We start from the raw sequence: 56,474 nt of genomic DNA, 5'->3' as shown, positions 1-56,474 counted from the left end.
TAAGTGCCTGAAGGGCAGTGTCGCTCATTAGAATAAGAAGCGCGATCCCCGCAAGCAGTGTGAAAGGAATTTCTTTTCTTACTGTTTCATTTTCAACAGCAAGCGGTGCAATTAAAGCTGTAACGCCAATCACCAGCGTAATGTTGAAGATATTGCTTCCAATTACGTTACCAAGGGCGACGCCGGCGTTTCCCTCCAAAGCAGCAAGGACACTCACTGTCGCTTCCGGAGAACTAGTGCCAAAGGCAACAATCGTCAGTCCGATTAAAAGCGGGGACACTTTTAAATTACCGGCAATTTTTGAGGCACCGTCCACAAAAAAGTCCGCTCCTTTAATCAAAAGCGCAAAACCAATGAATAGTAACAGATACGACAACCGCTTCACCCTCACTTTGATGTACTTAATAAAGACTTACTATTGATACCAGTAAAATTTTTCAGCCCGTCGGCCAAATATGTGCTCAGCTTTTATTTTTCCGAAAAAAGGAGCTCTATAACAGCAGTTAAGTACAATATATCTCTCTTATTATATCTAACACCGTTAAAATTTCCTATAAATTATAGTTATTTCAGCCTAAGTTGATTCAGACTCACATTACCGTTTATTTTTTCTGTTTTATTCAGCATTTCCTTTAAAAAAGGCCCATTGGATGTCGTCCAATGGGCGCTTAGTGTATATTTGCTATCCTGCCAGACTTTTAACTATTCCACAGTTACGCTTTTCGCCAGGTTGCGCGGCTTATCTACATCGCAGCCGCGGTGCATCGCTGCGTAGTAAGAGATAAGCTGCAGTGGAATGACCGAAACGATCGGAGTCATTACTTCATGCATATCCGGAAGCACGATATTATCGCCTTCCTGCTGGTTTGTTTCTGAAGCAATTACGCACGGCTTCGCTCCGCGGGCCACCACTTCCTGCAGGTTGCCACGCGTATTCAGGTTCACGTGGTTCTGCGTCGTTACGGCAATGACCGGCGTGCCTTCTTCAATCAAAGCAATTGTGCCGTGCTTCAGCTCGCCGCCGGCAAATCCTTCAGCCTGAATGTATGAAATTTCTTTCAGCTTTAATGCACCTTCAAGCACCACGTGATAGTCAAGCGCGCGACCGATGAAGAAGCAGTTGCGCGTTTCACTCAAATATTCTTTCGCAATGCCTTCCATAACATCTTTTTGGTCACAAAGCGTCTCCATGGCGTTGGCCGCGAGCCCCAGCTGTTGAATAGCGTTAAAATCAGATTCAAGGCCACGGGCACGGGCAATGTCCATAGCAAGAATCGACATTACAGCCATCTGCGCAGTGTATGCTTTCGTCGAAGCAACTGCAATTTCAGGCCCTGCGTACGTATGAAGTGTAAAATCCGCCTCCCGGGAGAGCGTCGATCCAGGAACGTTCGTAATTGTGATTGACGGGTGCCCCTGTTTTTTCACATTTACGAGCACACCACGGCTATCTGCGGTTTCCCCGCTTTGGGAAATAAAGATAAACAACGGCTTTTCAGAAAGAAGCGGCTGGTTATACAAAAACTCACTCGCAATGTGTACTTCCACCGGCTTCTGCCCAATTTTCTCGATCATTTCCTTACCTACAAGCCCGGCATGATAGCTTGTACCTGCTGCAAGAATATAAATACGGTCAGAATGATTGATCGCCGCACGAATGTCTTCGTCGAGCTTAATGTCTCCATCTTCATCCTGGTATTTCTGGATGATGTTGCGAATAACAAACGGCTGCTCATCAATTTCCTTAAGCATAAAGTGCTCATAAGTGCCTTTTTCTGTGTCAGACTCATCAATGTCTGTCACAAAGGGCTCACGAGTCTGAATGGTTCCTTCCAGGTCTTTTACCTGCACAGAATCACGCGTTACGATAACAACTTCTTCATCCATAATTTCAATAAACTGCTTCGTCGTGTGAAGCATTGCCATCGCATCCGAAGCAATAACGTTTTTCCCTTCTCCTAAACCAACGAGGAGTGGGCTCTTATTTTTTCCGACATAGATGGTTTCTTCATCATCGTTGTCGATTAATGCCAAAGCGTAGGATCCTTTTAGAAGAGCCAGAGTACGCCGGAAGGCAGCTTCTGTTTTAAGCCCTTCCTGGCTGAACTTCTCTACAAGCTGCACGATAATTTCCGTATCAGTCTGGCTGCGAAGAGACACTCTGTCAAGGTAATGCTGCTGAAGCTGCTGATAGTTCTCAATGACACCGTTGTGTACAAGCGTAAAGCGGCCGCTGATGCTTTGATGCGGGTGCGCATTGTCCCGGCTCGGTGCTCCGTGTGTCGCCCAGCGCGTATGGCCGATGCCTATCGTTCCGGAAGCCTGGCCGTTTACCGTTTCTTCAAGAGTGGCAATGCGCCCTTTTTCCTTGTATACACTAACGCCGTCGTTGTCTACTACCGCTATACCCGCAGAATCATATCCCCGGTATTCGAGTTTATGAAGCCCCTTTAACAAAATGTCCGACGCCTGCTCGTTTCCAATATATCCTACAATTCCACACATACGTGGATACCCTCCTATAATCGGCGGGGCATAAGCATATGTCGCGGGACATTTACTGATGCCCCACTCGTCTCGTTTAATTTTTTATTGATGTTATCTTCATGGGTGCTCATTCACAATTCTATTCACCAGTTTTATGCCTGCGTCCTGGCCTTTAGCCACGAAGTCGCCTTCATGATTTGAGCCAGCACTTTCAGCTGAGACATGCAGCCGGGAGGCATCCGCCGATTACTCGATAAACCTCCACCTCGTCAACTGCTTTGTTATTCGTTCCAAAACAGTCCAAGCGCTTTCAATAATGAAACTTTACTCCTGCTCCTTTCTTCACTAGATTTACACATAATAATACGCTATCTGCTTGCTGTAATCAATTGTGAAATTGTGAAATTTTTTCATGCAAATATGTATATTTCCTATTTTTAAGAAACACTTACTATTAGTCGCAATCTGCATAAAAAAGTTACGCCCCCATATTTACGTTGCCGGAATTAATTTATTTTAAACGTAAAAAACACCGGGGCTGGCCCCGGTGCATTATAATTATTTATCCAAACCCATTTCTGTCTGGACTACGTCAGCAATTTCTTTTACGTAATTGTTGCACAGCTCTTCTGTTTCAGCCTCCGCCATCACCCGAACGAGCGGCTCGGTGCCGGAAGGACGCACAAGAATTCTTCCTTTGTCCCCAGTTTCCGCTTCAATCCGGTCTATCACTTCCTTAACCTTTGGATTATTTTCCACCTTGTATTTATCCGTTACGCGGACATTAACCAGCTTTTGTGGAAATCTCGGCATTTCAGCGGCAAGCTCCGATAATTTTTTGCCTGATTTCTTCACCATATCCACAAGCTGCAGTGCACTCAGCATTCCATCTCCTGTGGTGGTTAAATCAAGGAAAATCAGGTGCCCGGATTGTTCTCCGCCCAGGCTGTATCCGTTTGCCCGCATTTCTTCCATGACGTGACGGTCCCCCACTTTTGTCTGCACCGTTTCAACATCAATCTCCTGAAGGGCTTTATGCAGGCCGATGTTGCTCATAATCGTCGTTACGACCGTGTTTTTATTCAGCATCAGCTCCTGCTTCAGATGCTTGCCGCAGATATACATAATCTGGTCGCCATCAACAATATTGCCGTTCTCATCTACAGCAATCAGCCGGTCCGCGTCGCCGTCAAAGGCAAGACCGAGGTCAGCCCCTTTTTCAACAACGAAAGCAGCCAGAGCTTCCGGATGCGTGGAGCCGACACCCTCGTTAATATTAATTCCGTCCGGGTTGTTCCCAATGGTAGAAATATCAGCCTCAAGGTCTGCCATTAAATGCGGAGCTAAAGAAGAGGCTGCCCCGTTTGCACAGTCGAGAACGATATGCAGGCTCGAGAAGTCCTCACTGACTGTATTTTTTAAGAACTGGAGGTACTTCTGCCGGCCTTCAAAATAATCATTAACGCTTCCAAGCTGCCCCCCCACTGGACGAGGCATCTCGTCGTCTCCTTCAAGATGGCGCTCGATTTCCGCTTCCTGTTCGTCATTCAGCTTGAATCCGTCTGCTCCGAAAAATTTGATACCGTTGTCTGCAACCGGGTTATGCGAAGCGGAAATCATAATCCCCGCCTGAGCACTGACTGCCTTGGTTAAATAAGCTACTCCGGGAGTCGTAATGGTTCCAAGCCGCATCACTTCCACCCCGATGGAAAGAAGCCCGGCAACCATCGCTCCTTCAAGCATTTCCCCACTGATCCTTGTATCCTTGCCTATTAATACTTTTGGATGTTCATGATCTTTCGTTAACAAATAGCCACCCGCACGCCCGAGTCGGAATGCAAACTCCGGTGTAAGCTCAGTATTGGCAACACCCCTGACTCCATCTGTACCAAAATATTTCCCCATGGTTAAATCTCTCCTTTATTCTTACACAATTCCCTGATAGTGTTTACTGCTGTTCTCCGTCTGTCTCATTATTTTCTTCTGCAGGAGCTTCCTCTTCATTTTCTGCAGGAGTTTCTTCTGTGTCTCCGGCTCCGTCTTCTTCTGTATCCCCGGTGTCTGTTTGCGGATTTGTTTCTGTATCCTGTTCGTTTGATCCGCTTCCATTTTCTGCGTCTTCTGTCGGTTCGTCCTGATCGGAAGAACCGCCGTCCCCGTCATTTTGACCAGACTCTTCCGGCTCACCAGTATTTTCATCTTGCTCTTCGTCCGGGGCTTCACTTTCCGGTTCTGTTTCTTCTTCCGTTTCTTCTTCCGTTTCTTCGTCGTTTTCTTCCTGTTGGAGGCTTACTTCCACATCATCTCTGGCCGGAGAAACCTGTATGCCTTCCGGGCCGCTCGCTTCAACAGGAAGAGTGTAAGATTCTTCATTAGATGAGCCACTGCCGCCCCAGAGTGCCTCTAATGTAATATCTTCCGCACTAACGCCTTCAAGTGCCCCAGCCTCTCCATATATTTGCACATCCATTTGTCCTGATGAAGGAGCCACCCAGCTGGTTGAAGCCCCAGAAGGCAGATTCACGATAGAAATAGGCACATTTTCAAGCGTAGCCTGTTCCTCTCCCGCTACTGTCACAGAAGCACTCAAGTCCTCTGGATTAGTCCGCTGGATGCCTTCTGGAAGCTGTACATCTAATTCATATGTGCCGCTTTCATCGACTTCATTCAAATCGAGAGCTGCATTAATGCTGTCTGTATTCTGTACAGCTTCCTCGCTGCCGTAAATAGTCACTTCTTCATCAGAAGCGATAACTTCACTAATAGCTGCATCCGTATTTAGACTACCTGTTCTTTCTACGTTCACCGGCACCTCTTTTGAAGGAGCATCAGCAGACAACTCCACTGATGCTTCCTGCGGTTCTGTATTTACATCCAATTCATTGCCTTCCGCGTCCAACGCTACTATTGGAAAATTTCCATTGACGTCCCCATCTGCTTCTGAAACATCTACCTGGGCGACTACGCGGTCGATCTGTTCAATAACGGTCCCAGCCCCGCTTACCGTCACTTCCTCCGGACTGACGGTGGGGTTCCCAAAAGAGAATTCTTCGTTCTGCTCTTCATTTAAAATCTGTGTCTCAAGCGGAAAGGTTGTTTCTTCCCTTTCTTCAAGCGTCACCGTCGCGTATTCCGGCGAAGGAGTCACTTCAAGGTCTGTCGGGAAATCGCGGTGGCTCACCTGGACGTTATGGGTCCCTGCGCCCAAGTCCTGAAGATCCAGGTACAATTCGTAGCTATCCGACCGGGACAGACGAAAAAGCATAATGGCTGTCTGAGAACCGGACAGCGTAACATCCGCATTTTCTGTCATATTTGTAATAGCATACTCTTCCTGATTGTATTCTGGTTTAATGTTCACATCTTCAATGGTATATGTTTGATCTTCCCCATCCGGTCCCACCCCGGCATTATTTACTGTAGGGTCCATATTCACGATTAAGTAAAGCATAACGGCAAAAGCAAGAGAGATAAAGCGGACAAACCACTTGTTTGCAAAAAGCTTATCCATCCTTTTTCCCTCCCCACTGCCAGATACTCGATGTATTGTTTTCTGCCATCAAATCCTTTTCAAGCATTTTACGGAGTGTTTCTTCATCAACATCACGATGAAGGTCTCCGTTTTTAGTAATAGAAATGCTACCGGTTTCTTCTGAAACAGCCAGCGTAAGTGCGTCCGTTACTTCACTCACACCGAGAGCGGCGCGGTGCCTTGTGCCCAGCTCTTTTGAAATAAAAGGGTTTTCTGACAAAGGAAGGTAACAGGCAGCAGCAGCTATTTTATTCTCTCTCATCACTACCGCCCCGTCATGAAGCGGAGTATTCGGAATAAAAGTATTAATCAGCAGCTCTGATGTAATGTTTGCATCCATGGAAATGCCGGTTTCAATATAATCATTCATTCCTGTTTCGCGTTCGATGGAAATCAGCGCCCCGATGCGCCTTTTCGCCATATACTTTGTTGATTTCATAATGGCATCAATAGTTTTTAACGTTTCGTCCTCTTCTACATAAGAAGCTCTTCCGAAGAGCCTTCCCCTGCCAAGCTGTTCAAGGGCACGCCGGAGTTCCGGCTGAAATATGATAATAATTGCAAGCAGTCCGTATGTAACCGAGTTCCCCATAATCCATTGAAGCGTCCGCAGACCAAAAAAACTGCTTATAAACCAAACAGCTAAAATAACAGCAATGCCTTTTACCAGCTGGACGGCCCGAGTGCCCCGGATAATCGTGATCGCTTTGTAAATGACATACGCCACCAGCGATATGTCTACGACAATTCTTATGATGTTAAGTAAATCGAAATCTTGTCCAGCAAACATGGCACTTCCTCCAATTGATTCTATCGCGTCAGCAAAGTAACGGTTATATTATATCACAATCACTTCTATTCTCTGCGTGCTTTATTCGGATTTTCGGCAAATTTTATTATACAGTTTGTCACCAGAATAATATGCAAACAGCAGCACGCTCTGCCGAAAGCCTGCTGCTGTTTATAAACGCCTGTATTATGCCGCTTCTTCATCATCCATATGCCAGGCTTCCTGACTTATTCGTTTCGTATGGTACCAGATCCACTCAAGCACCTGGTCCACCTCCTCAATATTGCCGGAAACGCTGCCCGCCGAGGCCATGTACGGCTCCCCGTTGATCACCGTAAGGTCTCCGTTTACGTTCCCATGTACATCAACTTCTCCGTTTCGAACGGTTAAATCCCCCTGCACTGTTTCATCCTCCGGTATGATTACTGCATTGTTGTCATAATCAATATTTACGTTCTCCCGGTCGCCAGTGACTGTCATTTCAGCTCCCGCCTGATCATTCCAGGCAAACAGCACACTTGAAGCCATCAGTACAATAAACATGGAAACTGCAACTAGTACAGGATGCTGCCTGGACCATGATTTCCAGGCTGTCCGTTTTCTTTTCTTAGGCAGCTCTTTCATGATGCTGTCAGTAAAAGTCTCCGGAGCCCAAACGTGCGAAGCTCCCTGAACTATTGTCACTGTTCGCTTCAATTCCTGGAGACGGTGCGCGCATTCCGGATTTTCTTTGATGTACGTATGGAAATTTTCTTTTTCACGTTCATCCATATCGCCGTCAATGTAGCGCTGGATATACTCTTCCTCCCGCTCGTTTAAAGCCATGGTCCCACCCCCTCATTCACGTGTTTCCCAAATATTTTCTTAAAGCTTCGCGCCCCCTGTGCACGTGCGTTTTCACCGTATTTTCGGGAAGATCCAGTATGTCACTGATTTCCTGAATGGAAAGATCTTCAATGTAGCGAAGGACGATAGCTGTCCGGTATTTCGGCGGCAGCTTCAATATTCCTTCCTGCACCCATTCCTGCATTTCCATTGTCACGACCTGTTCATCCGGCAGCTTGTCCGGCGAAGAAAGCTGCGAATACCCATCAAGTCCTTCCGCCCCGGGTATTTCTGCGTCCAGGGAATAATCCGGCTTTTTCTTACGGAGACGATCGATACAAAGGTTTGTCGTAATACGGAAAAGCCAGGTGGAGAATTTTCTTTTTTCATCATAGCTCTCAATATTGGCATATGCTCTCAAAAACGCTTCCTGGGCCATATCCTGAGCTTCATAGGCATTGCCCACCATCCGGTAGGCGATTTGATATACCTTGTCCTTGTACAAATCAACCAATTCTCGGAAAGCGTCCTGATCCCCGTCTTTTTTCACTTCTTTCACTAGCCGTTTCACTGTTGCATCCATTTGGCGACCTCCACCTCGTGGGACTATACATACGTTCAATAAGTCTATCCGTTTCATTTATTCAACAGCCTTCGGCTGCTTAACCCATCTCTACTATGGTAATTTTTTCAATTCACCCAATTGTAACACGGTTTTCATCCCCCATCTTTATCCATATTACTATTTATGCACCCTCTAGAACCATAGTCACATTTTGGAAAATATGGCATAAATACCTTTGAAAATGAGTTAAAATGGGTAATAATGTAAACACGAACCAAATAGGAGGTGAAGAACGTTTGTCTCAACAATATTTACGGCAGGAGATAGAACAAACAAGAGACAGACTCCATCAACTGACTTCCGATCATACGGCTTCCCTGATTTCGGATGATGTCCTGGCTTTAAGTAAGGAACTTGATGTTCTTTTAAATAAATATGAGCTTATATCCCGTAGAACTCTTATGCACTCCTCGTAAATGCATAAGAGTTCTTCTATGCCCGCGTATTCTACCATGATTCCTTCAGACATTCATCCCCGGAGGGTTAAAAGCCTTAAAATTGACATAAAAAAATCAGCCCTTCAGGCTGAACGCGTTCATGTTGTTTGGTGGAGCCTAGCGGGATCGAACCGCTGACCTCCTGCGTGCAAGGCAGGCGCTCTCCCAGCTGAGCTAAGGCCCCCTGAGCATATTTGATCTAACAAAAATGGAGCGGGTGATGGGAATCGAACCCACGACATCAGCTTGGAAGGCTGAGGTTTTACCACTAAACTACACCCGCACAATCTATATACAAATCAATACTTTTCATACTATCACTGCTTATCCTGCTCGTCAAATAATGGAGCGGAAGACGGGATTCGAACCCGCGACCCCCACCTTGGCAAGGTGGTGTTCTACCACTGAACTACTTCCGCAGTTCAAAGCTTGGATAATTACAATGGTGAGCCATGGAGGATTCGAACCTCCGACCCTCTGATTAAAAGTCAGATGCTCTACCAACTGAGCTAATGGCTCGGATTAATGGTGGAGGGGGACGGATTCGAACCGCCGAACCCGAAGGAGCGGATTTACAGTCCGCCGCGTTTGGCCAACTTCGCTACCCCTCCACGTGGTGCCGGCCAGAGGACTTGAACCCCCAACCTACTGATTACAAGTCAGTTGCTCTACCAATTGAGCTAGACCGGCGTGTGGAAAACTCACTACATGCCTTGCGGCAAAAACAGCTTTATGTATGGTGACCCGTACGGGATTCGAACCCGTGTTACCGCCGTGAAAGGGCGGTGTCTTAACCACTTGACCAACGGGCCGTAAGCTGAATTAAAGTTTTCTTTCATTGCTACAATAAAGTATTCTAAAGCATTTTTTTCTCTCTTGCAACCAAATTACTATATTCGAAAAAGTTTGATATTTTTCTATTTTGTTTTGTCAGCATATAAAAAGCCGGCCTGTGTCATCAGGCCGGCTGAACAATTATTGGCGATTGGATACAGAGCCTGTTTTTGTGCCGCCTTTACTTCCCTGGCCGCTTTGAAGAGAAAACAGGTTGGAATCGATCGAAAACGTCAGTCTTTCTCTTTCTCGTTTCCGTTTTAATGCCAGTTGAATCAACTGATGAATCAATTCGCTGTAGCTTTTCCCAGCCGGATCCCACAAATAGAAGGAAAGTGAGCCCGGAATCGTATTGATTTCATTCACAAATACTGTTTCGGTGCTGTCCTCAATCAGGAAATCGATTCGGGAGACCCCACTGCAGCCGAGAATTTGGAACGTATCTTTAGCCAGCTCCCGTACTTCGCCTGCTTTTTCCTCTGTAATGGGCGCCGGGATCTCCCGGTCTGTCGCTTCCATCCCCTTGGACGAACTACCGTTTTTGCCGCCCTGATATTTGTCTTTATAACTCAATATTTCATCTGTTTTGAGCACCTTTTCAATCACCGATGCTTCTACGTCTTCGTAGTCGCCAACAACAGAGCAGTTCACCTCTGTCATGCCTTCGAGCATTTTCTCCACCAGAATTTTTCCTGCGAATTCAGTGGCTTCTTCCACCGCCTGCTCCAGTTCCTCCCGGTTTTTTGCTGTCCCGATACCGACGCTTGAACCAAGGTTAGCCGGCTTTACAATTACCGGATAAGGAACACTTTCTTCAATCATAGCAAGGACACTTTCAGTATCCTCTGCCCAGTGGTTGCTGTAGAACCAGACATCATTTAGTACCGGCAGACGGGAGTCTCTCAAAATCTGTTTCATCATCACCTTATCCATGCCTATGGCCGAAGAGGCTACATCGCAGCCAACGTAAGGCAGGCCGTAAAGCTCAAACAGTCCCTGAAGCGCCCCGTCTTCGCCGAATGTCCCGTGAACAATTGGAAAAGCAACATCAATGGCCGCCACTTCTTTTTTACCAAATTTAGGTGCAGGCTTTTTCTGAAGGACAACGTTGTCTTCTTCTCCATACGTAATAAGCACCTGCTGAGCCTCGTTCAGTAATTTCGACATGTCTTTGTAGGCTTCAATGTCCCTTAAAATATCGCCTGTATACCATTTGCGTTCTTTACTGATATAAATCGGAACAATTTCGTACCGGTCTTCATCCATGGATTCCATAGCCTGTACAGCTGAAATGACAGAAACCTCGTGTTCCACAGAGATGCCGCCGAAAAATACTCCTATTCTCGTTTTCATATTATTCCACTCCCTATGTCTTTACTCGTTGAATGAATCCGGAAGGTCATTTTCAAGCAGTACCACAGATGGCCGGGTGGCAATTTCGTTCATTTTCGCCAAAGCGTCCTGAAGATCTGAGGCAACGTACAGCTGCTCTTCCGGATAATTTTTTTCTTTTAATCCGTCCTGAAGCGGTACAGTCTGTTTCTTCCCGACCAGAATAATGAAATCACACGCATCTGCCATATAAGTACCGAGCGCTTTATTTAATTCGTATTCTTTTTCCCCAAGCTCAACCATTCCTGGCGTAATGGCAATTTTGTATTCCGGCATATGACTCAATACTTCCATAGCCATCTTAGAGCCAACCGGATTGGAATTAAAGCTGTCATCAACAATCGTAATGTTTCCGTTCGTTTTTTTCAGCTCCAGACGGTGTTCCACCGGCTGTGCTTTCCGCAGTGCTCTCGCTATTTTTTCAAACGAGATGCCTTTTTCGGAACCGATAGCCACGGCAGCTAAAATATTATAAATATTATGGCGTCCGAGCAGCTTGGTCTGAATCTCTGCAGTAGTGCCGTCATATTTCACCACGGTAAATGACGTCCCTTTGGAAGAGTATCCAATATTTTTAGCCCGGTAGTGCAGATCCTCAGCATCGATGCCGTAGTAAATCGTCCGGCATTGGTTCTGCTGCTCGTAGCTCATAATATTTTCATCGTCTTTGTTCACAAAAGCAGTACCCTCCTGCGGCAGCGTTTCGACAATTTCAAATTTGGTTTTTTTAATATTATCAAGCGTTTTGAATGTTTCGAGGTGCTGTTCGCCTACCGCAGTTAAAACGCCGTACCGTTGGTGCACAATGTCACAGATTTCTTCAATGTCTCCCGGTCTTTTCGCACCCATCTCAGCAATAAAGATTTCATGGTAAGGCCTCAGCATTGTCCGGATCGTTTTCGTCACACCCATCGGTGTATTGTAGCTTTCCGGTGTCATGAGCGTATTAAATTCAGAGGAAAGTACGGTTTCAAGCATATGCTTCGTGCTTGTTTTCCCGTAACTCCCTGTGATGCCTATAACTTCAAGGTCCGGCATCGATTTAATAATTCGTTCTGCATCATTGACGTAATGCTGGTTAATTTTCCGCTCCATTGGATAGTTAATATAGTTCGCGCCCATGGTAATAAAATACGTAAGAATCGTCGCAATGACTGTCAAAAATACGAGCCATCCATACGTATAAAATAAAGCCGTGTTACCGAGCAGAAGCCCTGCTGCAGTAAACAGTGCAAAGAGAATACCGATCGTGATAAACAGCCGTTTCACCCGCGCCGTGACTACCAGCGCCTTCTTCTCCTTCAACTGCGGCATCGTCAGAGCCATAAACAAGAAGTAAAGAAAACCAATAATCAGACCTAGTGCTTCTGCTCCGAAAAGAAACGGCACAACAGCTGCAAGGCCGATCGTATTCCGGATTGGGAACGCCCTCGAAGCGTGACTTTTAATCCAGCCCCAGAAGCGTTCATTCTTGTAAGAATTCTGCTGAAGCATGTGTGTGCTTCGTTTCGTAAAGCGCACAGTGTAGAATGCCCAAGCCGCCAGGTATAAAATCGCTAATATAGTGTTAATCATGCTGTGCGGCCTCCTGATCTTCGTTTCTTAAAAAGTGATCGATAATAATTAAAAACTCATTTAAATTGTCAATGTACGAATAATGGCCGGCCCCGCGCAGTACGACAAGGCCCGCATTTGGCATCTTCTGCTCCATGATCCTGGCATCCGATACAGGAGTTGCCTCGTCATTTTCTCCCCATACGAGCAGCACCGGAGGCGTTACATGCTCAAAATGGTGCTGCAGGTCTTCATTGACTACCTTCACCATCGTCTGCTGCATCACCCCGGAAACATTTTGATAATCTGTCGATCCGACCCGGCCTTTGACTTTATCTAAAATTTCCTGCTCACGGTTTTTTAGCCCCGGCAGCTTCAGCAGCTTTTTAAAGGTTTTATACGTATATACCTTCACGTAATATTTCAGCTTTCGTTTCGGTTTTACACCAGCGCTGTCCACCAGAATAATTTTCTTCACCGGGTTATCTGCTGCGTACTTAATTGATACCCGGCCCCCGAAGGAGTGGCCGATAAGAATCGGATTATCTATACCGGTTTTCTGCAGCCATTTTTTCAGCATTTCGGTATAGTCACTGACTGTCCAGGATTCAGGCGGCTCTTCGCTTTGACCGAAGCCTGGAAAATCAATCGACCAGACCCGGAAGTTCTTTTCCAGTGATTGATGCACTGGGGCAAACGCTTGAATGTTTGCGCCCCATCCATGTAATAAGACGACGTCTTCCCCTTCGCCGGACACATGGTAGTTCACGTTAATCCCATCTATATCTATATACACAGTGAGACTCTCCTATTCTAATTTTTCTATATTCTGCTCGATGCAGACCTGCCATTTATAGCCATATTCTATGTAATAAATCTTTATAACACAGTAAAAAGTCAGCTGAGATACACTTCTCAGCAATTTTTCATATACACAAATCCACCACTTTATATTATCACATAATCTTAAAGACGAGAATGACGACTTTGTGATTCCCCCGAAGCGTCTGGCCCCCCTCGTTCATTATATTTGTTTCCAGGTTTTGTTTCAGTTAATATATGATAGTTCCATACAAAACCAACTTCCCTGAAACTAACAATAGAAAGCGTGAAATTTTATGGCGAATGAATCTTTACACGTCGGTCCGGCCCAGAAAAAGAAGCTTATTTTTCTGGTGGCTTTGATTTTAACTATTGCAGTTATGAACGGTACCATGTTTAACGTAGCGATCCCGGATATCCAGTCATATTTCGGTATCCCTTCCTCCCAGGTCAGCTGGGTACTTACCTCGTACATTATGGTCTACGCTATCGGAGCCTTGATGTATGGAAAATTAGCAGACTTTTATTCTATTAAAGCTCTGCTTACCTTCGGCATCATCCTTTTCGCCGCCGGTGCAACGCTCGGCCTTTTTTCTCAAAGCTTCGCCATGCTTCTCGTCGCCCGGGTGCTTCAGGCGGCAGGCGGAGCAACCATTCCCGCACTCGGGTTTGTGATACCTGCCCGCTTTTTCCCGGAGGATAAAGGCCGCGTCTTTGGTCTTATTTCTTCCACAGTAGCCTTCGCTTCCGGTGTGGGGCCAATTGTTGGCGGGCTGCTCGGGGGATGGCTCAGCTGGCGTTATTTGTTTTTATTTTCTATTTTATCGCTTTTAGCTCTGCCTTTTCTTAGAAAATGGCTGCCGGATGAAGAAAAACGCTCCGGCTTTATCGATTATTTAGGCGCCGCTCTTTTCGGAGCAGCCATAGCCGGGATTTTACTTTTTGTCACTACCCTTCAATGGATTTTTCTGCTTATGTTTATTGTCTTTATGGCTGTTTTCTCTGTTCGGACGGCGAAAGCGGATGATCCGTTTATCCGCCCGTCCCTTTTGAAAAACAAATACTATACTGTTACTATTTTGACGAGCTTTCTTGGCGTCTGCAGCATGTTCGGCCTTTTGTTTATCATTCCGCTGATGACCAGAGAGCTGTATGAACTTTCCACTACGCAGATTGGCCTTGTTATCTTTCCGGGAGCCATCCTTGCCGGCTTTCTCGGACGCACCGGGGGCGATCTTGCAGACCGTCACGGTCCAAAAGTAGTCGTTATCGCCGCCCTGGTTTTCATTGCTTTTGGCACAATGCTGCTTTCCGGGTTTGCCGGCGTTTCCGCGGTAGCTGTCTCTGTCGTCCTAATCATCGCCTATATAGGCTTTCCCCTTATCCAGAGTTCGACTGCCAATATTTTGTCTTCTGTTCTTGAAGAAAACGAAACAGGCGTCGGCATTGGCATGTTCAACCTGATGAACTTCATGGCCGGAGCCTTCAGCAGCGCAATCTTTGGAGCTGTGCTGGAAATTCAGGGCGTGAACACTTCGTTGAACCCATTTGCTTCTGGAGGCAGCAGTGCCATTTATTCTAACGTTTATCTAGCTCTGACCCTTATTTCCCTGTTCGCCCTCGCTATGTTTACGTACACCTTCCGTGCCTTCCGGGTCGCACCACAGTCGGAAAAGAATCCTGAATAAAGAGATCGGCCCGCTGCCGGTCTCTTTTTTGCTATAATAGATAAAATCAAACCGAAGGGAGCGGTGGCCTGTGCAGAGACGCCGTGTATCCGTAAGCGATTTAGCCTACGAAGCTTTAAAGCAGAACATTATTGAATTTCAATATTCCCCGGGGCAGGCGCTTCGCGAGGAACAGTTAACTGAAGAAATCGCAGTAAGCCGTACGCCGCTCCGTCAGGCGCTCTACCGTCTCGAGCTCGAAGGATTAATTGTAAAAAAAGCGAATGGGCGTATGGAAGTCCAGGCGCTCAGCATCGAAGAAGCCGTCGATATTTTTGCTGTCCGGGAAGCACTCGAAGGGCTTGTGGCTAAAGAAGCTGCCATGCGGGCATCCTCTGAGGCTGTAGCAGCTATGAAAGAAGCGCTTCTTCATATGGCTGAAGCAGATGAGCGATTCACTTCCATTACGTATGGCAGTCGCTTCCATCATTTATTATATGAACACGCTTCGCCTACGGCAGTTCAGTTTTTAAACCAGCTAAACAGCCGCCTTGAAAGATACCGGCGACTCAGCGGGTACCGGCATCCTGATTATACAATCGACACTCCAGTATCTGAACACGAAAAAATCCTGGCTGCTATCGAACAAAAAGACGGCCCGGCGGCCGAGTATTACATGCGTGCCCATATTCGCAGAAGCTTAGCCTCTACGAAAGAAACGCTTGAGTTTCATATTTCTTCTTTCTAGCAGCCTGGCGAAAAGGGTTTTGCCTTTTTCCAAATAATTGTATACAATTATACAAAGAAGCAGCTTATGTTTTTAACCGTTTTTGAAAACGCTTTAAAAATAAAGGAGGCACCACTATGTCTGCAGAAAACGAGTACAGCCCCGGACTCGAAGGTGTTATTGCCGCCGAGACGTCGATTTCTTATCTTGATGTCGATCAGGAACAAATTGTTATACGCGGATACGATCTAATTGAATTAGCTGAAAACCGTCATTTTTTGGATGTTGCTCATTTGCTTCTTTACGGATCTCTTCCAAAAGCACCGGAGAAGGAGTCGTTCCAGGACCACCTTTATCAACAGCTCGATCTGCCGGAAGCCCTGACTTCTTCCTTTTCATTATTTCCTGCTTCGATGAGCGCCATGGATATGCTCCGTACCGGTATTTCCCTGCTTGCCGGATCAGAAAAGCATATGCATAACCATTCTACAGAAGCCAATCAGGAAAAAGCGGTTAAACTGTTGGGGGCTATACCCGCCATCATGGCTGGCAGTTACCGTACACAGCAGCAGGAACCTCTAATTTCTCCAGACCCTGCGATGTCTTTTAGCGCCAATATGCTTCACATGCTCACTGGGAAAACGCCGACAGCATTGGAAACTGAAGTGTTTGATCAGTCTCTTGTGGCTTACATTGAGCATGAAATGCCGAATTCCACCTTTGCAGCCCGGGTGATTGCCTCCACACAGGCCGATATGTATGGTGCCTTCACAGGTGCGGTGGCTTCTCTGAAGGGGCCTTTGCACGGAGGAGCCAATGAAGCCGTTATGCATCTCCTGCTCGAAGCCGGCACCCCGGACGGAGTCGAGCGGCTCTTTCGTGAAAAACTAGCTAACAAAGAACGAATCATGGGATTTGGCCACAGGGTGTATATGAAAAAAATGGACCCGCGCGCCCAACTGATGAAAAAATCGCTGCACCTACTCGCGGAAAAGCAGGATCGCATGGACCTGTATGATATGTGCATACGTGGTGAAGAACTTATTGCAGAAGAAAAAGGGCTGCATCCAAACCTCGACTACTACGCAGCGCCGGTGTATTATCTGCTCGGTATCCCAATTGACCTGTACACGCCTATCTTTTTTGCATCACGGGCAGCCGGACTCGGAGCCCACGTGATCGAGCAACACAGCAATAACCGTTTATTCCGCCCGAGAGTCAATTACACCGGGCCACGGGGCATTACGTTAACCTGAAGGAGGAAATGAGGATGAACCAGACGATGCAGCAGACAGATGCTTTACTGACCGACATTGCCGATTATGTATATGATCAGAAAATCTCAAGCAGCGAGGCGTATGACACCGCCCGCTATGTATTAATGGATACGTTAGGGGCCGGGATCCTGGCATTAAGATATCCGGAGTGCACTAAGCACCTGGGCCCTATCGTTCCGGGCACGATCGTTCCAAACGGTGCCCGCATGCCGGGCACCCAGTTTGAACTCGACCCAGTACATGCTGCTTTTAATATTGGCTGCGCGATCCGCTGGCTCGATTATAACGATACCTGGCTTGCCAAAGAATGGGGTCACCCTTCAGATAATCTCGGGGGCATCCTTGCCACCGCAGACTATCTAAGCCGGCAGCGCGTGGCAGAAGGCAGGGAGCCTCTGACGATGAACGAAGTTTTAACCGCTATGGTGAAAGCCCATGAAATTCAAGGATCCATCGCTTTAAATCACAGCTTCAACCGGGTCGGGCTTGACCATGTGCTTCTCGTTAAAGTAGCTACGACAGCGGTGGTCACCCATATGCTTGGCGGCAGTAAACAGGAGATGATTAACGCCTTATCCAACGCCTGGGTGGATAACTCCAGTCTTCGCACTTACCGCCATTATCCTAACGCCGGCTCCCGAAAATCCTGGGCCGCCGGTGATGCCACCAGCCGGGGAGTCCGCCTCGCTTTAATGGCTGTCAAAGGCGAAATGGGGTATGCTACAGCTCTTTCTGCCAAAGGCTGGGGCTTTCAGGATGTAATGATGAATGGAGAAGAGCTGTCTGTACCAAAGATGGATGCTTACGTGATGGAACACGTCCTGTTCAAAGTCTCCTTCCCGGCTGAATTCCATGCCCAAACCGCTGTGGAAGCCGCTATTGAACTGCACCGGGATGTAAAAGAACGGCTGCAGGATATTGAACGCATCGATATCGTTACTCATGAAGCTGCTATCCGTATTATTGATAAAACCGGCCCTCTGCAAAATCCGGCGGACCGGGATCACTGTCTGCAGTATATGACAGCCGTCGGCTTGATCTTCGGCCGGCTTGACGCTGATCACTATGAAGATTCTGCTGCCGCAAACCCTGTTATTGACCAGCTCCGGAACAAAATGATCGTGAAAGAAAACAAACAGTACACCGAAGATTATTTGGATCCGTCTAAGCGTTCCATTCCCAACCAGGTGCAGGTTCATTTCATGGACGGCACAAGTACAGCTCCAGCAGAAGTGGAATACCCGCTCGGCCACCAGCGCCGCCGGGAAGAGGCAAAGCCGCAGATTATCGAAAAATGCCGGCAGAATCTGAATGCCCACTACCCGCCGAAACAGGCCTCCCTGCTTCTGGAACAAATGCTTGACCATGACCGGCTGGCAGAAACTCCTGTTCATCACTTTATGTCAGACTGGGTTTACTAAAAGGAGGAAATACATTGAGTTGGTTAACCGAAGAACCTGTTTCCCAAAAAGAACTCGCCCAATTATTTCGTGACCGTATTAAGCAGAAGCCGGTGGTAAAAATTCCTGGTGTTCATGATAGCATGTCTGCACTGATTGCCAGGGACACCGGCTTTGATATTTTATATCTATCCGGCGCTGCCTATACAGCGAGCCGGGGCCTGCCGGATCTTGGAATCATTCATTCCCATGAAGTTGCTGAACGGGCCCGGGATATTATCCGCGCAGCAAAGCTTCCGCTGCTCGTTGATATTGATACCGGCTTTGGCGGGGTGCTTGATGTAGCACGCACCGCCCGGGAAATGACCGAAGCCGGGGTAGCCGCCGTACAGATTGAAGACCAGGACCTCCCCAAAAAATGCGGGCACTTAAATGGCAAAAAGCTGGTATCGGCTGAAGAAATGGTTCAAAAGATTAAAGTTATCAAAGAAGTTGCCCCGACACTCGCCGTTATTGCCCGTACCGACGCTAGGGGCGTGGAGGGGATAGACGCAGCTATGGAGCGGGCTGCTCTCTACCGGGAAGCCGGCGCAGACGGCATCTTCCCGGAAGCTCTCTCCGCCGAGGAGGATTTCCGCCGGGCCGGGGAGAGCCTCAGTGGCACGCCGCTCCTTGCTAACATGACCGAGTTTGGCCGCACACCGTATTATCATGCGGACCAGTTCGAATCATGGGGGTTTAATATGATCATCTACCCGGTTACTTCACTGCGGGCCGCAGCCAAAGCCGTCGAACGGGTTTTTCAGGAAATTCACGATAAAGGCACCCAAAAAGATATGCTTGAGGATATGCAGACACGTGAAGAGCTGTACCGTACTATTTCGTACTACGATTACGAAGCGTTGGATGAAAAAATTGCAAAAACCGAGCTGCCGACAATCGATGAAGATTAAAAATAAAGCCTGGGGGCACCCCCCGGCTTTATTTGTCTTCTTCGCTGTTTGATGACTCTTCTTCGAGCTCTTCTCCGTAATACTCTTCCAGCACCCAGTCATTTTCGTGAAGCGTTCCGGCTAAATCTTCTCCTACATATCGCACGTGCCAGGGTTCATACTGATAGCCGGTAATATCCGTTTTATCTTCCGGATAACGTATTACAAAGCCATATTCATGCGCATTCTCTTCAAGCCATTCTCCTTCTTCCGTATCACCGAGATCTGTCGTTAACGAATAGCCGACAGATGAAGTACTCACGTCCATAGCCAGCCCGCTTTGATGCTCACTTTCTCCGGCCCTTGCGCTATATTTGTTCGCTTCTTCCTCCCCGTCTTCTTCCGCGTTGGCTGCAAATATACTTTCCTGGCGGTCATACGAACGGTATCCCGACACAGCCGAAAGCTCAATTTCCTCTTCTTCAGCATCCGTGAACATGCTTTCAAGCTGCGCTGCCGCTTCCTCTCTCATATACTTTTTCTGGGGTTCTCCCTCAAATGGAAAAGCCACGTCCGGTATTACTAGGTTTTCCGGCTCGTAATCTGACGGCAAGTGGTATTCCCGGTTAATTAATGCATCTGTAGCCGAAGGATTCTCCAAATCCCCGTCTTCTCCTCTCTCAGGTGGGTTCTCTCCTGCATCTGACTGTTCGTCACTCTCTGCTTCCTCTGTCTCTTCTTCTGCATCGCTCTCTGTTTCTTCCTGACTCTCTTCGTTATTTTCCTCTGAAGCGTCCGAAGAGGTTTCTTCAGTTTCATCAGTCCCGTTGTCTCCGTTACCGTTATTTGCACAGCCAGCGCTGGCCAAAAGCCCTGAGATTCCTGCAACGATCATCCATTTTTTCATCATGTGCATCCTTTCTCTGCCATTCAAGGCGATCTTCATGCTTTTCGTATTTTCGAGACTGTCTGCCTAGTTAATTATTCCTTACTTCCTTAAGAATTTTTCTATCCGTCTTTATGTTAGCATCTCAAGCGCCGATATAAACAATAGAATCAAACATAAAAGGATTGATACGTATGGATAAGGCATCAATCATCGGTATTATAATAGCATTCGCAGCTATCATGAGCGGTATCGCCATTAAAGGAATGGAGCTCATTTCTTTACTGAATCCGGCCGCTCTATTAATTATTTTTGGAGGCACGATTGCCACTGTAGTAATTGCTTTCCCTGGTAACGAACTAAAAAACGTGCCGAAGCTTTTCGGTGTTTTATTTAAAAACCAACACGAATGGAGCGTCGCCCAGCTTGTGCCCATGTTCTCCAACTGGGCACAGACAGCAAGAAAAGAAGGCCTTCTGGCTCTCGAAGGGGAGGTACAGGACATCGAGGATCCCTTTCTCCGCAACGGCATGACAATGGCGGTGGACGGGCAGAATTCAGATTTTATCCGTGACATTATGAGCGAAGAGCTCGAAGCCATTGAATCCCGTCATCAAACAGGCGTTTCTATTTTTACCCAGGCAGGAACCTACGCTCCTACACTCGGTGTTCTTGGCGCTGTGGTCGGTCTCATTGCGGCGCTTGCCGACATGTCTGACATCGATAAACTCGGGGAAGCAATCAGTGCTGCCTTCGTAGCCACCCTTCTCGGTATTTTCACCGGCTACGTACTCTGGCACCCTTTTGCCAATAAACTCAAGCGCAAATCCAAGCACGAAATCCATGTCCGCAGTGTGATGATAGAAGGTGTATTATCGGTTCAGGAAGGGCAGCCGTCAAAAACGATTGAACAAAAGCTTCTAATGTACGTCCCGGCGAAGGATCGTGAAAAGATTATGGAAGCGGCCCAGGAAACCGAATGGAAAGAAGGTACCGAAAATGGCTAGGCGGCGGCAGCGGAAAAAGGAAGAGGAAGAACACGTCAGTGAAGCGTGGCTTCTCCCTTACGCAGACCTCTTAACCCTGCTGCTTGCGCTGTTTATCGTATTATTTGCATCAAGTGAGGTGGACGCCCGGAAATTTGACCAGATTTCCGATTCCTTTAACTCTGTTTTCACTGGCGGAAGTGGCATCAACGAATCCGGAACCTCCGTAGAAGAACTGAATGCCGAAGATAATATCGATGAAAGTCCTCCTCCAGCCACAGTCACCGAAGAAGCCGAGGATCGAAACGAACTTGCCGAGCTTCAGGAGAGAGTCGAAGGCTTTATTGATGAACGGGGACTTGAGGGCCAGTTTACGACCCGCCTCTCCGATGACGGCCTGCTCCTTTCCATTAAAGACAACATTCTGTTCAATGTTGGGGAAGCAGAAATACGCGAAGAGGCTCTGGAAACGGCCGAGGATATGTCCGAGCTGCTTGTATTAAATCCCCCGCGCAACATTATTATCAGCGGCCATACGGATGACACCCCTATCGCGAATGCGGACTTCAGCACAAACTGGGAACTCAGCGTCATGCGGGCGGTGCATTTTATGGAAATTGTGCTCGAAAATCCTGACCTTGACCCAAGGGATTTCAGTGCTAAAGGGTTCGGCGAGTTTGAACCGGTTGCTTCTAATGATACCGAAGAAGGCCGTGCCCAGAACAGACGCGTGGAGGTTTTGATTCTTCCGCGTAACCAAACCGAATCCTCCGAATAAGAAATATCAAACCAAAAACTGGCTGCCCTTTTACAGAGCAGCCAGTTTTCTCTATCTTTCCGTTTTTAATTGTTCTTTATTATCTTCGTGGGCCTGCTTTAACGGTTCTTCAAATTTATGACGGTCAATAAATGCAAAAATGGCGCTCTCCACATATGGATCTTCCAACGATTTCTTTGTATTTTCAATATACCATTCTGAATCCCGGAGACGCTTCTCTATTTCTTCCGGCTTCGAGGCAACCAGGCCATGTCCCGGCACCACGGTATTGTATTTGCCGTCTCTCCAGAGCTCATCCAGCTTCTTTAGCGTAAACTGGTAGGACTCGCTGTGATATTCAATAATCGGGATCTCTACATTGCTTAAATAGTCCCCGGCGATACAAAGACCGAGCGGCTCTACGACAGCTGCCAGTCCATCCACGGTATGACCCGGGGCCAGGTAGAACGTAATTTTAGTTTCTCCTTCTTCAAGTACCTGCTCATCCGAGTCAACAATAATATCCGGCTTCGGATACACGGCTTCATAACTGCGTTGAATATAGTATGCACTGTCAAACTCTTTCATTTCCTGCACAATTTCTTCTTTATCCGACCTCGCATTAAACCCACGGGAAGCAATGATAGTTGCTTCCGGAAAAGCCCCGGCTCCGATAATGTGATCGAAATCCGAATGAGTCAGCAGCAGATATACCGGCTGATCTTTTTTTCGCTCTTCGACAAAATTCTTTATTTCCTCAATTTCGGCCGGGAGCCATGTAGGATCTGTTATTAATATCAAATCATCTGTCATTACGACAGTCGTATTTGTTTGATAGAGCTCGCTTTGAAAAACACTCCATTGTTCACGGTCTAATCTTTTTGTCACACTGATCACCTTCTTCTTAGTCTTCATTAACAGTCTTTTTCCCGAAAATGAAAGATTTCATTCATGAATTGAAGTGTTATTTTATTGAATAATTATATAAATTCATATAAAAGCAGAGTGGGCACTTTTTGGTTTTCATAAGCAAATCGTTCGCATTCACCCTCCCTTTCTCTTATCGTAAACATACATCCCAATACAAAAAAGGGGGGAATCTTGTTGCTGAAGCAATGGATAAAAAGCCTTTCTTTCTCAAAACGCTGCTACTACTGCAGCTCAAAAACTCCTTATATGCGTCCGTACTTCACAAAACAGGAGGAAAAAGTATTTGTCTGCGAAAAATGCCTCGAATATGCTGAAAGAAGGGCTATGCAGCGAGCCGACTAGAAAAAAACGTATGTCATTTTCGTTTTATATACATCGTTTTACGCTTATCTCTTTTTTCGGCCCTGATCTATATTACAATAGAGAAAAAGACCGACTGGAATTGGAGGGCCCCGATGAACGAACATGATAAGGAAATGCTCGAACTAATTGAAACCGGCGTGGTGACGTTAATGCGCCGGGCGGATTTTAAACGAACGCTTGACAGTCAGGCAAGCAGCCTGGATCGTTCCGCTTATTTGATTCTTCAGGTACTGCACCAGCAGAGCCCCCGTTCTGCACGTGAACTAGCTGATCACTTTCTCCTCGATATTTCGACGCTCAGTCGTCAGATTCACTCGCTGGAGAAAAAAGGTTTTGTCTCCCGCCGGCCGGATCATCACGACAAACGAGTCAACCAGATTTTTATTACGAACGAAGGAATCGAGGCAATCAATACGCTGAAGCAGGAACGGATTCATATGTATGACAGCCTGTTGGCTGACTGGGATAAGGAAGAGCGCGATCAATTTGCCCAGCTGCTCGAGCGATTTAATAACACTCTCGTACAAAAAAGGGGTCTTCCTTCTTCATAATGCATATGCTGGGCCCTGAATCAGGGCCTGGTTTTTTACCAAAAATAAGAACGTTTGTTCGTTTAAAATATTTAATTTGAGGTATACTCTATAGAAAGAAACAATTGTTTCACCGAAGGAGGGCTGGGCCGTGGAGCGGGTTATTTTTCTTATCGACATGCAGTCGTTCTACGCCAATGTTGAAAAACTGTATTATTCTAACCTTCAGCATAAACCAACAGCCGTAGCCGGCGATCCGTCCATCCGGAGCGGGGTGATTCTGGCTGCCTGCCCTATTGCTAAACGCGAAGGAGTAAAAACAGCCGAAACACTTGGAGAAGCACAGCAAAAGTGCCCTGGGCTCGTTGTTATCCCTCCGCGCATGGAGCTTTATTTAAAAATTTCTGTACAAATCGCCACAGCGCTTGAAGCTTACACTGATAAAGTAGAACCCTACAGCGTGGACGAGCTGTTTGCAGATATGACCCATACATACAAACATACGGCTTCCACACCGGAGCAGGCAGCACTGTTCGTCAACCGGCATCTTCTTCGGGCCTTCGGCGTCTATCCCCGGACCGGCATTGGAGCAACCAAGGTTCTCGCCAAAATGGCCTGTGACCATTTTGCCAAAAAATCGGCCGATGGGATTTTCACCCTGAAGCAGGAACAGCTGGCTTCCACACTTTGGCCTCTGCCTGTGAATCATCTGTTCGGAATCGGGCGCCGGATGGAAAAACACCTGCGGCAGATGGGAATTCGAAAAGCCGGCCACCTCGCTGCCTACCCTGTGGAAGAGCTGCGGCACCGCTTTGGTTTGAACGGAGAGCTTCTATGGCAGACAGCGAACGGCATTGATCCTCCCCCTGTCTCTCCCGGCACTCATACGCACCGAAAGGCTGTCGGCCACCATATGACTCTGCCATGTGATTACTCGAGCTGGGATGATATCAGCGTCGTGCTTCGCGAACTGAGTGAAGAGGTTGGACGCCGGGCCCGGGCAGAGGGCTGCAGCGGCTGGACAGTCACCGTAGGAGCCGAAGGTCATGATAACGGCAATTCTCTTCATTTTCAGCGGCAGGCCTCCCAGGCCGAACCGATTAATGACGGCAAAGCCATCTACGAAGCTGCCGCCTCCGTGTTTCGTAAACATTGGACACACTACCCGGTCCGGGGACTGAGCGTCAGCCTGCAGCAGCTTGAAAGCAATCAATTTATGCAGTTGGATTTGTTTTCCGAAAAAGAGCACCGGGAAGATTTAAACAAAACGATCGATGCCCTCAAAGACCGGTACGGACCGGCAGCTGTGCTCCAGGCCTCATCACTTCTTCCCGGCGGCCAGGCCCTTGCCCGCGCAGAAAAAATCGGTGGTCACTACAAGTAGGCGCCTGGGGCTTCAGGAACAGGAGTTGACGACAAAGCCGAAAAACGGGATGCTGTAATAAATTGTACTTTCAAGGAGGAAAACTTATGAAGGAATCATCTGAACAGTTTTTATACGACCTGCTCCAAACTCCCTCTCCATCCGGTCACGAAATGGCTATTCAGCGTAAGTGGCTTCAGTACGTCTCTCCGTATGCGGATGAAGTTCACACAGACACGATAGGCAATGCCTGGGGCACCATCAATCCGGAAGCCCCGTTTCACGTACTTTTAGCCGGGCACTGTGATGAGATCGGCTTTCTTGTAAAGTCTATCGACAGCAGTGGTTTCGTACGGGTGGAAAAGCTCGGCGGCATCAGCCAGGCACCTGCACTGGGAATGAAAGTGACTTTTCAGGGCAGGCAGGGACCTATCACCGGCGTTACGGGCGTCAATGCGGAACACAAGGGCGGCAGTAAAAAAGATTTCGCCTTTTCCGATCTATACATAGACTTTGGAGCTAATAGCAAAGAAGAAATAGAAAAATATCTTTCCGTCGGCGATGCAGGCGTTTATGAGCGCACGCCCGAAAAGCTGTTAAACAATCGTTTCAGCGGACGGGGGCTCGACAACCGGACAGGGGCCTTTATCACTGCAGAAGTTCTGCGCCGTCTGCACAACAAACGCCCGGCGGTGGGCGTCTATGGCGTAAGCACGGTCAACGAAGAAACAAACATGGGAGGGGCTCATTTTGCCGGCGCCGGTCTCCGTCCGGATTTAGCAATTGCCCTCGACGTTACATTTGCTTATGATTACCCCGGGTCCAATCCGAATCAGGAAACAGAAGTAACACTCGGCGGCGGTCCCGTCCTTGCCAAAGGGGCTCCGATTCATCCGACAGCTAATGAAGGACTGGAGCAGGCGGCCAAAAAAGCCGGCCTCTCCGTGCAATACGAGCTCACTCCGCGGGTGACCGGTACTGACGCCGACCGGATTCGTCTTGCTGGCAACGGTATTCCAAGCGTCAATGTATCCCTTCCACTACGGTATATGCACGCCCCGGTGGAGACAGCCAGCATGTACGATATCGAAAATGTTATCGAGCTGTTGGTCGAATACATTTGTTCCCTGCAGGAAAATGAAGACCTGAGGCCTGTCCGTCCGTAATTTACTTTTGTGTATCTTTTATTTCACGCTCTCTTCTTTTTCAGGAAGAGAGCTTTTATCATTTGTACTTTTTTGATTCAAGGCTGTTCATTTGAAGCTAAAACCGCTACGATACAGTTATGAATATTTGTATCTACATTACTTAAAGGAGCTGCAGCCAATGGAGGAACGCTTAGCAGAGTTCGGGCAAATCATCGATCAAATTATTTCCCGGGTACCGGGGACCTTCGGCGAAAATATCGCTGTATTTGTTCTCGCTATTTTATTGTATCTTTTACTGCGTCCTATCTTTTTTTTATGGAAACCGGCAGCGGCCCGGCTGTTAAAAATGCTGTGGTACGCGGCCCTCGGTTATGTTCTGCTGCAGGAGGCCGGATCCATTTTCTTCATTCTTGGCTTTGCAGCTGCTGTAGAGGCATACGACCAGTTTTTTCTCTTTTTTGAGGAACGAAAACGGCGGGCTTCTATGCCAAAGGCGGAAGCAAAAACACGGACGAACCGGAAAAGAAAAGGAAACTCTTAGGATCAGTTGACATTTAAGGAGGTTTCACATAATGAATTTTGCCACCGTGGGGACAAACTGGATCACCGAAGCTTTTATTCAGGCCGGCAGTTCTCTTGAAGGCTTTCAGCTGCAGGCGGTATATTCGCGGAATATTGAGCGTGCCCAAACGCTTGCGGATCAGTACGATGCGCCTTCGGCTTACGATGATTTAGAACAGCTTTGTCGGGACACAAACGTTGAAGCGCTGTATATTGCAAGCCCTACGAGACATCACTTTTCCATAGCTATGGCCGGTATCCAGCACGGCAAGCACATCATCTGTGAAAAGCCGATGTGCTCTAATGCGGAAGAGGCAAAGCGGCTTCTTGCCGCTGCTTCAGAATACGGTGTCACTATTATGGAAGCGATCAAAAACATGTATTTCCCGGCCTGGGAGACTGTTTCGAACCACCTTGACGAAATCGGAAAACTCCGCCGGGCATCGATTTCCTATTGTCAGTATTCGAGCCGTTACGACGCCTACCGCGAGGGGACCGTGCTCAACGCTTTTAAGCCCGAGCTTTCCAACGGGGCCTCGATGGATATCGGCATCTACTGCCTCCACCCCGCCCTTGAACTCCTCGGCATGCCGCATACAGTACAGGCGCATGGCTATCTGCTTGAAACCGGAGCCGACGGCCAGGCCGCTGCTCTTTTAGGCTATTCCGATGCCCAGGCTGTGGTCAGCTATTCAAAAATTTCTGCTTCCACCCAGCCGGTGGAGCTGCAGGGCGAAGACGGCACGATCACCATCAACCATATTAACCACATGCACCGGGTGACCCTTACAAAAAAAGATGAAACGACTGTCCTCTGGGAAAATAATCAGGAGGATTCCATGGCTCACGAAATACAGGCCTTTATCCAGCTGTGCGCCGATGAAGATGTGCGGCACATTCCTATCGAACGCTCTATTCAAGTACTGCAGGTGCTTGATGAAATACGTGCACAAATCGGCGTCCGATTTCCTGCAGATACCGAGGAGTAGCGGAACGTGATGAGTCTTTCCTTTTTTTCCTTAATAAATGAAGGGTTAAGTGCTGTATTTGCCGTAGACTTGACTCAGGAATATGTATTTTTCCTGTTCAGCTTTGCCTTTTTTCTTCTCTTCCGGCCGCTGTGCTTTTTATGGATGCCGCCGCTTCAGCACCTGCTTCGATGCTCGTGGTACGTAATCATTGCTGTAGCCTTTTTTCAGGAATGGGCCGGAGCGCTTATTGTTATTTTTTTCGTTCTTGCTGCAGAGTGCTGGCATCTGCTGTTTGCTGCTATGGAAACAAAATCCGGGAAAAGTCCGTCTTAAAAACGGGCTTTTCTTTTTATATGCCCTATGTTAGAATCCTCTCTTGTGTGCAAAAAACAGACGTGTCCTATAATACATAAATCATTTAACAAGGGAGTAGATTTTATCATGAGTTCCACACAGGCGGTATCGTCTAAAAAACGGCTCGGCCTGGCGATTCTGCTGGGCTCACTGGCTGCATTCGGCGCTTTGACTATTGACATGTATTTACCTAGCTTTCCTTCCATAGCACAGGATCTTGATACGAGTGCGTCGCTTGTGCAGCTTAGTTTAACAGCCTGCCTGCTCGGCCTAGCCTTTGGCCAATTAATCGTCGGCCCTATGAGTGACGTGAATGGAAGAAAAAAACCGTTATCTGTTTTCTTATTTATTTATATTGCTGCTTCTATTTTATGTATATTCGCCCCGACAATTTGGATTCTGATTGCCTGCCGTTTTCTACAGGGATTTTCAGCTTCGGCCGGCATCGTTATTTCCCGGGCAATTGTCCGGGACATGTATTCCGGGAAAGAACTGACAAAATTCTTTTCCCTGTTAATGCTTGTAAACGGCCTTGCGCCAATACTTGCCCCAGTGCTTGGCGGAACCATTCTTAACTTTACGACATGGAACGGCGTCTTTGCCGTACTAAGCGCGATAGGAATTATTATCTTTATTATTGTTTTATCCCTGCTTCCGGAAACCCTCCCGGAAAATGATCGTTCCGACAGCGATATAAAAGAAACCGTACGTACCTTTGGCAGCTTATTAAAGGACCGTTCGTTTATGGGCTTCGCCCTTGCCCAGGGATTAAAAATGGCCGGCATCTTTGCTTATGTTTCCGGCACGCCGTTTGTCTATCAAGGCATTTACGGAGCTTCGCCGCAAACATTCGGCTTTTTATTCGCCCTTAACGGAATCGGCATTATTATCGGATCGCAGACCACCGGCAGGCTCGCCGGCATTGTACCGGAACGAAAAATACTCACCTTCGGGCTCGGGCTGACCCTCATTTCAAGCTCCGTCCTATTAACAATGACCGTGCTTCAGGCACCGCTTGCCGCTATCGTCATTCCAATGTTTTTCGTCGTTTCAAGCCTTGGGCTTGTAAATACAGCTTCGTTCTCTCTTGCGATGGAAGAACAAGGCCACCGGGCCGGTAGCGCTGCTGCATTAATCGGGCTGCTTCCATTTTTATTCGGTGCGGCTTCGGCCCCGCTGGTGGGCATCGCCGGAGAGCATACAGCGGTACCGATGGGAATTGTGATTTTTGGAGCAGACGCTGCAGCAGTACTCAGCTACGTGTTACTAGCGCGAGCGTCAAAAACACCTTCTGCCGAAAAAGAAAAAACCTCTCAGGGCTCCTATTATAAAAATGCAAGGCCAAAAACAAGCTCATAGCCTGAAATGCCCGGAGGCTTCAGCACTCCGGGCATTTCGGATTCTTGTATAAAACTCTCTATCAACGAAAACCCTGCAGCCGTAAGCCTGGCTGCAGGGTTTTATTCATTAATCCTCGATTTTTTTCCATTCCTTTGCCGACTCTGCTGCTTTTTTTACTTCTTCAAGCGTTTTTCCCATCCCTGCTTCGACCGCAGCGATGTACGCTCCTTCCACAAGCGGGGCATCAGCTATTGTAATACGACCTTCGAGCTCCGGCAGCATTTCAAGAGCCAATTCCGCATTCATTAATGCACTGCCAATATCAAACAAAAGCAGCACACCCTCTTCCGTCGTAACCGATTCCACAGCGCCGGTGATCCGGTCTACACTTGTGCCGATTTCTCCGTCTTCAGTTCCGCCCGCTGCAGCGATTGAAACATCCTCCTGCTTCGTCTGAGATACGAGATCCACGATGCCGTCGGCGAGCTCTTTGCTGTGAGAAATAACGATGATGCTGACTTTAGCCATTAAGAGGCCCCCTCTTTGTACACTTCTGCCAACGCTTCAAAAACGAGCTGCGATGAAAAAGCTCCAGGGTCCATATGCCCCTTCGAACGCTCGCCTAAATAGGAAGCCCTTCCTTTTTTAGCAATTCGGTCGATGGTAGCTTCTGCTTCGTTTGCAGCCGTTTTGGCAGCCTTCTCTGCGTCTGCGCCGTGCTCTTTCATTTCATCCCGCACAGGAATCCATACGTCGAGCATTGTCTTGTCCCCGAGGGAAGCCTTGCCTCTCGTTTCGATACCGCCGACGGCGGCCTCGATGCCTTCGGTCAACGCTGCGCTGTCAAGCACGTCTTTACCCTTCCATGCATTGGCGGCTTTAAGAAATGCCGTACCGTATAATGGCCCCGAGGCTCCTCCCACTTTCGAAATGAGTGTAGAAGCCACATCTTTATACATTGCGCCAATATCATCGTAGGAAGCGTCTTCCACTTTGTTGGCTACTTCCTGAAAGCCGCGGGCCATATTATGCCCGTGATCTCCGTCTCCGATGGCCTGATCCAGCTCGGAAAGCTTGTCCTTATGCTCCTGCATTTTTGCATTGATTCGTAGTGCCCATTGCTTCATTACTGCTGCGCTTAGTTCCATGAAAGCTTCACTCCCTGCCGGATAGTAACAGTTGTTTCCGTTCTTCATCCAGGTTTAAAATCGTTACCGAGCATCCTGTCATTTCAAGCGATGTCATATATTCTCCTACAAAGGTTTTCTTTACGTGAATACCACGGTCTTTCAACAGCTGAATAGCCTTTCTTGCCACAATATAAAGCTCCATTAAAGGCGTAGCTCCCTGGCCGTTGATCATTAACGCTACTTCGCTGCCATCCTTTAAGTGCATATCATCGAGCACGTGCTGAACCAGTTCTTCCGTCACGGCGTCTGCCTGCATCAGCTCGCGCCGCTCCACGCCCTGCTCGCCGTGAATACCGGTCCCGATTTCCATCTCGTTCTCATCAAGGGTGAAGCCGGGTTTGCCGGAAGCCGGAACAGTACACGGAGAAAGGGAAACCCCCATCGAACGCACGTTGTCAGCCACGCCCTGGGCAATTGCTTCCACCTCGTCCAGGCTTTTTCCCTCAGCCGCTGCTGCCCCTGCAATCATATGCACAAGGGTCGTTCCTGCTACACCGCGGCGGTCCTCCGGATTGGAAATCGCTACGTCGTCCCGTATAACGACCTGCTTGACCGTAATATCCTCTGCTTCTGCAAGATCGGCAGCCATATCAAAGTTCATGACATCCCCGCTGTAGTTCTTGACAATCAAAAGAACTCCGGAGCCGCTGTCGACAGCTTTAATAGCTTCAAGCACCTGGTCGGGTGTCGGAGAGGTGAATACTTCCCCGCTCACTGCTGCATCGAGGAGCCCTTCCCCAACATATCCGGCATGAGCAGGCTCGTGTCCGCTGCCCCCGCCGCTGATCAGCGCCACCTTCCCCTTGACCGGGGCATCTGCCCGCACAATGACATTTGTGTTTTCAATCGCCCGGAGTTTATCAGGATGAGCGGCCACCAATCCTTCCACCATTTCAGAAACAATCTGATCCACACCATTAATGAGCTTCTTCATTTCTTTTCCTCCCTCAGTCTATAATCTTGCTTTTATATCTTGGATTTGAGCAATATGACGCTCTTCGTGGAGACCGATCATTTCCAGCCACTGATGAAGAGGCATAGGCCCAAAATTGGGATGCGAAATGGAACGTGCTGCTAATTCCTCCCTGGTATGTTTTTCCTCCAGGTGACGGATATAGTCTCTTGTTTCCTTCAGTTCTTCAAGCAGGCTCTGCTTGCCATACTCCATGTCCTCCGGCTGCAGCTCCTGCGGGGCTTCTGCCGGGCGTCGCCGGTATTTCATCATTTGGATCGGCTTTTCTTCCGCTCTGGTCGTAGGTTCTGTTTCCAGGGCACTTTTCATACTTCTTCCTACAAAGGCTTCAAACAGCCGTAGGTGCTCGACCACCTGGGCCACGCTCCAATCAGTGGCGTCTGTTTTTATGTTCCAATCTGCTTCCGGCACTGGTTCAATTTCCTCCAGAAGCTGGCTGCGTACATTTTCAATATATTCCATCTTAAAACCTCCATCTAACACAAGGATTCGATGTGTATGTTCAATAATCCTTCTTTATTCCATGCATACTGTTTATTCCCCTTTTCAAGAAAAATAAATCCTAAACAAGGGTGCAGTTTCACACATAAATCTCATCATTTTCGGGCAAAGAAAACAAAGGCAGAAAAGGAGAGAATGCTTATGAGTTTTAACTATGAAGAAGATTTTGACCGTATTAATTTTCGTGAAAAGCCAGAAAAGTACCGTGTAGGGCGCGGGGAACAGGGCGTTTTAATGGTGGAACCGTACAAAAGCGAAATTTTGCCGTACTGGAGGTTTAAGACCCCGGACATTGCCGAAAAATCCTCCCGGCAGATTTACGAATTATTTTTGGAGTATAAAAAGCAAAAGGATTTTGTCGGAATGGATATGGCAAGAAAATTTCTGCAGATGGGCTACACGCGCTCACGCCGGTACGCCAATTATAAAGGAGGCAAAAAATACGACAAAGACGGTAACGTGAATGAACGTCAGATCAATGAAGAAAAAGCCGAATCCGCCCGGATTTTTGAGGAAAAATGGATCAAAGCCCGGGAGGACGAAACCTATTTATCATGGAAAAAAGACCATCAGCAAAAATATGGATAAATGAAAAAGTTAAATAGCTTCTTTATTTCACCTTTGCGGCCACACTCGCGATCCGCTCAGCAGCTTCCTTTAATCGCTCTTCCTCCTCGAGCAGACCAATGCGGACGTATCCTTCTCCCATGCTGCCAAAGCCGTGGCCCGGGGCGACTACTACACCCGCTTCTTCGAGCAGCTCTTCGGTAAACGAAGCGGAGGTGTATCCTCCTGGCACTTCCATCCATACAAAAAAAGAACCCCCTGGTGTCTGCACCGCTACGCCGTGATCATGAAGCGCCTGAATAAATACATTTCTTCTGTTTTCATAAACATTCAGTATATCTTCAGCCATCTTTGCCCCGTGATCAAACGCATACGCTGCTGTTTCCTGAACTGCACCAAACAAACTTACATACAAATGATCCTGAATTTTATTGATCATCTCTATAACTGAAGCGTTTCCCACAGCTACAGCTGCACGCCATCCGGCCATATTAAACGTTTTCGAAAGGGTGTACATTTCTACACCCACTTCTTTGGCTCCGGGGGTCTGAAGAAAGCTGGGCGGTTTTTTGCTGTCGTAGCCGAGCGATCCATAGGCAAAATCGTGAACGACGCAAATGTGGTGCTGTACAGCAGTCCGGACCGTTTCTTCAAAAAATTCCGCCGTAGCGGTACCGGCAGTCGGATTGTTAGGATAATTTAAAAACATCATTTTTGCCCGGTTCAGAACATCTGCTTCAATCTGTCGAAAATCAGGGCGAAAACTATTTTCTTTTTTAAGCGGCATAAAAGCCGTTTCTGCATTGGCAAGAGCTGTTCCCGAAAGATAGTCAGGATAACCCGGGTCCGGCAGTAAAGCAGTATCCCCAGGGTTAAGGAGACACTGGCTGATCTCTACAAGCCCTGTTTTTGCACCGAATAAAACCGCCACTTCCGTTTTTGGATCCAACGTCACACCGTATTCCCGCTGATAAAAATCAGCCGCCGCCTGCTTCAAAAATTCATAGCCCCGAAACGGGGAATATTTATGATATTCCGGCTTTTCAGCAGCAATCCTCATTTTTTCAACAATAGGCGCCGGGGTCGGCTGATCAGGGTTCCCCTGCCCAAGATTGATTAAATCCCTGCCTTCTTCTTTCAGAGTCTGGACTTTCCTTGAAAGCGAAGCAAAAAACTGTTCCGGCAGTCGTTCGATTTGTTCAGACGGTTCAAATCGCATAAAATTTCCTCCTGTACGCAGAGTCTCTCTCGTATGTTTTACAATCATAAAAACAAATTACCTTCAGTGTAACGTTAAATAAATAAAAGCACATCCCTTCCATTTTCATAAAAAATTATATGAACAACATTTTTTGCTTAGTTCCAGAGGTTTACATTGTAATTATAAAATGAATACCATATAATAGTCATGCAAATGATTATTATTATCATCTAGGAGGATGTACATATATGGTTAAAAAATGGCTTTCTTTGTTTGCAGTAGGTTTCGCCTTTTTATTTGTGCTTGCCGCCTGCGGCAACGGTTCATCCGGAGGTTCCGGAGAAAGTGAAGACAGCGGAGAAAATGCAGAAGCAGAAACAAGAACAGTCACTGACCCGACCGGACGCGAGGTAGAAATCCCGGAAAACCCCGAGAATGTAGTGGCCCTGCAAAACACAGCAGATATGCTGATTCTTGATGAACAGCCAATAGGCACTTCTGATTATTATCTCGATACGTACGGCGATCAGCTCGAAGGAGTGGAAAGCGTTGGCGGCGATTCTCCAAACGTAGAGCAGATCAACGAGCTTGACCCGGACATGATTCTTTTATCGGATTATCAGTCTGACTCCCTTGACCAGCTTGAACAAATTGCTCCGGTATATATGACTTCTTTTGAAGATACACCGGAAGAGCAGCTGCAGAATACTGCGGATGCACTTAACAAAGAAGATGCGGGCGAAGAGTGGCTGAACGAGTACGATCAACAGGCCGAGGAAGCCAAACAGACTCTTGCAGACAATGACGTGCCGGAAGACGCAACAGCAGCCGTGGTTCAATTCAGCGGCAAGGAAGTATACGTACACGACCAGTCCATCTTTGCCGGCCTGTATGAAGGTGCCGGATTAGAACCAACTGAAGGTGTCGAAGAAAATACGGAGACCCAGGCTATCTCTCTTGAAACTGTTCCTGACTATGTAGAAGGCGCGGATTATTTGTTTATTCTAACCGATCAGGGAGAGCCGACAGAACAGTCCCAGGAACTTGTGGATGACCTGCTTGCTGATACGGAAGCCGTACAAAACGAACAATTTTATTACGTAAATAATACGAAATGGAGCGACTACACGCTGCTTGGCCGCGAGTACCAGCTTAACGATTCCGTAGAAAAAATCACCGGTGAATAAAACAGAGGCCCGTTCTTTTATAAGAACAGGGCCTTTTTTGTATATACACGATTTGCGACTGAACTATTCCATGCCCTGCTGTCTGAACTCCATATCATACATCCGTTTAAAACGGGCTTCTGTGCGGGCAAATACTGAGCCTTCCGGATAGGTTCCGTCCTCGCGGCGTACGGCTCCTGCCCGTTCACCGGTCAGGATTTCCATACCTTCAGAAATATGGCCGACTGCCCATATATGGAAGCTTCCTGCTTCCGCCGCTTCCACAACTTCGGGATCGAGCATTAAATTGCGGGCATTCTGCTTCGGAATAATTACACCCTGCCTGCCGGTCAGTCCTTTTTCCCGGCAAATATGATAAAAACCCTCAATCTTTTCATTCACACCGCCGATTGGCTGAATCTCCCCCCACTGGTTGACCGATCCGGTTACTGCTATCCCCTGGTAAATAGGCACTTCTGCCAAAGAGGAAAGCAGTACGTATAACTCTGTGCTTGAAGCGCTGTCGCCGTCGATAAGACTATAGGTCTGCTCGAAAGTAATGCTCGCCGATAAAGGAATAGGACGATTTTTAGCAAACTGGCCGGAAAGAAACCCGGTCAAAATCATCATGCCCTTGTGATGAATCTGGCCGCTGAGAGACGTTTCCCGCTCAATGTTCATCAACCCGCTTTTTCCGACGTACGTCTGAGCCGTAATTTTCGTTGGAATGCCAAACATAGAGTCTCTTGTTCCCATAACGGCTAGTCCGTTAATCTGCCCGACCCTGTAGCCTTCCGTTTGAATCATAATCGTTTCATCATGAATTTTCTCCCGGTACTGTTCAGGGATGTGACTTGAACGCCTGTATTTTTCCTCGAGCGCCCGGAAAATGTGCTCCGCTCTGACATAAGCGTTTCCTTCCTGCAGCGCGTAATGGCTGGATTCTACGAGAAGCTTTGTAATATCCTGAAACCTGGTTGTCATCTTCCCCTGTTCATCTATTAAACGGGAGCTATAGTCAATCACTCTGGCAACAGCTTCCCGGTGAAACGGCAGCAGACCCTCTTCCTGAACGTAGTTTTTCACGAACCCGGCCATTTTCCAGCTGTTTTCATCGTTTTTAGCCATGACGGTATCGAATTCTACTTTGACTTTAAACAGCTTATCAAACTCTTCATCAAGTCTCGACAACAGATCATAAACGTAATAGGAGCCAATGATGATAACCTTTGTCCGAAAGGGAATAGGCTCCGGCTTAAGTGCACTAGTTGGCAGCAGTCCCCGCTCTTCATAGGAGTTTTCGATATGCACGTGCCCGGTCTGAAGCATCCGTTTTAACCCTGGCCATGCACCTGGGTGCTGCAGCAAATCTGCAGCCTGAAGAATCAAATAGCCCCCATTTGCCAGATGCACCGCTCCCGGTTTAATGAAAGTAAAATTCGTCACCAGGCTGCCAATCTGCCCCTGGTATTCTACCTTGCCAAACAGATTATGATACGTTGGATTGGACTCGTAAATTACCGGAGCCCCGTCTAAATGCTTGTTGTTGACGAGCAAATTCACCACGTACCGCTGATACTGTTTTTCCTTCATTCCTTCAAGTGCTCCTGCTGAACCTTCCTGCCCTTGACCTTCGGCAAAAAAGTAAAAATGCTCTACAACGTCCCGTTCGTATGCGGTTAAATACGCCTCAACCTTCGGCAAATGCCCGTATTGTCTGCGGAGCGGCTCAAATAATTTTTGTACCGCGGCTGAAGCTGTGTCTGTCATAAATAACTGTACGTCTTTGCGGAAGGTTTCCTCCATTTTGGCGATACGCCGGAGAGCGTCCTGCACTTTTTCTTCTACGAGTTTTTCGTTCGCTCTCAGCTGTGCCTTTTCTGCTTCAAGCAGGTGCTGGTACGTCTCCCGGTTCATTGGCTGACCGCGTTGAAGGGGAATTTTATTAATGCCATTCTGCATACGTTCGAGCTTAAAATGGTGCTGTACCGCGAACTGGTCGGTTTCTTTCCACAGCTCGTCCATCTCCGTACGCAGTCGTTCAAACATTTCCCGCTTCTGTCTTTCATGACTGTCGCTTGAGAATGCTGTTTTTAGTTCACGTTCGATGTTGATCAAAAGCTGTTCGATCCCGCGCCGGAAGCGCTGGCCTTCCCCGGCCGGAAACGAAAGCATTTCCGGACGGTCCGGATTATCAAAATTGTGCACGTAGCACCAATCATCCGGCTGCTTCTGTTTCCGGGCCAGGTTTTCCACGCTGTGCTGGGTGTAGGTCATTCTCCCTGTCCCCGTTGGACCGACTACAAACAAATTATACCCCGCCTGGCTTACTGAAAGACCAAACTCCATGGCCCGCTCGGCCCGTTCCTGGCCAATCATTTCATACGGAAAGTCTCTCATCTCCTCTGTCGTTTCAAATGAAAAGACGTCAGCATTGAATTCCAGGCGGAGCTCTGCCGGAGACAGTTCATGCAGAGCAAGCCTTTTTTCATAATCATGATGATTCATAAAACGCCCCTCCCTTCACCGTCATCCCGTTTTCCGAATATATTTTCGACGCTTGCGTTCAGACGAGAGCTTCGTATCGATTAGTACTATCTATTCCCGTTCTCGTCACTTCTATGCTGTATTCTTTATATTTTCATGAGAGAAAAACAGGCGGTTTACGAGATGATGCTCACTATCGCATCTACAATACTGTAGACGCCGAGAAATATGCAGACTAAAACGATAACTCCACCTGCCAGATTCATCTTCCAATGATTCACGTAATGCCCAAGCCGGTTTTTGTTATTCATAATAACTAAAAGCATGATGGAAACAAAGGGCAGGATAAGGCCATTCAATGCCTGAGCAAAAAGTAAAACATCGAGCGGCTCGAATCCAAGTCCGGACGAAATAATTCCAATGGCCATCACGGACAAAAAGACCAGTTTGAAGCGGATGTTCTTCATCCCACGCTCCCACTTCAATACGCTGCTGACGGTAACTGCTGCCCCGAGCGGTGATGCAAGCGCGGAAGAAAAACCGGCGGCAAATAAGCCTATACTGATAAAAGCGGTAGCCCAGCTTCCAAGCAGCGGTTCAAGCTGTAAAGCAAGGTCTGCCACAGACTCCACTTCCAGTCCTCGGATCGTCGCCCCTGATGTGATTAAAATCGCGGCTGTAATCAAACCGCCTAAACCAATTGACAAAAACACGTCCAGACGCGCTTCCTTTAAATGTCGCGGTTCATTCCAGCGTTCTTTCACGTTCTCTGAATGAAGGAACAAATTATAAGGAACAACTGTGGTACCAACAATGGCAATCACTGTAATAATGGCTCCCGTTGGAATGGAAGGAACAAAGGCCCCCTGAAACAGCTCACCTGGATCAGGCTGGGCCGTGACCATTGTAGTCACAAACGTTACACTCATGACCGCAATTAATACTATCATGACCCGTTCAATCAACTTGTAGCTGCCACTCAGGCCGATCAACAAAATGACAATGCCTACAACAGGCCCGATCGTATTTTCAGAAACTCCTGTCAGTGTCGTTAGTCCTAACGAAGTGCCAAGTAAATCGCCCGCGATGTAGGCAGCACATCCGAATACAATGGCAATAATCATGAGCCACATGGATCCGTATTTCAGCAGCGGGTTGGTGAATTGGTCTCTTATTGCCGCTCCCAGCCCTTTCCCTGTAATGATCCCCAGCCGCGAGCACATTTCCTGAAGTATGATGGTGGTGACAATTGAAAAAATCACTGCCCAGAGCAGCGCAAAGCCAAAAGAAGCCCCGGCACCTGTAGCTGTCGTCACTGTTCCCGGGCCTATAAATGATGCTGCTACAATTACTCCCGGACCAAGTACCCTCACTCTTTCTCTCAACGGCCTCTTTTCTGCTTTCTCCATTGTTCGACCCCCTTTTTAAAATAATAGTCATATAAATAATCATAATATTTATTTTATTAAAAATATTACAGATGCTGAAAATGATTCTTTTCTTTCCTCCCGCCGTTCACGTCTACATTAACGAGGAAGTAATCATTAATTATGTCCTAATCGTAGAATTAACGTTATTAAAACGTAATCTGGCTGAAACCTCCCTTATTTTTCTGTTTGTTACACTTACTCGTGGTTCGATAAATTGATTTACACCACGAGGAGGAACCTGAATGTTTAAATCCAACAGACAAGCACCAAAATATATATTATCCTCTGCCGTCGTAACGGCTCTAGCGCTGACCCCGGCTTTAAGCGGAAATGCTGATGCCTTCGCTGATCCTGAGTCAGACGAAAGCAGCACTTCCAGCCAAAACGACTCTTCGGATACAGAAAACGAAACTGAATCTAATGAGGACACTCTGCTTTATCTTGACGATACCGGCAGCAGTGTAGAATCTCTTCAGTCGGCTTTAAGCGAGCTAGATTACTATACCTCCGAAGCTGATGGTACTTATGATGATGAAACTGTACAGGCTGTAGAAGCGTTTCAAACAGAAAATAACTTAAGCATAGATGGCATCGCAGGCCCTGAAACAATGGGAGCATTGGATGAAGCAGAAGACTCCTCCGGTGCCGGCAGTGAAACAGAAGAGAGCAGCAGCGAAAGCAGTGAAGATAATGAAGAAAGCGAAGAAGTTGCTTCTGCATCCTCTGAAGAATCTTCGGAGCCTTCCACTGAGAGCACATCAGCCAATACATCTGATTCCGGACTTGTCGATTCCGCGGAAAGCGTACTAGGCACTCCTTATGAATGGGGCGGAACTACCGCAAGCGGCCTGGACAGCAGCGGCTTTATCAACTACGTGTTTGAAGAAAACGGCACAGACGTTTCGCGAACCCATGAAGGCATCTGGCAGAACAACGGTGAATTCGTAGAAGAGCCAAACGTGGGCGACGTTGTCTTTTATGAAGGTACGTATGACACAGAAGGAGCTTCGCACAGCGGCATATACACTGGAGACGACCAAATGATCCATTCCGGCTCAGGCGGAGTGGAAACAGCCGATACCACCAGCGACTACTGGGAAGAGCATTACATCGGTGCAAAATCGATCGATTAATACCTTCATATTTTAAGTAACCGCCTCTCTGCCTGTTTGCAGAGGGCGGTTTTTTAATTGAACTGCATATTGGCCTTTTAGAAGTTAGTAAAGGAAAACAAGCGCCCGGGAAATCAGAGCTGCAGTAAATACTGCTCCCAAAAATGAATGCCAGTGGGCTTTCGATTCCGGTACATTTTCCCGCTGCTCCATCCCCTGAATTAGTTGCACTAAAGCTAAAGGCATCCCGAGAAAAAGCAAGTGCCATATTAGAAAATCTCCGGAGCTAATGGTAAAAAATAATACAAACGCCGTTCCTGTCCATTCCAGAAGCTTCTCTGCTATAAATACTGATTTACTTCTCCGGCGCTTTGGTTTGTTTATATAGGGCAATTTTGTTCTACGCCGCAGCACTCCATCAAGTATGAACCAAACAATCAATATAAGTGCAAACGGAAACAGCAATTCTATAGTACTCTTATCATAGATGTACATAAAATAACCTTCCCAGCCGATTAATAATTCAATACGACCGGCTGCCAGAAATAAACAAACGCTACGATGACGAAAATAGCTACAATGTTCATCCAAAACCCGGCCTTGACCATATCATCGATAGTTAAATAATCTGAGCTGAAAACCGCAGCGTTGGGCGGAGTCGATATGGGAAGCATGAAGGCACAGCTGGCAGTGAGAGCCACGATCCCCATGATCGCATAAGGATCCACCCCAATTCCCATCGCAAGACCGATGCTTATCGGCATCAGCATATTCGACACGGCCGTATTGGACATGATTTCTGTCATAAATAACACAATGGCAGCAAGTACTATTAAAATTAAGACAAAAGGAAGCACTTCAAGGCCCCCCAAAAGCTCCCCAAACCATCCTGTTAAATTCGAAGATTCAAATGCAGCTGCGAGGGACAAGCCTCCTCCGAAAAGCAGGAGCAGCCCCCAGGGGAGCTCTTTCATATCCTGCCATACCATGAGTCCGCCTTTCTCTTGTTTGGCTGGAAGCAAAAACATTGAAGTGGCTCCAATAATGGAGATTGAAGTGTCGGAAAGACGATAGGCTTCCGGAATAAATCCGCTTGTAATCCAAAGAAAACCGACAATTGTAAAGATTGTCAGAACGGATTTTTCCTCAAAGGACATCGGACCCAGCTCTTTCAACTGATTTCTTGCAAAATCAGATGAAATATCCTTTTGCGCTGTCACACGGAATTGTATTTTCGTTAAATAAAAGTAAAGGCCGGTCAGTAGAATAACCGTTAAAGGGAAACCAAATAAAAACCATTCTGCAAAAGTAACCGTACGATCCAGATTGGAAGAAGCTACAGCCGCAAAAGCAGCATTGGGCACTGACCCTATCAATGTCGCCAGCCCGCCGATAGAAGCCGCATAAGCCACTGAAAGCAGCAACCCCTTAGCAAAACGGTTCAAGGAGACTTCATCAAAGAAATCTTTATCCTTTACTTCTTTAATTAACGCTAGCGCAATCGGCAGCATCATCAATGCTGTCGCAGCATTTGAAATCCACATGGAAAGCAGGGCAGTCGCCATTATAACGCCCAGCACAATGCGCTGACTCCCAGTACCGACAAACGAAATAATTGTCATCGCAATCCGTTTATGTAAGTTCCATTTTTCAATCGCAAGGGCAATGGTGAAACCACCCATATACATGAAAACTATGGGATCGGCGTATGCCATGGTGGCCGTTTCTTCATCCGCCCCTCCTGTGATTGGCAGCAGAAATATAGGCAAAAGAGAAGTAGCCGGTATTGGCAGGGCTTCCGTAATCCACCAGGAAGCTACCCACACTGTCACGGCAAGTACGGCTCTCGGTTCGCTTTCAAGACCGGTAAGCGATGGGATGAAAAACAATAAAGCAAATAAAGCCGGTCCCAGAATCAGCCCGATTTTTTTCCTTCTTGGCATGGTGGCACTCCTTTCAACTAAAAATGCATGCGGTGTTAAAATTTGATCGGAATATTCTGTTTTTTTATCGCCGCATAATGCCCATTATATAGATAAAAGTTATTTGTTTGGATAAATATTATAAAAAATAAAAAAACAGGAAAAAAGATGGATGCTCTATGGCACCCACCTCCCAAACATTTTTACTTCACCTGTACATAGCCTGGATGAGCAGTAATATAAAGACCTGATTTCAGCTGAAACATTCCAGTACTGCTGCCGTCCACATTCACTTTTTCCATAATGGTGAATGCCTCTCCTTGACTGACCGTTCCCGCTAATGCGTCAGCATCAAAAGATGGGCGGGAGCGTACATTCAGCAATTCGGCAAGGACTACCGCAAGGTTTCCTTTAACAGCAGAGTTTTCGAGAGCCTCCCATGTATTCGGGCCAACGATGCCGTCCACTGTTAAGCGCTGCGACTCCTGGAAGGAACGGACCGCCTTTTCTGTTTCATCTCCAAAATCTCCGTCTGTGCCGTACAGCGGCAGTTTTTCTCCTGCATCAAGCAGCATCTGCTGCATCCGCGCCACTGCCGGACCGTTGTCCCCGGGACGAAGCGTCGGAGTTAAGTTTTCTCCTACCGGATGGCCCTCACGCACCGCTTCTCTCACACTATCCATATCAATGCCCGGGCACGTGTTTGAGGAGTGGCCGGGATATTCCCGGTGCCCTTTCACCCCACTAATGGAAACACCAACTCCTTCTGTCCCCCGAAGTGCTGCCTGAAGATCAAAAAACGAACGCTCCTGGGCCTCGGTAAACGAACCGCTTCCCACCAGGCAGACACCTATTAACGGCGTATTGTTGTTTCCCACATGATATGAAATCCGGTCGATTCCATTGGCCCATTGAATTGTCCCGTCTCTGGTAATGACAAAATGATAACCAACGCTTGGCCAGCCGAGAGAATCCACATGATAATTGGCGAAGGAAAAAGCATCGCCACTTGTGGTTGCTGAATGGTGTCTTGCAATTCCTGTAATCTGTGATAGCGACCGCTTCTGGTAAGAACCATTTCTTTTCACGCTTCTCCTGACGTCGACGAGCTGTGGCAGCTGCTGAAACATTACAACATCCCCTTTTTCATATAGTCAGCCGGTATATTGCGGCTTCTATATATAAAAGGGGATGCCAATCTGTATTTTACAACCGATTTACTGAAATTTTTTTGTATAGCTTTGAGCCCATCTCTCCATTGCTTCTAAAATCGGGAGAAGACCTGTTCCGGCTTCCGTAAGCTGATATTCCACTCGCACCGGCACCTCTGGATAAATGACACGGGTCAAAATGCCCGCATTTTCAAGCTCACGCAGCTGATTAGTCAATATTTTCGGAGTGACTTCAGGAAGATTTTTTTGAAAAAAACCGTATCTTCGGGGAGTACCATCGGATAGTATCTGAACAATGTCTGCTTTCCATTTGCCACTAATTACAGCCAGCGTCACTTCCATCTTGCAATGTGCCTGAAATGGATCCATCATATGAAAGCGCTCCCTTTTTTATACATACTATCATAGCGGAAAGCAACAAACAAGAAAGTGCGTTCTTCCTTACCGCTAGTTTATCAAATACACTGGGGGTAGGGCGTAAGCGCTCCTACTTCACTACTATGAGGAGGAATCAAAGGATGAGCAACAAAGCAGTGGTTTATCAAGGCGCTGGGCACGTTGAAATTCAAGACATTGGCTATCCTGATTTAGTACTTCACGAAGGCCCTGGGGTCCCGCCGTCCAACGCAGGACGGAAATGTGAACACGGTGTCATTCTTAAGATTGTGACGACAAATATTTGCGGAAGCGACCAGCACATGGTGCGCGGCCGTACAACGGCTCCTAAAGGACTGGCTCTTGGGCATGAAATTACAGGGGAAGTAGTGGAAGTGGGACGCGACGTAGAATTTATTAAAAAAGGTGATCTTGTCTCTGTACCATTTAACGTAGCGTGCGGCAGATGTAAATTATGTAAAGAACAGAAAACTCATATATGTTTGAACGTAAACCCTGAGCGGCCGGGCGGCGCTTATGGTTATGTAGACATGGGCGGCTGGGTAGGCGGTCAGTCTGAATACGTTATGGTCCCTTATGCAGACTTTCAGCTGCTTGCCTTCCCGGATAAAGAGCAGGCGATGGAAAAAATCATGGATCTGACCATGCTTTCAGATATTTTCCCAACCGGCTTCCACGGAGCTGCTTCTGCAGGTGTACGTCCCGGTTCGACTGTATATGTCGCCGGTGCAGGACCTGTAGGACTTGCAGCCGCGCACTCAGCACAGCTTCTCGGTGCCTCCGTTGTTATTGTCGGTGACCTTAATGAACAGCGCCTGAAGCAGGCAGAAAGCTTCGGCTGCGAAACTGTAAACTTAACAAAGCATGACAGTCTAGGTGAACAAATTGAGCAAATCCTCGGTATACCAGAAGTAGACTGCGCCGTTGACGCCGTCGGTTTTGAAGCATCCGGCCACGGACCCGACGCAAAAGAAGCTCCAGCCACCGTGCTGAATTCGATCATGACGGTTACAGAAGCCGGCGGACAGCTGGGTATTCCGGGGCTTTACGTGACCGAAGACCCTGGCGCTTCCGATGAAGACGCCAAGCAGGGCTCCCTGAAAATTCGTATCGGTTTAGGCTGGGCGAAAGCCCATACGTTCGTTACCGGACAGACACCGGTTATGAAATACCATCGCAATCTGCTAAAATTGATTCTAAGCGATAAAGCGCAGATTGCCAAAGCTGTAAACGCTACACTGATTTCATTGGACGACGCCCCTAAAGGCTACCAGGACTTTGACAAAGGGGCGGCGAAGAAATTCGTTATTGACCCTCACGGCTCTGTCCGATCTTAAGCAAATAAAAACGAGCAGATACTCTCTGCTCGTTTTTTTATGACATACGGTCCCACGATTCGATCCCTATAGTACCGGTCAGTTTATAAAATTCCTTCCAAAGCTGTAAGTGCTTGGGGCCCCAGGCTTCCTCCGCATGCACATGAGGCACGTAATCCAGAGTAATACCCGTATCCACCATTACATCATCAAATTGGATTTTGGTCCGTTTCATATGGTAGTCACTCGTTACTACCAGGGCAGAATCAAAATTCCGATCCTGCATAAGCTCTTTTGAATAAACAGCATTTTCATGAGTGCTGACTGCCTGATTTTCCATAATAATTGCTTCTTCAGGTATTCCTGCCCGCACAGCCAGGTTTTCATTAAAGCTGCCATCTTCTCCATTGGTTAAGATCACTTTATCCGCATAGTCTTCTTCTATTAGATCGGCCACCGTATTTAAACGTTCAAAATCGCCGCTGAGAGCAATGATAACGTCTGCGTTTTTCGGTTCATCCTGGTGTGTCAAAAGAGATGCTACGGTTTTTTGCGGAAGTGCAAAAAATGACGCGTTGATTAGTAAAGCTGCCCCTATAACAAAAAGCAGACTGTAAAAGATCGTTTTCATGCCTTGTTCCTCCGCCTCTAATGAAAGCTACGGGTATATTGTATCAGAAAGATCGCTCTTCTTAACAGCTATTTCTGAACGGCGAACCTATCAGTGCGAAGAATTATTTAAACCAAATCACTCTTTTTCCAGCTTCGCTGCACAAAAAACCTGCTGAGCCAGCAGGTTTTTTCGTCGTTGGTCTATTAGAGTTTTTTACGAAGAACGCAGGGCTTCAAAAGCATTAATACGCGATTCTACCGTCGCGTAAATGTTCCCAGCTTCTAAAGGAGAGACGTCGAATTTTTTACTGGCCAGAATTTCTACATGTTCGTCATTCTTAGCTTCGTCGAACCGCTCCCCCCGCTCTGCCAATGCTTCATACTCATCTCGCATGTAGCGGAATATCGAACTCTGCTGTTCCGGGAGCGAATTTAAAAATTCTTCCACATCTGCATTTCTTTCAACCATTCTATTGGCCTCCTTGATAGCTGATGCCACCCGTTACTGCTAATAGGTTCTTCACATAGTTCACCTAAGCATAACGAATGGTTCATTGTTATATAACTGGTTGATGGGTTTAGTATAACAAATATTACAGACTATTGGGAACAAAAAGCTTATACTTTATACATTATTACGTATTTTGCTATCAAGCAACTTTTTTTCCCTTTAGTCATTTTTATACCTTTGTAGAAAAACGTTGCTGTAGACTCAATGGCAGCTTTCCTGCTACTCTATAGATCGATCAATTGCGCAAGGAGACCGGCCATATGAATGATGAACGTATTCGCAACTTAAAACGAGGAGAGCGGGGAGCTATCATCAGCATCTTCGCTTATTTATTTTTATCTGCTTTAAAGCTCACAGTCGGCCAGCTGGCTAATTCTGCGGCTCTACGTGCCGACGGTTTAAATAATTTAACAGACACCATCGCTTCGATCGCTGTTTTGTTCGGCCTCCGCTATTCCCAGAAGCCGCCGGACGCCGACCATCCTTACGGCCACTGGAAGGCAGAAATGGTGGCTTCTTTGTTTACTTCTTTTATTATGCTTGCTGTCGGTCTTCAGGTATTTGTGAGCGCGGTGCAATCTATTCTGGCCGGACCGTCCGAACCTCCTGGCTTAATTTCTGCATTTGTCGGCGCTTTTGCCGCCGTCTGTATGTTCGGCGTATACACCTACAACAAAAATTTATCCAAGAAAATTAACAGTCCCTCTATTATGGCTGCAGCTAAGGATAATTGGAGCGATGCCATGGTGAGTATCGGCACAGTTATCGGTATTATTGGTGCTCAGTTTCAGCTGTATTGGCTCGATCCACTGACCGCTGCTCTTGTGGGCTTATTAATTATTAAAACAGGCTGGGATGTTTTCCGTGGCGCTGCCCTGCAGCTCACCGACGGGTTCGATGAAAATAAAATTGAAGATTACCGGGAAACAATTTCCAAACTGTACGACGTGCAGAAAGTCCGGAATATTAAAGCAAGAAATTACGGCAACAACACTGTGGTGGATATTACCATTCTTGTGGATCCTTCACTCGATATCCAGGAAGCACACAACACAGCTACAAAAGTCGAATACGCTCTAATCGAGCAGCACGGTGTACATGACGTCCACGTGCACGTAGAACCGGAAAACGCTGAGCACTGAACACTGCTCCTTTCAGGAGAACCGACCCATCTCAATTTCTGGTTCTATTATTGATGAAAATGGGTATAGTTAAAAGCACTTGGCTAACGTCGTTCAATTTCGAAGCCGAGGAGCCGAAATAAGAAATGGTACTGAACTTTTATAAGCGGATATTCTATGATCGTTTTGAAACCATTAAGTTACAGGTGGTGATCAACAACAATGATAAATACACGATTCTCTGTCGCTGTTCATATTCTTTCGCTGCTTGCAAGTGAGCCGGAGCGAAGACTCAGCTCCAGTTATATGGCAGCAAGTGTCAATACAAATCCTGTCGTTATCCGCAGGATTTCAAGTATGCTAAAGCAGGCAGGCCTGCTGCAGACGAAGGCCGGCATCTCCGGTGCTTTAATCACCAAGGCGCCGGAAGATATTACGCTCCTTGATATTTACCGGGCGGTTCAGCAGGACGACCTGCTGTTTTCCACCCACAGCAGTCCAAACCCTGACTGTCCTGTCGGACGAAATATTCAAAGCACTCTCGACGAATCCTTTAAGCGTGCACAGAATGCTATGGAAGCCGAGCTGGAGAAGCAGAGCCTGGCGGACGTAACGTCTCATCTCTTTGTATAAAGATTTTCTACTCATTTATGCATCTGTATAAACTATAAACAAAGGTGTGATTAAGGTATGAAAGCAGGCATTATCGGAGCTTCCGGAAAAGCGGGCAGACGTATTTTAAAAGAAGCAGAAGCCCGGGGCATAGAGGCGACAGCGATCGTCCGGGACGCTTCGAAGCTTTCTGACAGCAGCGCTGATATAAAAGAAAAAGACCTTTTTTCTTTAACTGCTTCAGACGTATCGGACTTTGACGTGGTGGTGAATGCGTTTGGGGCCGGGCTGGGCGAAGAAGAAGCACATGTAGAAGCCGGACGGCACCTCATTTCTATTATTCAGGAAGCTGCAGTCCCCCGCCTCATCGTTGTAGGCGGCGCCGGCAGCCTGTTTACCGATAACGGAAAAACCACCCGAGTCGTGGAAATGCCGGAATTCCCCGAGGCGGTAAAGCCCACCGCTAACGGGCAGAGCCGGAATTTACAGGACCTTCAGCAGACAAACGGCATACGGTGGACATTTATCAGTCCGGCTGTAAATTTTGACGCAGAGGGCAAGCGCACAGGATCTTATTCCACCTCCCAGGACGTACTGCCGCTTAACAGCGACGAAGAAAGCTATATCAGCTATGCGGACTACGCGGTGGCAGTTGTCGATGAAATGGAAACAGCGGCTCATGACAACCAGCGCTTTGCTGTCGTTGGTGAACGCGCATAAACCCCAAAGTCCGCCTTTTTTTGGCGGATTCTTATATCACAGTCGCAGAAAAACAATCCCTATAAGAACCACTGCAAGAATTATCGCCTGATACCTGGTAATACGCTCCTGCAGATAAAGCATGGAAAGCACCGCTACCAAAAGCGAGTGGGCGGCAAACAGAGGAGAAACAATACTCGCCGGTCCTTCCCGAAGAGCGGCAGCGTACAGCTGCATCCCTCCAAATGAAAAAATCCCCGTAACCAGTCCCCACCTAAAGCCCTTTTTCGTATGTATATGAGCGGCGGCACGAACTTTTTGCTTCTTTTCCCGGCGCCATCCGTATAACGAATAAAGCATGCCAAACAGATAGCCTGTAAACAATACCGGCGTATTCTCAAGTCCGGCTTCTTCTGTTATTTTCAGCCCTCCATTCCGGAAAAACATAAATAATGTGGCTGTTAAAATAAAGCCATACCATATGCCGCTTTTTATCGAGAAGTCCTCCTTCGGATCCAACGGCAGTACGGCAATAGCTGCCATAATTAAACCAATGCCCGCGTACTGCACTGCTCCAATCTGCTCCCCGTATACAAACAAGCCCAAGAGAACAATCAGCAGGATGTTTGTATTTACCAGCGGAGAGGAAAGACTCGCTGGCCCAACGTTTAAAGCTTTCATGTATAGAAGGTTTCCGAAAGTGGACCCCGCTCCTACCATTACCCCGCCAAAAAGCACTGCGAGGTTCAAATGCAAGGAGCCCTCCATAAAAGCATATCCCAGAAAACCGAAGCTCCCGCTGGCATAGAGCCCCGTCAAAAACGGCGTTAACGGCAGCTGCCAAAAAGAATTAACCTTCATGAAAAAAGAAGAAAACCCAAATACCAAGGCGCTTAACAGCGCTAAAATAAACCACATGGCCCGCACTCCCACTTGTTCTTATGTACTAAGAAGCCGCACAGGCAGCTTCTTTTTATAACAGATAAAACACATGACCGTACTTATCCACTCTGGAATTCGTACCATCAAAATAGACAGTCCCCTCCTCCGGTTCAAAAGGGTCCTTCGTCTCAAAATTCACTTTAAAATAAGGGGATCCGTCTATTGGTTCATAATGCTCACAAGTATACGTCAGCGTAATTTCATCATTCACCTGAATACGGTCACTGCCAGCGATCCCGGAATCAAAAACTACTTTTAGTGTCATATCTTGCTCTCCCTCCTATTTAGCCTCTTCGGCTATTTTCTTTATGGTCCTTAAAATATATTCCCTGCTCTTCCTTTCTTTATACATAATGATTGCGAAAAGAAGAGAATTGTATTATTTTTAAGCGGAGAAAGGGGAATCACTATGAGCATCCGCCAGGCTGAAGAAGCCGATATCCACGCGATTACCGAGATATATAATGACGCAATCATAAACACGACCGCTGTCTACGATTACCATCCCTATTCGGTAGAAAACCGACTGGAATGGCTACGCACAAAAAAGCAAAACGGCCTTCCTGTTTTTGTTTATGAGCAGAATGGAAAGGTCCAGGGATACGCTGCTTACGGGCCGTTCCGCCCCTGGGCAGCTTTCAAATACTCCATTGAACATTCAGTATATGTTCACCCCGGTGCCCGTGGTGCCGGGATCGGCCGTGAGCTGCTCCGTGCCTTAATCGACCACGCTGAACGGGAAGGCTTCGCCACTATGATTGCCGGCATAGACTCTTCCAACCCGGGAAGCATCTATCTGCACGAAACGGAGGATTTTGAATACGTGGGTACGGTGAAAAAAGCCGGGTACAAGTTTGAACGCTGGCTTGATCTTGTTTTTTACCAACGCGCCCTCTCCGGTCCCGAGACGCCCGCAGAACACTAAAAGCTGCCTCTCCCTATCTGGGAGAAGCAGCTTTTTACGACCTTTTTTCGTTTATGCTGCAGGAAATCGTTTTGGTTTTCCCTGTGTGGTAAGCAGCACACCGGCTATCACAATCAGCGCCCCGATCACCTTGGCCGGTGTTAATGTTTCTCCAAGCCAGAGCACCGCCCCCGCCATCGTAACTACGGGAAGAAAATTCAGGAAAACCGAAGCTTTTGAGGCTCCAAGCTGGTCTACTGCCCGGTTATAAAACAATAGAGCAATGAACCCTGGAAAAATCCCCAGATAAGCAAGGCTCGGCAGCTGCCCGCTTAAGGTGAAGGAAGGCACGCCTAGAAAGAGCCACTCTGCCGTAATAAAAGGAAGTAAAATTATAATGGAAGCTCCTGTCATTACGAGCAGTACACCGTAGGGGGGAAACAGATGCATATAACGTTTAACAGCGATGGAATAAATGGACCAGCAGGCTACTGCCCCTATCATAATACCGTCGCCGGCATTCCAGTTCATTTCTGCAACGGCAAACAGTCTCCCATTCATTACTACCCACAGCGCCCCTACAATGGATAGTACGACACCGATCCATTGAATATAGCGCAGCCTCTCTTTTAAAATATATGTACTTAATAAAACGGTTACTGCCGGAATTACTGTTTCCAGTACAGAAACATTAGTGGATGAAGTAAATTGGAGTGCTCCATAAATAAATGTATTAAAAAACGTGACTCCTGTAGCTGTTAAAACAATAAGCGGCAGCCTATGCTTCCAAAATAAGTTCCTCGCCTTCCAGGCGCTTTTCCACCCCAGGGGTATGATGCACAAAAAAGCAATAATCAGCCTGAAAAAAGCTATAGTAAAAGGAGGGAGGTCATTGATAGCCTTTCCTACTAAAATATTTCCAGAATAAAAGAAAACTACCATAATAAGCATAATATACGCAGCCATACTGACCGTCCACCTTTTCTCCCTGTAATATCACGGTCATTTTCCGGGGAATTTTGAGATTTCCCTGCAATCTCCCGCAACTTCCAATACTTTTTTCTTTTTTTACAAGTTTTCATAATAATTATACATTTTTATAGACTATTAAAGCATACAGGAGTAACGACGTGTGTTACAATGCCCGAAGAACATACAATGGAGAGGAGAAATCAGAGTGAGCAAAAAATGGATTCTGAGTACAGGCCTCGCCCTGTCGGTAGCAATCGTTGGTGCCTGCAGCAATGGCGATGGCGGAGAGAATTCCTCTGAGGGCAATAATGGAAACGAAGAACAACAGTCAGAGGAAAACTCCAATAACAGCAATGATAACAATCAACAAGAAGAATCAGATGAAGGATCCTCTGATGAACAGTCTGATGAACAGGCATCTGGCGAAGAACAGGCTGAAGACTTACCTGAACCAGACTTAAGCGATGTTCCTGACACCGTCGCCACCGTAAATGGAGAAGAAATCACCAAAGAGGAATTTGAACCAATCTTTACTTCTAACTATGAGCAGTATGCTCCTCAAGCTGCCTCTTCCGGTGACCAAAGTAATGAAGAAGTCCAATCGACCCTAAAAGAACAAACGGCTGACTCCCTTATTGACCAGGAGCTTTTAGCACAGGAAGCTGAAGCAGGGGATTACGAGGTCGATGAAGAAGAGGTAGATGAGCAGGTAAGCTCTCTAAGAGAACAGTTTGAATCTGATGAAGAATACCAGCAGGCTCTTGAAGAACAGGGCTACACAGAAGAAGAACTGCGCGAGGAAGCACAAACTTCCCTGCAGATACAGGCTCTCCTGGATGAAGAGCTTGAAGATGTAGAAGTCTCCGACGAAGAAGTCGAAGAATTATACGATCAAGTTTCTCAAGGCCAGGGAGAAGAAGCAGGCTCTCTTGATGAACTGCGTCCTCAGCTTGAACAACAGCTTGAATCGCAGAAACAGCAGGAACAACAGCAGGAATACACCGAAGAATTGCGTGAAGACGCAAACATTGAAAATAATTTAGCTTCTGAATCGGAAGAAGACAGCGAGTCCGAAGAATAACTGATTTAAAGTCCCGGCCTGCTAAGCCGGGGCTTTTTATATAAACAAAACAGCGCAGCTTCTTAGACAGAGGCTGCGCTGTTTTTTAAGTTAATTAAAATGAAACGTAGGAACGCGGGTTAACGGCGTTTGATTTTGCCCCGTTCCAGGCACCTTCATGTACTTCGAAATGCAGGTGTGTGCCCGTGCTCCGTCCAGTGTTACCCATCACGCCAATGCTTTCTCCCTGGGAGACAGATTCCCCATTCGATACATTAATGGAATTTAAATGAGCATATAGAGTGTTGTACGTCTGTCCATCAATATTATGCTCTAAAATAATGGTATTGCCATAGCCGCTCATCGTACCGGCATATGTTACTGTTCCGGAAGCAGAAGCAGAAATACTTGAGCTGCCGCCGTGTCCAATATCTATACCATTATGGGAGCCGCTTCCCCGCTGGCCATATTCAGACGTTACAGGACCCGAAGCCGGAAGCGCAAACCCGGAACTGTTATATGTAGACTCCCCAGCTACTGTCGATTCCTCTGACGATTCAGAGCTGCTTTCTGAAGTGTCCGAATCACCTAAGTTCATCTCCCCAAACGTTTCCGGGCCAGCGACCCCATCTACGGAAATGCTTTGCGCTGCCTGGAAGGATTCAACACCCTGCTTCGTTTGAGGTCCGAAAACTCCATCTACAGGACCTGCCTCATATCCTTTATCATTCAGCCATTGTTGCAATTCTGAAACGTCTGAATCATTCATTCCTGATTTAAGGTTTTGATCCCCAATGGAAGCATCCGCTACTGAGGGAGCGAATAAAATTGCTGCTGCTACTGCCGAACTCATTACAAATTTTTTCATAAATAGTGCACGCTATGTTTATTAACAGTGTTGCCTTTGGGGCACGTTTTTGTTTCCTATATGTATAAACTCTGCCTGTTAATAAATTAACGCTGTCACCTCCTGATTTTTTATTTGATATGTTTGCTTACGGCTTAGTATACGTAGCGACTCTCAGCACTACAAGGTCTCACACATTGTTGTTAGAAGACTGTAAACTGTTACAATTTTTTGAAATATTCCTGCAATGATTGTCATGCAATAATATTCAATATTATCCTTTTCCATACTTTTCCTTCATATTTTTCTAATTATATAAGAAATAGCTCCCGGAGACTTTATTCCCGGGAGCTTTATTCTGCCTATATCTTATTATTCGCATGCAGGAGATCTTTCACTTGTTCCACCAGGTCTTCAGCATCCTGCGGGTTGTGAACGACATCCGTCTTATCCATATCTACAATTAGTGTATCACTTGCGCTATAGTAATTTTCCAGCCAGTCGTCGTAGCCTTCCCAGAGCTTCCGGTAGTATTCAACCAGCTCCTCGTCCTGTTCGAAATCCCGCCCGCGTTCGAAGATCCGGTCCATTACTGTTTCGAAGGAGCCACGCAGATAAACGTTTAGGTCCGGTGCCTTTTTGTAAGGAAGCCCTTCAATTTCTTTCATCATTTCTTCAAGCAGACCTTCGTAAATGGAAAACTCCATATCGTTAATATTTCCGAGATCACGATTAATTTTCGTGAAATACCAGTCTTCATAAATGCTCCGATCTAAAATAGCATCGTCATCCTTGTAAGCCTGTTTGATCGATTGGAACCTCGTCCGGAGAAAATAGAGCTGAAGCAAAAATGGATACCTTTTTTCATTAATTTCTTTTTGATCTGCCTGATAAAACAAAGGAAGAATCGGGTTTTCTGATACATGCTCATAGTACACTTTCGAGTCCAGGCCTTCCCCAAGTATTTGCGCGACGCTCGTTTTGCCAATACCAATCATTCCACTTACTACAATCACCAAAAATAACCCCTCAATCTAATTATGAATTTGCACACATTGCATTATTATAATATATTTCGCTGCGCAGTTGCGACCAGTTAAATTTTCCATTCTTCATTCAGCAGACTGTAAACTACAATATCCACGTATTGGTCATGCAGCCAGTGTTCCTGCCGCAGTATCCCTTCCTGCTTAAACCCCAGCCTCTCTGGCACCGCCTTGCTTTTTTCGTTAGCCGTGGCAACTTTAATAACGATTTTATTTAAGCCAAGCTGTTCAAAGCCATAAGAAATAAACGCTTTTGCAGCGTCAGTCATAATGCCTTTTCCCTGATAATCCTCTCCAAGCCAGTAGCCAATTTCTCCAAGGTTGTTTTGATGATCCAGACGGTTGAAGCCGGCTACGCCAGCAATGCTTCCCTGAAAAACGATACCAGCAGAAAAAAGTTTTTGATCCGCCCACCCCTGGCGTACACTATGGATGAACGCTTTTGTGTCCTTTTCTTCATTTGTATGATCGACCCACGGGAGCCACTGTCTTAAATGAGTCCGTGAATTGTCTGTCAGCGCAAAGACGGCCTGTGCATCTGATGGCTCCAGCAGCTTTAAATAGAGATCTTCACGAATACGGTGCGTAAACATAAAAAGCCCCTCTCTTTTCCCAATATTATTATTACGGATCATTCCCATGCGTTATACTTACAGAGGAGGGCGGGAGAGAGCCGGCAGCAATCTCGAAGTCAGGGCCCGGCCCTGGTTCATTTTCAAGCATACTTAAATACATATAATTGATAAATAATGGAGGTGCTCCAACTGTCTATTCTGCGACGCACTGGCGTCATTTTCTTTACAGTTATGCTTATATTCGGAATGGGAATGATCTATCAGGCACTAACATGGGAGCTGGGTGACAGAGCCCATGAAGTAGTCCGACTCGGATTTTATCTTTCAGCGCTCATTACTTTAACCCTGGCCGCAGCTCTTACTATCCGCGACCCACGGATACGGGTTAATACCGTATCTTTACTTGGAGGATTTCTTATCGGTCTTCTTTTTGCTGTAAACGCAGGTATCGCCTTTTACCAGCTTTTTATGTAATACTCAGGCTTTTAAAACAGCCTGGTCATTGTTTATTCAGACATCTGCATTTCTTTCACGCGAGCGGTGGTTTCCGCCCGTATCAAAGCTCTCCCAATCGCTCCGGCATACTCATAAAAAGAAGAAAGACGGTTGCCTCTATTCGCACTGCGCAAGTCTTCATTAGCAAAAAAAGCACGGCGCTGGGCTGAACTGATCTCAAGCTGTACACCCTGCATTCTTGCATTTTTGTTACATATATTTCCTTCATACTTTCCTTCTATAGCAGATGGAGGTTCAAAATCCACATTAAAACCGGCAGCAGCCAGCTCTGTACCTATAAGATTTGCTGTGAACGTATCCAGTCCTCCTATATAGGTTTTTTTCTCCTCACCCCTGTATCCATGAAGAGTAACTGTAAATAAAGCTTCAGCAGCTAATAAGAGGGCTCTTGGTTCATCAAAACGTGTGGATCTGATATGCAGACTCCTGTTACCAGTACGCTTTTTGGCACGAAAATCATAAGCGGAAAAGTGACAGCTGTGGTGAAGTTCTTCGACCAGTTCACTTGTTCCTGCTTCAATAGCTCCCCCGTGCGGGGCCAGAGCTGCCAGGGCTTTACGGTCGCCCTGAAGTACACGTATCTCATAATCACGGCCTTCTAATTCCAAAGCGTTTAATTCAGCATAATCAGCGTACTTCTTTTTCCTCACTTAAACCTCACCACCGCTTCTTTAACAGTAACTGTTCTTTTATCGGAACGAGTATAGTTTACCCTATTCCGGCAATTTTTAAAATACAGAGTATCTTTATCCAGTACCTCTTTTGTTAAAAGCCGCCTGAATAAAAAAAGCCAGTCCGGCATTTCGGACTGGCGTTGTCATTTAATTAAATGGAGCTTCCTACCGGATTCGAACCGGTGACCTCATCCTTACCATGGATGCGCTCTACCTGCTGAGCTAAGGAAGCAGATAAAATAAAACGTTTCAGCTATGTAAGCTTACGTATGCCCTGTTCAGACACAAATACTATTGTAAAGGGCTTTGAAGACATAGTCAACCTCAATTATTAAATCATTTCATATAATAAAAGCCTTCCTCTCAAGTAAGAGAAAAAGGCTTTAGTGCCCGGCAGCGATCTACTTTCACGGGGGGAGAACCCCCGGCTATCATCAACGCTGAAGAGCTTAACTTCCG

The 56,474-nt window shown here is 46.9% G+C and carries 57 protein-coding genes and 8 tRNA genes (1 of these 65 running past the window's edge); 25 read left to right on the top strand and 40 right to left on the bottom strand.

From position 1 onward, the window contains the following. From Q9M42_RS11605 to sigW, 7 genes are all read right to left on the bottom strand, one after another. On the bottom strand, positions 1-376 hold the start of the coding sequence (locus tag Q9M42_RS11605) for a calcium/sodium antiporter (protein WP_322526630.1). It extends 578 nt beyond the left edge of the window; only the first 376 of its 954 coding nucleotides appear in the window; it begins with the start codon at positions 374-376; its stop codon lies beyond the left edge, outside the window. A 326-nt stretch (positions 377-702) separates the two neighbouring features. Next, entirely contained in the window at positions 703-2,505 is a 1,803-nt protein-coding gene (gene glmS / locus Q9M42_RS11600; protein WP_322526629.1) for a glutamine--fructose-6-phosphate transaminase (isomerizing), read from the bottom strand. 540 nt (positions 2,506-3,045) lie between these two features. Next, entirely contained in the window at positions 3,046-4,392 is a 1,347-nt protein-coding gene (gene glmM / locus Q9M42_RS11595; RefSeq protein WP_322526628.1) for a phosphoglucosamine mutase, read from the bottom strand. A gap of 43 nt (positions 4,393-4,435) precedes the next feature. Beyond that, positions 4,436-5,998 (bottom strand): CdaR family protein, encoded by a 1,563-nt coding sequence (locus Q9M42_RS11590; RefSeq protein ID WP_322526627.1) that lies wholly within the window; start codon positions 5,996-5,998, stop codon positions 4,436-4,438. Continuing rightward, positions 5,991-6,809, bottom strand: a complete 819-nt coding sequence (gene cdaA / locus Q9M42_RS11585; protein ID WP_322526626.1) for a diadenylate cyclase CdaA — start codon at positions 6,807-6,809, stop codon at positions 5,991-5,993. Before cdaA ends, Q9M42_RS11590 begins: the two co-directional genes overlap by 8 nt. A 186-nt stretch (positions 6,810-6,995) precedes the next feature. Further along, the gene (locus Q9M42_RS11580; RefSeq protein ID WP_322526625.1) at positions 6,996-7,634 is read right to left on the bottom strand and encodes an anti-sigma factor; all 639 of its coding nucleotides are present in this window, start codon (positions 7,632-7,634) and stop codon (positions 6,996-6,998) included. A gap of 16 nt (positions 7,635-7,650) precedes the next feature. Then, the gene (sigW, locus tag Q9M42_RS11575; RefSeq protein WP_322526624.1) at positions 7,651-8,217 is read right to left on the bottom strand and encodes an RNA polymerase sigma factor SigW; all 567 of its coding nucleotides are present in this window, start codon (positions 8,215-8,217) and stop codon (positions 7,651-7,653) included. A 233-nt stretch (positions 8,218-8,450) separates the two neighbouring features. Between sigW and Q9M42_RS15545 the strand changes: the two genes are divergently transcribed. After that, positions 8,451-8,675: an aspartyl-phosphate phosphatase Spo0E family protein gene (locus Q9M42_RS15545; RefSeq protein ID WP_369698794.1), complete on the top strand. Its 225-nt coding sequence runs from the start codon at positions 8,451-8,453 to the stop codon at positions 8,673-8,675. 129 nt (positions 8,676-8,804) lie between these two features. Here Q9M42_RS15545 and Q9M42_RS11570 read toward each other — a convergent pair. The 10 genes from Q9M42_RS11570 to Q9M42_RS11525 form a co-directional block, all read right to left on the bottom strand. Then, positions 8,805-8,880: transfer RNA gene (locus tag Q9M42_RS11570), tRNA-Ala, on the bottom strand. A gap of 25 nt (positions 8,881-8,905) precedes the next feature. Then, a tRNA-Gly gene (locus Q9M42_RS11565) sits at positions 8,906-8,979 on the bottom strand. Positions 8,980-9,040: 61 nt separating this feature from the next. Continuing rightward, a tRNA-Gly gene (locus Q9M42_RS11560) sits at positions 9,041-9,115 on the bottom strand. A 24-nt stretch (positions 9,116-9,139) separates the two neighbouring features. Beyond that, positions 9,140-9,215 (bottom strand) — tRNA-Lys (locus tag Q9M42_RS11555). 7 nt (positions 9,216-9,222) lie between these two features. Further along, positions 9,223-9,307: transfer RNA gene (locus Q9M42_RS11550), tRNA-Tyr, on the bottom strand. A gap of 3 nt (positions 9,308-9,310) precedes the next feature. Next, positions 9,311-9,386, bottom strand: a tRNA-Thr gene (locus Q9M42_RS11545). Between the two features lie 47 nt (positions 9,387-9,433). Then, a tRNA-Glu gene (locus Q9M42_RS11540) sits at positions 9,434-9,508 on the bottom strand. A 163-nt stretch (positions 9,509-9,671) separates the two neighbouring features. Further along, positions 9,672-10,883: a D-alanine--D-alanine ligase family protein gene (locus Q9M42_RS11535; RefSeq protein ID WP_322526623.1), complete on the bottom strand. Its 1,212-nt coding sequence runs from the start codon at positions 10,881-10,883 to the stop codon at positions 9,672-9,674. Between the two features lie 21 nt (positions 10,884-10,904). Next, on the bottom strand, positions 10,905-12,497 hold the full coding sequence (locus Q9M42_RS11530; RefSeq protein ID WP_322526622.1) for a Mur ligase family protein: 1,593 nt from the start codon (positions 12,495-12,497) through the stop codon (positions 10,905-10,907). After that, complete coding sequence (locus Q9M42_RS11525) at positions 12,490-13,272, bottom strand: alpha/beta fold hydrolase (RefSeq protein ID WP_322526621.1); 783 nt, start codon at positions 13,270-13,272, stop codon at positions 12,490-12,492. Before Q9M42_RS11525 ends, Q9M42_RS11530 begins: the two co-directional genes overlap by 8 nt. A 322-nt stretch (positions 13,273-13,594) precedes the next feature. On the opposite strand from Q9M42_RS11525, the gene Q9M42_RS11520 reads away from it, so the two are divergent. From Q9M42_RS11520 to prpB, 5 genes are all read left to right on the top strand, one after another. Continuing rightward, on the top strand, positions 13,595-14,986 hold the full coding sequence (locus tag Q9M42_RS11520; RefSeq protein WP_322526620.1) for an MFS transporter: 1,392 nt from the start codon (positions 13,595-13,597) through the stop codon (positions 14,984-14,986). A gap of 70 nt (positions 14,987-15,056) precedes the next feature. Next, positions 15,057-15,713 carry a GntR family transcriptional regulator gene (locus Q9M42_RS11515; protein ID WP_322526619.1) on the top strand — a complete coding sequence of 219 codons (657 nt, stop codon included), beginning with the start codon at positions 15,057-15,059 and terminating at the stop codon, positions 15,711-15,713. A gap of 116 nt (positions 15,714-15,829) precedes the next feature. Beyond that, positions 15,830-16,948 (top strand): citrate synthase, encoded by a 1,119-nt coding sequence (gene mmgD / locus Q9M42_RS11510; protein WP_322526618.1) that lies wholly within the window; start codon positions 15,830-15,832, stop codon positions 16,946-16,948. An 8-nt stretch (positions 16,949-16,956) separates the two neighbouring features. Then, positions 16,957-18,390 (top strand): bifunctional 2-methylcitrate dehydratase/aconitate hydratase, encoded by a 1,434-nt coding sequence (locus Q9M42_RS11505; protein WP_322526617.1) that lies wholly within the window; start codon positions 16,957-16,959, stop codon positions 18,388-18,390. Positions 18,391-18,404: 14 nt separating this feature from the next. Beyond that, complete coding sequence (gene prpB / locus Q9M42_RS11500) at positions 18,405-19,322, top strand: methylisocitrate lyase (protein ID WP_322526616.1); 918 nt, start codon at positions 18,405-18,407, stop codon at positions 19,320-19,322. A gap of 28 nt (positions 19,323-19,350) precedes the next feature. Here the strand turns inward: prpB and Q9M42_RS11495 are convergent, their stop codons facing one another. Next, positions 19,351-20,208 carry a M15 family metallopeptidase gene (locus tag Q9M42_RS11495; protein ID WP_322526615.1) on the bottom strand — a complete coding sequence of 286 codons (858 nt, stop codon included), beginning with the start codon at positions 20,206-20,208 and terminating at the stop codon, positions 19,351-19,353. 173 nt (positions 20,209-20,381) lie between these two features. On the opposite strand from Q9M42_RS11495, the gene motA reads away from it, so the two are divergent. Next, positions 20,382-21,194 carry a flagellar motor stator protein MotA gene (gene motA / locus Q9M42_RS11490; RefSeq protein WP_322526614.1) on the top strand — a complete coding sequence of 271 codons (813 nt, stop codon included), beginning with the start codon at positions 20,382-20,384 and terminating at the stop codon, positions 21,192-21,194. Next, on the top strand, positions 21,187-21,951 hold the full coding sequence (motB, locus tag Q9M42_RS11485) for a flagellar motor protein MotB (protein WP_322526613.1): 765 nt from the start codon (positions 21,187-21,189) through the stop codon (positions 21,949-21,951). Before motA ends, motB begins: the two co-directional genes overlap by 8 nt. A gap of 51 nt (positions 21,952-22,002) precedes the next feature. Here motB and Q9M42_RS11480 read toward each other — a convergent pair whose 3' ends face one another. Further along, positions 22,003-22,818: an MBL fold metallo-hydrolase gene (locus tag Q9M42_RS11480; RefSeq protein ID WP_322526612.1), complete on the bottom strand. Its 816-nt coding sequence runs from the start codon at positions 22,816-22,818 to the stop codon at positions 22,003-22,005. Positions 22,819-23,315: 497 nt separating this feature from the next. Between Q9M42_RS11480 and Q9M42_RS11475 the strand changes: the two genes are divergently transcribed. From Q9M42_RS11475 to Q9M42_RS11445, 7 genes are all read left to right on the top strand, one after another. Beyond that, positions 23,316-23,774: a MarR family winged helix-turn-helix transcriptional regulator gene (locus Q9M42_RS11475; RefSeq protein WP_322526611.1), complete on the top strand. Its 459-nt coding sequence runs from the start codon at positions 23,316-23,318 to the stop codon at positions 23,772-23,774. Between the two features lie 130 nt (positions 23,775-23,904). After that, complete coding sequence (locus Q9M42_RS11470) at positions 23,905-25,137, top strand: DNA polymerase IV (RefSeq protein ID WP_322526610.1); 1,233 nt, start codon at positions 23,905-23,907, stop codon at positions 25,135-25,137. An 86-nt stretch (positions 25,138-25,223) separates the two neighbouring features. Continuing rightward, the gene (locus tag Q9M42_RS11465) at positions 25,224-26,282 is read left to right on the top strand and encodes a M20/M25/M40 family metallo-hydrolase (RefSeq protein WP_322526609.1); all 1,059 of its coding nucleotides are present in this window, start codon (positions 25,224-25,226) and stop codon (positions 26,280-26,282) included. A gap of 160 nt (positions 26,283-26,442) precedes the next feature. Then, positions 26,443-26,805, top strand: a complete 363-nt coding sequence (locus Q9M42_RS11460) for a hypothetical protein (protein ID WP_322526608.1) — start codon at positions 26,443-26,445, stop codon at positions 26,803-26,805. 31 nt (positions 26,806-26,836) lie between these two features. After that, entirely contained in the window at positions 26,837-27,814 is a 978-nt protein-coding gene (locus tag Q9M42_RS11455; RefSeq protein ID WP_322526607.1) for a Gfo/Idh/MocA family protein, read from the top strand. A 6-nt stretch (positions 27,815-27,820) separates the two neighbouring features. Continuing rightward, positions 27,821-28,129: a hypothetical protein gene (locus tag Q9M42_RS11450; RefSeq protein ID WP_322526606.1), complete on the top strand. Its 309-nt coding sequence runs from the start codon at positions 27,821-27,823 to the stop codon at positions 28,127-28,129. A gap of 108 nt (positions 28,130-28,237) precedes the next feature. Further along, positions 28,238-29,509: a multidrug effflux MFS transporter gene (locus Q9M42_RS11445; protein WP_322526605.1), complete on the top strand. Its 1,272-nt coding sequence runs from the start codon at positions 28,238-28,240 to the stop codon at positions 29,507-29,509. Between the two features lie 108 nt (positions 29,510-29,617). On the opposite strand, the gene dhaM is transcribed toward Q9M42_RS11445, so the two are convergent. The 4 genes from dhaM to Q9M42_RS11425 are packed head-to-tail and all read right to left on the bottom strand — an operon-like array spanning position 29,618 to position 32,116. Beyond that, positions 29,618-30,019, bottom strand: coding sequence for a dihydroxyacetone kinase phosphoryl donor subunit DhaM (dhaM, locus tag Q9M42_RS11440; RefSeq protein WP_322526604.1), 402 nt, complete (start codon positions 30,017-30,019; stop codon positions 29,618-29,620). Next, entirely contained in the window at positions 30,019-30,639 is a 621-nt protein-coding gene (dhaL, locus tag Q9M42_RS11435; RefSeq protein WP_322526603.1) for a dihydroxyacetone kinase subunit DhaL, read from the bottom strand. The genes dhaM and dhaL overlap by 1 nt, the downstream gene beginning before the upstream one ends. Before the next feature lie 7 nt (positions 30,640-30,646). Continuing rightward, complete coding sequence (gene dhaK, locus Q9M42_RS11430; RefSeq protein ID WP_322526602.1) at positions 30,647-31,615, bottom strand: dihydroxyacetone kinase subunit DhaK; 969 nt, start codon at positions 31,613-31,615, stop codon at positions 30,647-30,649. A gap of 18 nt (positions 31,616-31,633) precedes the next feature. Beyond that, positions 31,634-32,116 carry a DinB family protein gene (locus tag Q9M42_RS11425; RefSeq protein ID WP_322526601.1) on the bottom strand — a complete coding sequence of 161 codons (483 nt, stop codon included), beginning with the start codon at positions 32,114-32,116 and terminating at the stop codon, positions 31,634-31,636. 180 nt (positions 32,117-32,296) lie between these two features. Between Q9M42_RS11425 and Q9M42_RS11420 the strand changes: the two genes are divergently transcribed. Further along, entirely contained in the window at positions 32,297-32,743 is a 447-nt protein-coding gene (locus Q9M42_RS11420) for a DUF4385 domain-containing protein (protein ID WP_322526600.1), read from the top strand. A 22-nt stretch (positions 32,744-32,765) separates the two neighbouring features. Here the strand turns inward: Q9M42_RS11420 and Q9M42_RS11415 are convergent, their stop codons facing one another. Beyond that, the gene (locus Q9M42_RS11415; protein ID WP_322526599.1) at positions 32,766-33,941 is read right to left on the bottom strand and encodes a pyridoxal phosphate-dependent aminotransferase; all 1,176 of its coding nucleotides are present in this window, start codon (positions 33,939-33,941) and stop codon (positions 32,766-32,768) included. A 230-nt stretch (positions 33,942-34,171) separates the two neighbouring features. Here Q9M42_RS11415 and Q9M42_RS11410 point away from each other — a divergent pair, with 230 nt between their 5' ends. After that, positions 34,172-35,110: an ABC transporter substrate-binding protein gene (locus Q9M42_RS11410; RefSeq protein ID WP_322526598.1), complete on the top strand. Its 939-nt coding sequence runs from the start codon at positions 34,172-34,174 to the stop codon at positions 35,108-35,110. Positions 35,111-35,173: 63 nt separating this feature from the next. Here Q9M42_RS11410 and Q9M42_RS11405 read toward each other — a convergent pair whose 3' ends face one another. Next, positions 35,174-37,597 carry a Lon protease family protein gene (locus Q9M42_RS11405; protein ID WP_322526597.1) on the bottom strand — a complete coding sequence of 808 codons (2,424 nt, stop codon included), beginning with the start codon at positions 37,595-37,597 and terminating at the stop codon, positions 35,174-35,176. 155 nt (positions 37,598-37,752) lie between these two features. Further along, positions 37,753-38,985, bottom strand: a complete 1,233-nt coding sequence (locus tag Q9M42_RS11400; protein ID WP_322526596.1) for an Nramp family divalent metal transporter — start codon at positions 38,983-38,985, stop codon at positions 37,753-37,755. Positions 38,986-39,248: 263 nt separating this feature from the next. Here Q9M42_RS11400 and Q9M42_RS11395 point away from each other — a divergent pair, with 263 nt between their 5' ends. Next, positions 39,249-40,139, top strand: a complete 891-nt coding sequence (locus tag Q9M42_RS11395; protein ID WP_322526595.1) for a C40 family peptidase — start codon at positions 39,249-39,251, stop codon at positions 40,137-40,139. An 84-nt stretch (positions 40,140-40,223) separates the two neighbouring features. Here the strand turns inward: Q9M42_RS11395 and Q9M42_RS11390 are convergent, their stop codons facing one another. The 4 genes from Q9M42_RS11390 to Q9M42_RS11375 form a co-directional block, all read right to left on the bottom strand. After that, complete coding sequence (locus Q9M42_RS11390) at positions 40,224-40,613, bottom strand: hypothetical protein (protein WP_322526594.1); 390 nt, start codon at positions 40,611-40,613, stop codon at positions 40,224-40,226. Positions 40,614-40,633: 20 nt separating this feature from the next. Beyond that, complete coding sequence (locus Q9M42_RS11385) at positions 40,634-42,061, bottom strand: SLC13 family permease (protein WP_322526593.1); 1,428 nt, start codon at positions 42,059-42,061, stop codon at positions 40,634-40,636. A 182-nt stretch (positions 42,062-42,243) separates the two neighbouring features. Further along, complete coding sequence (locus Q9M42_RS11380) at positions 42,244-43,170, bottom strand: peptidoglycan recognition protein family protein (RefSeq protein ID WP_322526592.1); 927 nt, start codon at positions 43,168-43,170, stop codon at positions 42,244-42,246. Positions 43,171-43,257: 87 nt separating this feature from the next. After that, positions 43,258-43,584: a winged helix-turn-helix transcriptional regulator gene (locus Q9M42_RS11375; protein WP_322526591.1), complete on the bottom strand. Its 327-nt coding sequence runs from the start codon at positions 43,582-43,584 to the stop codon at positions 43,258-43,260. A gap of 146 nt (positions 43,585-43,730) precedes the next feature. Between Q9M42_RS11375 and fdhA the strand changes: the two genes are divergently transcribed. Then, entirely contained in the window at positions 43,731-44,945 is a 1,215-nt protein-coding gene (gene fdhA, locus Q9M42_RS11370; protein ID WP_322526590.1) for a formaldehyde dehydrogenase, glutathione-independent, read from the top strand. A 37-nt stretch (positions 44,946-44,982) separates the two neighbouring features. Here fdhA and Q9M42_RS11365 read toward each other — a convergent pair whose 3' ends face one another. After that, complete coding sequence (locus tag Q9M42_RS11365) at positions 44,983-45,555, bottom strand: YdcF family protein (RefSeq protein ID WP_322526589.1); 573 nt, start codon at positions 45,553-45,555, stop codon at positions 44,983-44,985. Positions 45,556-45,750: 195 nt separating this feature from the next. After that, a complete protein-coding gene (locus Q9M42_RS11360; protein ID WP_022794243.1) occupies positions 45,751-46,005 on the bottom strand; it encodes a hypothetical protein in 255 nt (84 codons plus the stop codon). Between the two features lie 302 nt (positions 46,006-46,307). Here Q9M42_RS11360 and Q9M42_RS11355 point away from each other — a divergent pair, with 302 nt between their 5' ends. From Q9M42_RS11355 to Q9M42_RS11345, 3 genes are all read left to right on the top strand, one after another. Further along, positions 46,308-47,189, top strand: coding sequence for a cation diffusion facilitator family transporter (locus Q9M42_RS11355; RefSeq protein WP_322526588.1), 882 nt, complete (start codon positions 46,308-46,310; stop codon positions 47,187-47,189). 201 nt (positions 47,190-47,390) lie between these two features. Then, positions 47,391-47,801: an Rrf2 family transcriptional regulator gene (locus Q9M42_RS11350; RefSeq protein WP_322526587.1), complete on the top strand. Its 411-nt coding sequence runs from the start codon at positions 47,391-47,393 to the stop codon at positions 47,799-47,801. A 57-nt stretch (positions 47,802-47,858) separates the two neighbouring features. Next, positions 47,859-48,500: an NAD(P)-dependent oxidoreductase gene (locus Q9M42_RS11345; RefSeq protein WP_322526586.1), complete on the top strand. Its 642-nt coding sequence runs from the start codon at positions 47,859-47,861 to the stop codon at positions 48,498-48,500. Between the two features lie 36 nt (positions 48,501-48,536). Here Q9M42_RS11345 and Q9M42_RS11340 read toward each other — a convergent pair whose 3' ends face one another. Both Q9M42_RS11340 and Q9M42_RS11335 read right to left on the bottom strand, forming a co-directional pair. Next, positions 48,537-49,397: a DMT family transporter gene (locus tag Q9M42_RS11340; protein ID WP_322526585.1), complete on the bottom strand. Its 861-nt coding sequence runs from the start codon at positions 49,395-49,397 to the stop codon at positions 48,537-48,539. Positions 49,398-49,452: 55 nt separating this feature from the next. Beyond that, the gene (locus Q9M42_RS11335; RefSeq protein WP_322526584.1) at positions 49,453-49,686 is read right to left on the bottom strand and encodes a hypothetical protein; all 234 of its coding nucleotides are present in this window, start codon (positions 49,684-49,686) and stop codon (positions 49,453-49,455) included. 144 nt (positions 49,687-49,830) lie between these two features. On the opposite strand from Q9M42_RS11335, the gene Q9M42_RS11330 reads away from it, so the two are divergent. Then, positions 49,831-50,346, top strand: a complete 516-nt coding sequence (locus tag Q9M42_RS11330; protein ID WP_322526583.1) for a GNAT family N-acetyltransferase — start codon at positions 49,831-49,833, stop codon at positions 50,344-50,346. A gap of 51 nt (positions 50,347-50,397) precedes the next feature. Here Q9M42_RS11330 and Q9M42_RS11325 read toward each other — a convergent pair whose 3' ends face one another. Next, positions 50,398-51,291, bottom strand: a complete 894-nt coding sequence (locus tag Q9M42_RS11325) for a DMT family transporter (RefSeq protein WP_322526582.1) — start codon at positions 51,289-51,291, stop codon at positions 50,398-50,400. 211 nt (positions 51,292-51,502) lie between these two features. Between Q9M42_RS11325 and Q9M42_RS11320 the strand changes: the two genes are divergently transcribed. After that, a complete protein-coding gene (locus tag Q9M42_RS11320; protein WP_322526581.1) occupies positions 51,503-52,378 on the top strand; it encodes a SurA N-terminal domain-containing protein in 876 nt (291 codons plus the stop codon). 94 nt (positions 52,379-52,472) lie between these two features. On the opposite strand, the gene Q9M42_RS11315 is transcribed toward Q9M42_RS11320, so the two are convergent. The 3 genes from Q9M42_RS11315 to Q9M42_RS11305 form a co-directional block, all read right to left on the bottom strand. Beyond that, positions 52,473-53,210, bottom strand: a complete 738-nt coding sequence (locus tag Q9M42_RS11315) for a peptidoglycan DD-metalloendopeptidase family protein (protein WP_322526580.1) — start codon at positions 53,208-53,210, stop codon at positions 52,473-52,475. Between the two features lie 356 nt (positions 53,211-53,566). Further along, complete coding sequence (locus Q9M42_RS11310; protein WP_322526579.1) at positions 53,567-54,220, bottom strand: deoxynucleoside kinase; 654 nt, start codon at positions 54,218-54,220, stop codon at positions 53,567-53,569. An 80-nt stretch (positions 54,221-54,300) separates the two neighbouring features. Next, on the bottom strand, positions 54,301-54,843 hold the full coding sequence (locus Q9M42_RS11305; RefSeq protein WP_322526578.1) for a GNAT family N-acetyltransferase: 543 nt from the start codon (positions 54,841-54,843) through the stop codon (positions 54,301-54,303). A 213-nt stretch (positions 54,844-55,056) separates the two neighbouring features. Here Q9M42_RS11305 and Q9M42_RS11300 point away from each other — a divergent pair, with 213 nt between their 5' ends. Continuing rightward, positions 55,057-55,299 (top strand): hypothetical protein, encoded by a 243-nt coding sequence (locus Q9M42_RS11300; RefSeq protein WP_322526577.1) that lies wholly within the window; start codon positions 55,057-55,059, stop codon positions 55,297-55,299. Positions 55,300-55,331: 32 nt separating this feature from the next. Here Q9M42_RS11300 and Q9M42_RS11295 read toward each other — a convergent pair whose 3' ends face one another. Together Q9M42_RS11295 and Q9M42_RS11290 are read right to left on the bottom strand one after the other, a co-directional pair. Continuing rightward, on the bottom strand, positions 55,332-55,991 hold the full coding sequence (locus tag Q9M42_RS11295) for a poly-gamma-glutamate hydrolase family protein (RefSeq protein ID WP_322526576.1): 660 nt from the start codon (positions 55,989-55,991) through the stop codon (positions 55,332-55,334). A gap of 180 nt (positions 55,992-56,171) precedes the next feature. Beyond that, positions 56,172-56,247: transfer RNA gene (locus Q9M42_RS11290), tRNA-Thr, on the bottom strand. Positions 56,248-56,474 lie beyond the last annotated feature (227 nt).

Origin of the sequence: Marinococcus luteus, assembly GCF_034497705.1 — a bacterium.
GTDB classification, from domain to species: Bacteria; Bacillota; Bacilli; order Bacillales; family Marinococcaceae; genus Marinococcus; species Marinococcus luteus_A.
The sequence above is the reverse complement of the archived record's forward strand: the minus strand, read 5'-3'. Positions and strand labels throughout refer to the sequence as shown.

Bases quoted from the DNA above. Each gene is read 5' to 3' on its own strand.
- glmS (WP_322526629.1), bottom strand. From the start codon at position 2,505: ATGTGTGGAATTGTAGGATATATTGGAAACGAGCAGGCGTCGGACATT.
- glmM (WP_322526628.1), bottom strand. From the start codon at position 4,392: ATGGGGAAATATTTTGGTACAGATGGAGTCAGGGGTGTTGCCAATACT.
- Q9M42_RS11590 (WP_322526627.1), bottom strand. From the start codon at position 5,998: ATGGATAAGCTTTTTGCAAACAAGTGGTTTGTCCGCTTTATCTCTCTT.
- cdaA (WP_322526626.1), bottom strand. From the start codon at position 6,809: ATGTTTGCTGGACAAGATTTCGATTTACTTAACATCATAAGAATTGTC.
- Q9M42_RS11580 (WP_322526625.1), bottom strand. From the start codon at position 7,634: ATGGCTTTAAACGAGCGGGAGGAAGAGTATATCCAGCGCTACATTGAC.
- sigW (WP_322526624.1), bottom strand. From the start codon at position 8,217: ATGGATGCAACAGTGAAACGGCTAGTGAAAGAAGTGAAAAAAGACGGG.
- Q9M42_RS15545 (WP_369698794.1), top strand. From the start codon at position 8,451: ATGGGTAATAATGTAAACACGAACCAAATAGGAGGTGAAGAACGTTTG.
- Q9M42_RS11535 (WP_322526623.1), bottom strand. From the start codon at position 10,883: ATGAAAACGAGAATAGGAGTATTTTTCGGCGGCATCTCTGTGGAACAC.
- Q9M42_RS11530 (WP_322526622.1), bottom strand. From the start codon at position 12,497: ATGATTAACACTATATTAGCGATTTTATACCTGGCGGCTTGGGCATTC.
- Q9M42_RS11520 (WP_322526620.1), top strand. From the start codon at position 13,595: ATGGCGAATGAATCTTTACACGTCGGTCCGGCCCAGAAAAAGAAGCTT.
- mmgD (WP_322526618.1), top strand. From the start codon at position 15,830: ATGTCTGCAGAAAACGAGTACAGCCCCGGACTCGAAGGTGTTATTGCC.
- Q9M42_RS11505 (WP_322526617.1), top strand. From the start codon at position 16,957: ATGAGGATGAACCAGACGATGCAGCAGACAGATGCTTTACTGACCGAC.
- Q9M42_RS11495 (WP_322526615.1), bottom strand. From the start codon at position 20,208: ATGAAAAAATGGATGATCGTTGCAGGAATCTCAGGGCTTTTGGCCAGC.
- motA (WP_322526614.1), top strand. From the start codon at position 20,382: ATGGATAAGGCATCAATCATCGGTATTATAATAGCATTCGCAGCTATC.
- motB (WP_322526613.1), top strand. From the start codon at position 21,187: ATGGCTAGGCGGCGGCAGCGGAAAAAGGAAGAGGAAGAACACGTCAGT.
- Q9M42_RS11475 (WP_322526611.1), top strand. From the start codon at position 23,316: ATGAACGAACATGATAAGGAAATGCTCGAACTAATTGAAACCGGCGTG.
- Q9M42_RS11465 (WP_322526609.1), top strand. From the start codon at position 25,224: ATGAAGGAATCATCTGAACAGTTTTTATACGACCTGCTCCAAACTCCC.
- Q9M42_RS11460 (WP_322526608.1), top strand. From the start codon at position 26,443: ATGGAGGAACGCTTAGCAGAGTTCGGGCAAATCATCGATCAAATTATT.
- Q9M42_RS11455 (WP_322526607.1), top strand. From the start codon at position 26,837: ATGAATTTTGCCACCGTGGGGACAAACTGGATCACCGAAGCTTTTATT.
- Q9M42_RS11445 (WP_322526605.1), top strand. From the start codon at position 28,238: ATGAGTTCCACACAGGCGGTATCGTCTAAAAAACGGCTCGGCCTGGCG.
- dhaM (WP_322526604.1), bottom strand. From the start codon at position 30,019: ATGGCTAAAGTCAGCATCATCGTTATTTCTCACAGCAAAGAGCTCGCC.
- dhaL (WP_322526603.1), bottom strand. From the start codon at position 30,639: ATGGAACTAAGCGCAGCAGTAATGAAGCAATGGGCACTACGAATCAAT.
- dhaK (WP_322526602.1), bottom strand. From the start codon at position 31,615: ATGAAGAAGCTCATTAATGGTGTGGATCAGATTGTTTCTGAAATGGTG.
- Q9M42_RS11425 (WP_322526601.1), bottom strand. From the start codon at position 32,116: ATGGAATATATTGAAAATGTACGCAGCCAGCTTCTGGAGGAAATTGAA.
- Q9M42_RS11420 (WP_322526600.1), top strand. From the start codon at position 32,297: ATGAGTTTTAACTATGAAGAAGATTTTGACCGTATTAATTTTCGTGAA.
- Q9M42_RS11415 (WP_322526599.1), bottom strand. From the start codon at position 33,941: ATGCGATTTGAACCGTCTGAACAAATCGAACGACTGCCGGAACAGTTT.
- Q9M42_RS11410 (WP_322526598.1), top strand. From the start codon at position 34,172: ATGGTTAAAAAATGGCTTTCTTTGTTTGCAGTAGGTTTCGCCTTTTTA.
- Q9M42_RS11405 (WP_322526597.1), bottom strand. From the start codon at position 37,597: ATGAATCATCATGATTATGAAAAAAGGCTTGCTCTGCATGAACTGTCT.
- Q9M42_RS11400 (WP_322526596.1), bottom strand. From the start codon at position 38,985: ATGGAGAAAGCAGAAAAGAGGCCGTTGAGAGAAAGAGTGAGGGTACTT.
- Q9M42_RS11395 (WP_322526595.1), top strand. From the start codon at position 39,249: ATGTTTAAATCCAACAGACAAGCACCAAAATATATATTATCCTCTGCC.
- Q9M42_RS11390 (WP_322526594.1), bottom strand. From the start codon at position 40,613: ATGTACATCTATGATAAGAGTACTATAGAATTGCTGTTTCCGTTTGCA.
- Q9M42_RS11385 (WP_322526593.1), bottom strand. From the start codon at position 42,061: ATGCCAAGAAGGAAAAAAATCGGGCTGATTCTGGGACCGGCTTTATTT.
- Q9M42_RS11380 (WP_322526592.1), bottom strand. From the start codon at position 43,170: ATGTTTCAGCAGCTGCCACAGCTCGTCGACGTCAGGAGAAGCGTGAAA.
- Q9M42_RS11375 (WP_322526591.1), bottom strand. From the start codon at position 43,584: ATGATGGATCCATTTCAGGCACATTGCAAGATGGAAGTGACGCTGGCT.
- fdhA (WP_322526590.1), top strand. From the start codon at position 43,731: ATGAGCAACAAAGCAGTGGTTTATCAAGGCGCTGGGCACGTTGAAATT.
- Q9M42_RS11365 (WP_322526589.1), bottom strand. From the start codon at position 45,555: ATGAAAACGATCTTTTACAGTCTGCTTTTTGTTATAGGGGCAGCTTTA.
- Q9M42_RS11360 (WP_022794243.1), bottom strand. From the start codon at position 46,005: ATGGTTGAAAGAAATGCAGATGTGGAAGAATTTTTAAATTCGCTCCCG.
- Q9M42_RS11355 (WP_322526588.1), top strand. From the start codon at position 46,308: ATGAATGATGAACGTATTCGCAACTTAAAACGAGGAGAGCGGGGAGCT.
- Q9M42_RS11350 (WP_322526587.1), top strand. From the start codon at position 47,391: ATGATAAATACACGATTCTCTGTCGCTGTTCATATTCTTTCGCTGCTT.
- Q9M42_RS11345 (WP_322526586.1), top strand. From the start codon at position 47,859: ATGAAAGCAGGCATTATCGGAGCTTCCGGAAAAGCGGGCAGACGTATT.
- Q9M42_RS11340 (WP_322526585.1), bottom strand. From the start codon at position 49,397: ATGTGGTTTATTTTAGCGCTGTTAAGCGCCTTGGTATTTGGGTTTTCT.
- Q9M42_RS11335 (WP_322526584.1), bottom strand. From the start codon at position 49,686: ATGACACTAAAAGTAGTTTTTGATTCCGGGATCGCTGGCAGTGACCGT.
- Q9M42_RS11330 (WP_322526583.1), top strand. From the start codon at position 49,831: ATGAGCATCCGCCAGGCTGAAGAAGCCGATATCCACGCGATTACCGAG.
- Q9M42_RS11325 (WP_322526582.1), bottom strand. From the start codon at position 51,291: ATGGCTGCGTATATTATGCTTATTATGGTAGTTTTCTTTTATTCTGGA.
- Q9M42_RS11315 (WP_322526580.1), bottom strand. From the start codon at position 53,210: ATGAGTTCGGCAGTAGCAGCAGCAATTTTATTCGCTCCCTCAGTAGCG.
- Q9M42_RS11305 (WP_322526578.1), bottom strand. From the start codon at position 54,843: ATGTTTACGCACCGTATTCGTGAAGATCTCTATTTAAAGCTGCTGGAG.
- Q9M42_RS11300 (WP_322526577.1), top strand. From the start codon at position 55,057: ATGCTTATATTCGGAATGGGAATGATCTATCAGGCACTAACATGGGAG.